The organism is Ferrovibrio sp., assembly GCF_019636075.1.
Taxonomy (GTDB): Bacteria; Pseudomonadota; Alphaproteobacteria; order Ferrovibrionales; family Ferrovibrionaceae; genus Ferrovibrio.
In genome coordinates this window covers 1-55,496 of the sequence record NZ_JAHBYG010000021.1, presented here as the reverse complement: position 1 = coordinate 55,496, position 55,496 = coordinate 1, and the positions used below count along the sequence as shown (strand labels likewise).

Genomic DNA, 55,496 nt, shown 5'->3' with positions numbered 1-55,496 from the left:
CCGCTACAACATCTTCTTCACCGGGTCGGTGGCCGGCCTTGGGGTTGGCGGCGATGTGCGCTTCAACGGCATCAAGGTAGGCCGAGTCAGCCAGATCAGCATCAACCGCGAGGATACATCGAAAGTGCGTGTCACCGTGGATGTGTCGGCCGATACGCCGATCCGGCAAGACAGCCTGGCCAGCCTGGAATTGCAGGGCATCACCGGCATTTCCTATGTGCAGATCGGCGCCGGCTCGGCCTCGGCGGCTTTTCTGCCGGCGCGCAATTCCAGCGATCCGGACCAATTGCCGGTGATCCAGTCGAAAACCTCGGCAATCGCCGAATTGTTCGAGGCGGCGCCCGATCTGCTCAGCCGTGCCGCGCGCGTGCTGAGCGATCAGAATATCGAGAATGTAGGCGGCATGATCGGCGATATCCGCCAGGTGACCCAGGCAATCGCCAGCCGGCAGGAAACCCTGCTGCGCGCCATCGATGGGTTCGATCGCACCGCCGCCGATATCGCGATTGCGGCGCGGGCTGCACGCGATCTGGCGCAGAAGGCCGACAGCCTTGTCGGGGAAGCGGAAAAGACGCTGGCGGCCACGCGCGGGGCGGTGGATACCGCGAATACGCTGCTGGCCGGCGAGGGCGCCGATACATTGCGCGAGACCCGCACCACAATGGCCGAATTCGGCAAGACCGCGCAGAAGCTGGATGGCGTGCTCACCGATATCGGCGGCCTGGTGGGCGACATGCGCGGCGTGGTGGACGAAAACCGCGCACCGCTGAATGCCATGGCCACCGATGGCGTGGGTGAATTCCGTCGATTCATATCCGAGGCGCGTATTCTGGTGGCCAGCCTGGCGCGCGTGGCGCAGCGGCTGGAAGACGATCCGAGTGCTGTGCTGTTTGGCAATCGCGATGCCGAGTATCGCGGAGAAGGAGGCCGGCGATGAAGCCGCTAAACCACCGTCGCAGTTTTTTGGGCCTGCTGGCTGCCAGCAGTGCCGTTCTGCCGCTTTCAGCCTGTGGCGGCATCCTGCCGCAGGCGCCGCCCTCCAATCTCTACACGCTGTCGCCGAAGACCACCTTCATCGACACATTGCCGCGCGTCACCTGGCAATTGGTGGTGGAGGAGCCCTATGCGGCGGGCGGGCTGGATACCCATCGTATCGCCATCATGCCTAATCCGTATGAAGTGAAATACTATGCCGAGGCGCGCTGGGCCGAACGTGCGCCGCGCATGGTGCAAACCCTGCTGATCGAGAGCTTCGAAAATACCGGCAAGATCACCGCCGTGGGCCGGCAATCGGTGGGCCTGCGTTCGGATTTCAATCTGAAAAGCGAATTGCGGGAATTCCAGGCCGAACTGACCGGCACCGACCCGGTGCCCACGGTACGGGTGGCGATCAATGCCAAGTTGATCGTGCAGCCGCAGCAGGCAATCGTTGCCTCGGTGAATTTCGAGGAAAAACGCCGGGCCAAGGGTGCTAGCGTGCTGGATGTGGTTGAGGCCTTTGACGAAGCGCTGGGCCGGGTGCTGCGCGAAACCGTGCAATGGGCGCTGATCACTGGCAAAAAATAACCGTTTTTTGAAGGGGAGGCTTGAGATCAACCGGGTTGATCCACGTCAATGCACTTGCCATCAGCCATGGCAGACTACATCTGATAAGAACGCGTTCCATGCTGATGGAGACTCCCAATGAACACGACCTATCGCGACATTCTGTTGCATTTGACCGACGATCCGCGCAGCAAGGCAAAAATCGATGCGGCGCTGGGGCTGGCGCGGCGTTTCGGGTCGCATCTGATCGCGCTTTATACCCTGCCGCCGCCGGTGATGCCGTATTACACAGGCGAATTCATTCCCACCGAATTCATCCAGAAGCAGGTGGACGAAGCCCAGGCGGTGGCCAAGGCGACCCATGCGGCATTCGAAGCGGCCGCCAAACGCGAAGGCGTGGCGGTGGAATGGATCGAAAGCGAATGGCCGGCGCTGGATGCGGTTTCGGTTTATGGCCGTGCGGTGGATTTGGTGCTGGTAGGCCAGCCGGATCCTGAACCGACCGACTCTGCGCCTCAGGCGCCAGGTCTGTCTGTGCTGCCCCATGAACTGGCTTTGCGCGCCGGCCGGCCGATCCTGGGCCTGCCTTATGCCGGCAACCTGCCGGCCAAGCTTGGCGAGAATATCTTGATCGCCTGGAATGGCAGCCGCGAAGCCACCCGTGCGGTGCATGATGCGATGCCTTTCCTGCTCGGTGCCAAGAGCGTGACTGTTTATGGCATCAATGCCGACCGTGATCGTGGTACCCCCGGCGCCGATCTGGCCCGCCATCTGGCGCGCCATGATGTGAAGGTGGAGGTGAGCAACACCGTTGTGTCGGATATCGAAGTGGGCGAGGCGCTGCTGTCTGCCATCGCCGATCGGAGTGCCGACCTGCTGGTGATGGGCGCTTATGGCCATTCCAGGCTGCGCGAGATGGTGTTCGGCGGCGTGACCGAAACCATCCTCGACAGCATGACCGTGCCGGTATTGTTCAGCAATTGATTCCGGCGTGACGGGTTATCGCGATCTGCTGCTGCATCTGGACGATGTCGGCAGCAACCACAACCGTATCCGCGTGGCCATCGATCTGGCTGCGCGGTTCGGTGCGCATCTCACCGGCTTCCATTCGCTGCGTCCGGCGCCGCAGGTGCGTCATTACCTCCCGAGCGAACTCATAGACCGGCATCGCAAGAATGTTGATGGGCGGGCCGCAACCCTGCGCCGAGAATTCGAGGCCGCCTGCCTGGCGGCGGGCCAGCCTTGCGAATGGCTGCAAAGCGAATTGCCGCCGATTGCCGGTATGAAGCTGGCTGGCCGCGTTTGCGATCTGGCCATTCTGGAAAAGGCCGTGGTGGCGACAGACGCGCCTGCGGATGCCTGGTATGGCGAACCGATGCTGCCGCATGAACTGGGCCTGCGGATGGGCCGGCCGGTTCTGGTGCTGCCCACGGGCGCAGACATAGATGCCGCCAATCTGGGCCAGCGCGTTCTGGTGGCCTGGAATGGCAGCCGCGAGGCCAGCCGTGCCGTGCATGATGCGCTGCCGCTGCTGGCCAAGGCTGCGCATATCCAGCTGCTGTGCATCGATGCGGATGAAACCGGCGGCACGCCCGGCGCCCTGATGGTGCGGCATCTGGCCCGCCATGGCGCCAAGGTGGAGCTGGCCAGCCAGGCATCCGGCGAGGAGCCGGTGGAAGCCATCCTGCGCGACAGCATGCAGCGTTACGGTATGGATTTGCTGGTGATGGGGGCCTATGGCCATTCGCGGCTGCGCGAGATGGTGTTCGGCGGCGTTACCGAGGCCATCCTCGATGGCTTGGAAAAGCCGGTTTTGTTCGGCAATTGATGCGGTTTGCCTGAAGCTGCGGGCATAGGTTAGTATGGCTCATGCGCTTGTCCGCCCCTGAATCCCGATTGCTGGTGATCGACGTGCAGCAACGGCTGCTGCCGGTGATGGCCGATTCCGCGCGCGTGGTGGAGCGCAGCCGGATCATGCTGGCGGCGGCGGCGGCCATGAATGTGCCGGTGCTGGCCACCGAGCAATATCCCAAGGGGCTTGGGCCGACGGTGCCTGAATTGCTTGAGCCGCTGGGTAGCGCGCCGATTTTCGAGAAGCTGCATTTTTCTGCCTATGCCGAGCCGCCGGTGCGCAACATGCTGCGCGAGGACGATGGCCGGCGGCAGATCGTGGTGCTGGGCATCGAGGCCCATGTCTGCGTGCTGCAGACCGTGCTGGACCTGCTGCAACATGAGTATCGGGTATTCGTGGTGAGCGACGCGATCTCTTCGCGCAGCCGCGACAGCGTGGCTTTGGCCGAAGCCCGCATGCGCCAGGCCGGCGCTATATTGGTGAATGCCGAGATGTGCGTTTTTGAATGGCTGGGGCAGGCCGGGCATCCGCAATTCCGCGCCCTCAGCAAGCTCATCAAATAGGGTAAACGGATCAAATAGGAGAATGGTGCATGGCGGCGCGTCCGTCCCTGGTGCTGGTGCCTGGGCTGTTGAACAATCACGATCTCTGGCGCGAACAGATTCAGCGCCTGAGCGATATCGCCCATTGCCTGGTGCCGAGCGGACAATACGACCAGGATAATGTGACCGACATGGCGCGCGCCGTGCTGGCCGAGGCGCCAGACCGCTTCGCGCTGGCCGGGCTTTCCATGGGCGGTTATATCTGCCACGAAATCATGCGCCAGGCGCCAGAGCGGGTGGAGCGGCTGGCGTTGCTCGACACTTCGGCACGGCCCGACAGCCCGGAACAGACCCAGCGCCGCCGCAGCTTCATCCAGTTGGCCAGCCTGGGCAAGTTCAAGGGTATCACGCCGCAATTGCTGCCGTTTCTGCTGCATCCCAAAAACGTGAATAACAGTGCGTTGGTGGATCGCCTCACCGCGATGGCGGATTTCATCGGCGTGGAGCGTTTCGTGAAGCAGCAGACCGCCATCATGGGCCGGCCCGACAGCCGGCCGCAATTGGCCCGATACGACATGCCCTGCCTGGTGCTGTGCGGTGAGGCCGATGCACTCACGCCGCCAGAGGTGCATGAAGAAATGGCAGCGCTGATACCCAAAGCCAGGCTGGCCATCGTGCAGGATGCCGGCCATATGGCGCCGATGGAGCGTGCCGGCAAGGTTGCCAGGCTGCTCAGGGATTGGCTTAAGGCCTAAAGCCCGCTCGAAAGCCGCAAGGCGGTTTCCGCCGTGGCAATAGCCACGCGGTTTCGCCCCATGCGTTTGGCATCATGCAGGGCCATATCGGCGCTGGCGCAGAGGCGTTCCCAATCCGGCGCGATATCGTTGGGTTCCAGCGCCGCAACGCCGATGCTTACCGTGGCTGGTACTGTGCCGCTGCCGGTTTGCAGCGGCGTTGCTTCGATGGCTAACCGGATGCGTTCGGCCAGCAGGGCGGCGCCATGCGGATCCGTCTGTGGCAGGATCACGCAGAATTCGTCGCCGGCCAGCCGGCCGATCCGATCCTCCTGGCGCAGTACGCCACGCGCCACCGTAACCAGGTGGCCCAGCCATGCATTGCCCACGGCTTGGCCATAGCGTTCGTTGATGCGGCGGAAATGATCGATATCCAGCAGCAGTACCGAAAGCAGGTTGCCGTGGCGCCGGCTGCGCGAGATTTCGGCGGCGCCGGTTTCCGCCAGACTGTCGCGGTTGAGCGCGCCGGTGGCCAGATCGATCTGATGGGTTTCGATTAGCCTTAACCGCAACCGCTGATTCACCAGCAGAATCCAGGCAAAGGCGATCAGGGCCGAACCGGCGGTGGGTAGCAGGAAGGTGATGACGCCGAGCCAGCCGCTGGCAAACAGCCCGGGTGGAATATCCTGCCGCGAGGCCAGAAAAAACCGCAGCGCATAGAAGCTGGCGATGCTGAGATAGGCAACGATCGCCAGGCCTTGCGCCGGCCACATGGATGGCGGCGTGCGCTTTGTCAGGCTGAGCGCGTTGATCAGGCTGATCAGCGACAACAGCGCCGATATCACCATCACGCGCTTGACGAAATTTTCCTGGCCCGGGCCATAGAAGATAATCGAACCGACCAGAATCGCCAGAATGATGCCGATGCCCCAGGCGTAGCTCGGGCGCTGGTTGAAGAAATGCTGATTACCCCACCAGGCCAGCACAAAGCCGGTGATCAATACGGTATTGGCGCCGACGATGGAAAGTATATCCGGGATCGTGCCGCGCAGCAGCAGGCCGGCCAATCCCAGGCTGGGCAGGAAATACGACGCAATCCAGAATAGCAGCGCGGTTTCCTTGCGGTCGCCCAGCCACATCATCAGCAGCAGGCCGCACATCAAACCGAAAATCAGCAACGACATGAACGACAATGTCGTCACATCGAGGGTGATGCTCATGCTGCTGCTGCCTTACGCTGCCTGGATGACTGTTTGGCGCCGCATTGGCTCCGGCTCCAGGCTACAACTCCGCCCAGGCAGGCTCAAGGCGCTCAAGACAAGAAGGCTATGCGGTTATACGTCGATCTCGCCGGCGAAGCGGGCATTTTCCTGGATGAACTGGAAACGCATCTCGGCCTTGCGGCCCATCAGGCGTTCCACCAGGTCGCTGGCTTCCTCGGCGATTTCAGACTGCACCTGAACCCGCAGCAAGACGCGGTTCTTCGGGTTCATGGTGGTTTCCTTCAACTGCGCGGGCGGCATTTCGCCCAGGCCCTTGAAGCGGCTGACTTCTACTTTTCCGCGACCGGAGAAGGTTGATTTCATCAATTCGTCTTTATGGGCGTCATCGCGCGCATAGGCGGTCTTGCCACCCTGGCTGAGGCGATACAGCGGCGGCTGCGCCAGATAAAGATGGCCGTTGCGGATCAGGCTGGGCATCTCGCGGAAGAAGAACGTGATCAGCAGCGAGGCGATATGCGCGCCGTCCACGTCGGCGTCGGTCATGATGATGACCTTCTCGTAGCGCAGATCCTCGTCGCGGTATTTGGTGCCGGTGCCGCAACCCAGCGCCAGCACCAGATCGGATAATTCCTGATTGGCGGCGAGCTTGCCCACGCCGGCCGAGGCCACGTTCAGGATTTTGCCGCGCAACGGCAGGATGGCTTGGGTCTTGCGCTCGCGGGCCTGCTTGGCCGAGCCGCCGGCGCTGTCGCCTTCCACGATGAAGATTTCGGTGCCGCCGGCGCTGTCTTCGCTGCAATCGGCCAGCTTGCCCGGCAGGCGCAGCTTGCGGGTGGCGGTCTTGCGGCCGACTTCCTTTTCGGCCCGGCGCCGCAGGCGTTCTTCCGCCCGCTCGATGATGCGCACCAGCAGGGCCGTGGCCTGCTGCGGCGCGCCGGCCAGCCAATGGTCGAAATGATCCTTGATCGCGGTTTCCACCAGTTTCTGCGCTTCCACGCTGACCAGCTTTTCCTTGGTCTGGCCCTGGAATTGCGGTTCCTTGATGAACAGCGAGAGCATGGCGGTGGCGCCGCTCATGATGTCGTCGGCGGTGATCTGGCTGGCGCGCTTATTCCCGGTCAGGTCGCCGTAATCCTTGAAGCCGCGCAGCAGGGCCGAACGGAAGCCGGCCTCGTGGGTGCCGCCTTCCGGGGTGGGCACGGTATTCACATAGGCATTCAGCCAGCCATCGCCGATTTCCTGCGGCCAATGGATCGCCCATTCCACCTGGCCACGCTCGTTGGCCAATTGCGCACGGCCGGCAAACGGCGTGGGTGTGATGGTGGACTGGCCTTCCAGCGCCGCTTCCAGATAATCGCGCAGGCCGCCGGGAAAATGCAGCGTGGCCTCGGCGGGCGTGTCGTCGCCATTGAGGATCAATTCGGCAGCGCATTTCCAGCGAATCTCGACGCCGGGATACAGGTAAGCCTTCGAGCGGGCCATGCGGAACAGGCGGCCGGGGCGGAAATGCGCGCCCTTGCCGAAAATCTGCTCATCGGGATGGAACAGCACGGTGGTGCCGCGCCGGTTGGGGGCGGCGCCCACCTTGCTCAGCTTGTTCTGCGGCGTGCCGCGCGAATAATCCTGCCGCCAGAGTTCGCGGTCGCGCGCCACTTCCACGGTCAGCCGGTCAGACAGCGCATTCACCACAGAGATGCCCACGCCATGTAGGCCGCCGGCGGTGGAATATACCTTGTCGGAAAACTTGCCGCCGGAATGCAGCGTGGTGAAGATCACTTCCAGCGCCGACTTGTCCTTGAACTTGGGGTGCCGGTCGATCGGAATGCCGCGGCCGTTGTCGCTCACCTTCAGCGCGCCATCGGCCAGAAATTCCACTTCGATGCGGTCGGCATGGCCGGCCACGGCCTCGTCCATGGAATTATCCAACACCTCGGCGAACAGATGGTGCAGGGCACGCTCATCGGTGCCACCGATATACATGCCGGGGCGGCGGCGCACCGGCTCCAGGCCCTCGAGAACCTCGATATCCTTGGCGGTATAGTCGGAGCCGGTCTTGCCGGCATTCTGGAACAAATCGGTCATCTGACTCATGCTTCGCGGTATTTCGGGTTGGCGCTATACTGCAAAGCCGGGCGGCTGTATAGGCTTGCCCGACTCGGAGGCCACTATATGTAGTGGCTTATAGCCGGTTTTCCGCGATTGCGAACAGGTTTTTACCAAAGCAGGGGTGCGATATGAGCGAGGCAGCGGACAAGGTTGAGCGCGGCGAGCCGGTGATCCGCAGCGCGCCGATGCCATCCGACATGAACAGCAATGGCGATATTTTCGGCGGCTGGGTGCTCAGCCAGATGGATATCGCCGGCGGCATCGTAGCCGCGCGGCGCAGCCAGGGACGCACCGTTACCGTGGCGGTGGATGCCATGACCTTCCACCAGCCGATCAAGGTGGGCGATGTGGTTTCGATCTACGCCCGGGTGATTCGGGTGGGGCGCAGTTCCATGGCGGTGAGGATGGAGACCATTGTGGTGCGTCGGCTCGATCCCGGCGAGATCAAGGTGACCGAGGGCACCTTCACCTATGTGGCGATCGACGAGAATGGCCGGCCGCGTCCGGTTCCGCCCGAGGCGCAGGTGTCATGATCAAGCCGCCGCCGCTGGGCTGGCTTGCCGACGAGATTCAGGCACCCAGCCTGCTGGAGCTCAATGCCTGGTACAATGCCGCGCGCGGCGCCAATCCGCTGGCGCCTGTGGATGCCGTGGGCAAGCTGACCGCGCTGCCGGCCGCCGATGATCTCGGTTTGGTGGAGATCATGCCCGATGGCAGTTATCTCTACCGCCAGATCGGCCCGGCTTATGCCAAGCTCTCCGAGCTGCGCCCCGATGCCGATGGCCTGACCCGCGAAACCCGCGCGGTGATGCGCCAGCATCTCGATCTGGCTTGCAGCGAAGCGAAGCCTTTCCATGTCAGCATCACGCGCTGGGACGGCCCGCGCATTCTGCAATACGACCGCCTTATCCTGCCGCTTGGCGATGCAGGCGGCATCATCAGTCATCTACTGATCGGCGAAGCCTTCCTGCGCGTGGCGCGCGGGTAAGGTTCAGAGCATCAGCCGCGCCGCCGTTTCCTCGCGGCCCAACGCGGCCATCACGTTGAAGATCGGCGGCGACACCTTGCTGCCGGTCAGTGCCATACGCAGCGGCTGGGCGGCTTGGCCCAGCTTGATGCCTCGCGCTTCGGCGAAGTTGCGCACGGCGGTTTCGGTGGCATCTGCGGTCCAGTCGTTGCAGGCGGCAAGCGCTGCGGCCAGATCGGGCAGCAGCGCGGTATTGTCGCCGAGCAATGTTTTGGTGGCGGCGGCATCCGGGCGGGTGAACAGGAACAGCATGGCATCGGCCAGTTCGTTCAGGTCTTTCGCGCGCTCTTTCGCGGCGGGCAGCAACGCTTTCACGCGCGCGGTTTCATCCTCGCTCAGCGCACGGTTCAGCCGCTTCTCGGCGCTGATGAAGGGCAGCAGGGCAGCCAGCAACTCATCCTCCGGCGTGGACCGGATGTAATGGCCGTTGAGATTGCCCAGTTTCACGAAATCGAAGCGCGCCGGCGAACGGCCGACATGATCCAGCCCGAACCATTCGATGGCCTGGGCGGTGGAAATGATCTCCTCATCGCCATGGCTCCAGCCCAGCCGCAGCAGGTAGTTGCGCATGGCAGCCGGCAGATAGCCCATATCGGCATAGGCATCCACGCCGAGCGCGCCATGGCGTTTCGACAGCTTTGCGCCATCGGGGCCATGGATCAGCGGCACATGGGCGAAATCCGGCACATCGAAACCGGCGGCGATATAGAGTTGCGTCTGCCGCGCTGCATTGGTGAGATGGTCGTCGCCGCGGATGATATGGGTCACGCCCATATCGTGGTCGTCCACCACCACGGAGAGATTGTAGGTCGGTGTGCCGTCCGAGCGCAGGATGATCAGGTCATCGAGCTGCTCGTTCTGGAAGGTCACGTCGCCCTGCACATGATCCTTGATGATCGTGCTGCCCTCGCGCGGCGCCTTGAAACGCACCACCGGCTTCACGCCGGCCGGGGCATCGGCCGGATCGCGGTCGCGCCAGGTGCCGTCATAGCGGATCGGGCGGCCTTCCGCCTTGGCCTTGGCGCGCATCGCTTCCAGTTCTTCCGGGCTGCAATAGCAAAGATAGGCCTTGCCCTCGGCCAGCATCTTGCGCGCCACCTCGGCATGGCGGTCCATGCGTGAAAACTGCATCACCACCTCGCCATCCCAATCCAGGCCGAGCCAGCGCATGCCCTCGAAAATCTTTTCGATGGCATCGGGCGTGGAGCGCGCGCGGTCGGTATCCTCGATGCGCAGGCGGAAGGTGCCGCCATGGTGGCGGGCGAACAGCCAGTTGAACAAAGCGGTGCGGCCGCCGCCGATATGCAGGTAGCCAGTGGGCGAAGGCGCGAAGCGGGTGACGACTTTCATGACCTGTTCCTGAAATCAAATCCGGGCCGCCTTTTAACATGCTTGCCCAAGCCCTGGCGAGGCGGCAGCATCGCGTCATGATTGCAGCGGGAACCATAATTCGGCATCTGGGAGGCTTGGCCGGCAGGCTGGGCCACGAATTATGGGCTTTTTCAACGCCGCAGGGCCTGCTGGCGGCTTTGCTGGCCGAGCGCGAACGCTGGGTGCTGTGGCTGCCGGTCTGCCTGGGGGCGGGGATTGCGCTGTATTTCGCCTGGCCCTGGCCGGTGGCGCCCAAGCCGTTGACCTGGATGGCCGGCCTTTGTCTGCCTGGGCTGGCCTGGCTGTTTCGCAGGCATCCTGGCTGGGCCGCGGCCGCGCTGCCGACTTGGCTGATGCTGTTCGGTTTTGCCCTTGTGGCTTCGCGGGCCGACACCCTGGCGGCGCCGGTGCTGGAGCGGCGCATGCCGGCGGCCATGCTGGAGGGCCGGCTGGTATTGGTGGAGCCGCGCGACAATGGCCATCGCCTTACCATTGCTGATCCGCGTATCGAAAGGCTGGCACCGGAGCAGACGCCACGCCGCGTGCGGGTCACCCTGCGCCAGAATGGTGAGGCGGGCGGCGAAACGCTGTTGGCCGGCCAGATGGTGCGGCTGCGTGCCGTGCTGGCGCCACCGCCCGAGCCGAGCATGCCTGGTGCTTATGATTTCGCGCGCGCGGCATGGTTTCAGCAATTGGGCGCGGTGGGTAATGCATTGGGCGTAGTGGAGGTGCTTGCGGAGGCACCGCCGGAAGGGGTTTGGCAACGCGCCGCACTCTGGCTGGAAGCGACGCGGCAGAGCCTGACCGCGCGCATCCTGGCGCCGATCGGCGGCGCGGAAGGCGCGATTGCCGCAGCCTTGATGACCGGCGTGCGCGGCCCGATCCCGGAAGACGTGGACGATGCCTTCCGCGATTCCGGGCTGGCGCATATCCTTTCGATCTCGGGCCTGCATCTGGTGCTGGTGGGCGGTATCCTGTTCGCCAGCCTGCGCGGCCTGATGGCTCTCTGGCCTTGGCTGGCGCTGCATTGGCCGGTCAAGAAGATCGCCGCCATCGCGGCCTTGATCGGCACGGCGGCTTATATGCTGCTGTCAGGCTCGGCGCTGCCGACCCAGCGCGCCTTCGTGATGGTGGCCTTCGGCTTTTGCGCCATTCTGCTGGACCGTCGCGCCATCTCGCCGCGCAGCCTGGCCCTGGCGGCCTTGTTCATGCTGCTCTGGGCGCCGGAAAGCCTGCTCGATGCCGGTTTTCAGATGAGTTTTGCGGCTGTGGCCTGCCTGATTGCGGCCTATGAAGCATTGGAAGCCAGACTCACGCGCCTGCGCAGTCAGGCCGGCCCGGTGAAGATCGCCTTGCTGTGGATCGGCGGCGCCATGCTCACCAGCCTGGTGGCGGGTTTCGGCTCTGGGCTGTTCGCAGCTTATCATTTCAACCGGTTCGCCGATTATGCGCTGGTGGCCAACCTGCTGGCTTCGCCGCTGGTTTCCTTCATCGTTATGCCGCTCACCATGGCGGCCTTTGCGCTCATGCCGCTGGGGCTCGAAGCCCTGGCCCTGATTCCGCTGGGCTGGAGCATCGACCTGCTGATCGACTTGGCGGTGTGGGTGGCGGGCTGGCCGGGTGCGGTGGCGATGATACCGGCGATGCCAGGCTGGGCCTTGCCGGCCATCGGCTTCGGCCTTGCCTGGCTATGCCTGTGGCGGCGCGGCTGGCGCTGGCTGGGCCTGGCGCCGATCATGCTGGCATTGGCGATGCCATTCATCCAGCCCAGGCCGGATCTGCTGATCAGCAGCGATGCCGGCCGTGTCGCTTTGCGCGGGCTGGAGCCGGATCGTTATCATTTTTCCAGTGGCGGTGCGCGTGTGCCGCCGACGGCATTCGAGGCGGAAAGCTGGTGGCGGCGCCTGGGCGGGCCGGAGCTTTCGCCCTGGCCGAATGTGCGGCGTGGGCAACATGGCAGCGCCGATGGCGTGCTGCGCTGCGATGAGGGCGGCTGCACTGCGCGGCTGAAAGGCTGGCTGATCGCAATACCCCGCAGCGAGGCGACAGCGGAAGCCGATTGCCGCCATGCCGATATCGTGCTGACGAATTTTCCGCTGCGCGGCCGGTGTGCCGCAGCCAGGATCGTGGTGGATCGGTTCGATGTATGGCGCCGCGGGGCGCATGCGGTTTATCTGCCGGAGCGGAATGCCGGCTGGCCGCGGGTGGTTACGGTGGCGGACGAGCGGGGGAGGAAACCCTGGGTGAAGAGCATCTCAACCAGAGAGTCTTCTCCGCGCCGCTCGCGCCCAGATAACAACAGCGCCGATCAATAACGGCGCCGATTAACAAAGACGCCGATCAATAAAGACGCCGATCAATAACGGCGCAGCAGCCCCACCAGGCGACCCTGCACCTTTACCCGGTCGGGGCCGAAGATGCGGGTTTCGTAGGCGGTGTTGGCAGCTTCCAACGCCACCGAGTTGCCCTTGCGGCGCAGGCGCTTCAGGGTCACCTCGTTTTCATCCACCAGGGCCACCACGATGGTGCCGTTCTCGGCATTCTCGGTACGCTGGATCACCACGGTGTCACCATCCAGAATGCCGGCTTCCACCATGGAATCGCCGGCCACTTCCAGCGCGTAATGATCGCCATTGCCCAGCAGGCCGATCGGCACATCGATCTGGGTCGACATATCGCGCAACGCCTCGATGGGCGTGCCGGCGGCGATGCGGCCATAGAGCGGCAGGGTGACGATATCGCGTGCGTTGAACGGGCTGACCGTGACCGGCGTGCCCTGCATCGGCGAGATTTCCGCGCCCAGGCCGGCACCGGCACGGGGCATCAGGCGGTTGCGGGCCGGTGCGCGCGGGGGCGGGGCGCCGATGCCGCCGCGATTGGGCACGGCGGAATCCGGCAGGCGCAGCACTTCCAGCGCGCGGGCACGATGGGCCAGGCGGCGCAGGAAGCCGCGTTCCTCAAGGCCGGTGACAAGGCGATGGATGCCGGATTTCGATTTCAGCTTCATCGCCTCCTTCATTTCCTCGAAGGAAGGGGAAACCCCGGAGGTTTCCAGCTTTTCATGGATATACATCAGCAGGTCGTGCTGCTTGCGAGTCAGCATGGCGAACTCCCCTTGGCTTGCGGCCGTTGGCTTAAGGACCGATCCAGCCCCTCCGGCGCCGTATTTGGGATCGGGCGCCGGAGTTTGGGCGGGCTGGATCGGAACGAAATTGAAACCCACGAAATGTTCTAAGTAGGTTCCTCAAATGGGTCAAGCAGAATTTTCCACAGGCTGTGGATTGGCTACCCCCAGGCACCCCGGATTTTCTCCCTACTTGTTCTGTATCAGCACGTTAGCGGTTCTCCTGGAACATTCGCGCGCCGGCCCGAAGCTGTGGAGAGATTCATTCGGCGTTAACGTCCTGCCAAGATTTGCGGCTCATGCTCGGTCCCGGTTCGACGAATCGGCGGCAGGAGTGGAGTATGAGCGAAGCATTGCGGTTGCGCCCCCATGGTATGTCTCGGGTTGAAAGCCCCATCCAGGCCAGCCAGGCCTATGGCGCCGCCCAGATGCGGGCCATGCCGGGTGTGCGGCTGAACGGCGCCGGCAAGGCTGCCAAGGCGCGGCAATCCGATGCCGGCCTGTTGGGCCATTGGGCGCTTTGGGCGGCGGTGATCGGCCTGCTGGGCGGCGGCGTGGTGCTGGGCGCCAGTTTCACCAGCGCGCCCAAGCCGGTGCGCATCTTTCCGGTTCCGGTGACGCAGCTTCAGCCTGGTTCGCCTGCCGCCTCGCAAGCCGCCATTCCGCAAGCACAGGTGCGACCGCATACCGCCAGCGATGCCGCCGCCTATCATCCTCCCACCATTATCATGAACAGCAATACGGGCGTCGGCCGGCTGATCCCGGGCGAGAGTGAGCGAGAGGCGCTTGCCCCGCCGCCGCCGCCGGCGTCGTTGCCGGGCGGCGCCGAAGCGCAGGCAATGCCGACCGAATTGTCGCCTCCCGCCGCGATTGCCGAGCCATCGAAGCAGCAGGTGGCCGAATTGGCTGCTCCCCCGGCGGTACAACAGCCGGCGGTACAACAGCCGGCGCTGCAACAGCCGGCGCAATCCAAGCCGGCGGGTAAATCCGCCCCCATGCCGGTTGCTGCAATTGCAACGCCGCCGGCCTTGTCGGCGCAGACTTCGGCCCCCACGGCAGGCGGCGAACGCTGGCGCAAGCTTGGCGTGCCGATGCCGGCAGGCGCCAAGCCGCCTTTCATCGCCATCGTGATCGACGATATGGGCCTGGCGCGGCGCAACTCCACCCGTGCGGTGGCTTTGCCGGCACCGTTGACGCTGTCTTACATGAGCTATGCGCCCGATCTGCCGGAGCAGACGGCTGCGGCGCGCGCGGCGGGCCATGAATTGATGCTGCATCTGCCGATGGAGCCGCTGGATGTGAAACGCAACAATCCCGGCCCCTATGCGTTGCTGGTGAATCAGGATGAGGGCGAATGGCGCCGCCGCACATTGTGGAGCCTGGATCGCTTCGAGGGCTTTGCCGGCGTGAACAACCATATGGGCAGCCGCTTCACCGCCGATGCCCAGGCGATGGGCATCGTGCTGTCGGAAATCCAGAAACGCGGCTTGTTCTGGCTCGACAGCCTGACCGGCCCGCGCTCTACCGGCGTGGCCCAGGCCGGCCGGCTGGGCATGGCCTCAACCGGCCGCGACCTGTTTCTGGATGATGAACGCGATGCCGAAGCCGGCGTGCCGGCGCAATTGGCTATTCTTGAGCGGATCGCCCGCGAACATGGCGATGCCATTGGCATCGGCCATCCTCATGCGCAGACGCTGAGCGCCCTGGAACGCTGGCTCGTGGAGGCGCCCAAGCGCGGCTTCACGTTGATTTCGGCGTCGGCGATGCTGCAGCATCGGCTGGAGAAGCGACAGGCTCAACATCAGTAGACCAGTCGGCGTCGTAGGCGTCGCGCTCATAGGCCTCAATGTCGCTGATGGTGATTTCCACCTCGGCGACCTGGCTGGGATTGTAGCGCGACATCGCTTCGTCCACGCGGATGCAGCCCAGCAGATGGTCGATGGTTCTGCCATCGGTCGATAACGGCAACAATAATCGCGCATAGCGGATATAGGGCCGGCCGGCCAGATGCAGGGTGTTCTTGCGATACTGCACCTTGCGTTCGAAGGCGGCGATGCAAAAGGCTTCGTCGAAGAATTCGCGCAACGGGCTGATCACTGCTTCGTCCAGCCAGCGGCCATGCAATTTGGCCTGCATCATATGCTCTACTTCCGCACCGGCCAGCCGATAGCGGAAGCGCTGGGCAACGCGATCCACTTCGATCACGAAGATTTCCGGCAGCAGATGGCGCAGGGCGAGCGGGTCGAGGCGTTCGCGCGGCGGCGGCAGCCGGCCGGCCTTCAGGCGCAGCCAATGCAGGTAGAGCCAGCGTAGCTGCGGCTCGTCGATATACTCGGCAAACCGTTTGTCCATTTTCTGCCTCTGCCGAATTCTTCGTGCAGGGGAAGTATTTCACGCCGGCGGTTGCAGTGGCAATTCACAAACTGCGTGACAGCGGTCACGCTTCGCCCATGGCGCGTTTCAACCGCTCGGCATCGTAATTCTCGCCGATGGACAATGCACAAATACGCGAGATATGCCCGCGCGGCAGGCCGCTTTCCTTGGCCCATTGATTGAAACAGGCCTGGATTTTGCGCCGGTCGGATTTGCTGGTCGGGTTCTCGGCAATCTCAACCCCGGCATCGCGCAGGCAGAGCGCAACGTCGCGTGAAATCACAAAACCGTCCCATCCCAGAAAGCGCAGCAGATACTGCCCGGTATTGCCGCCCAGCCGGCTGCCGCGCTTGGCCAGCAGATCCATCAGGCCGATCTGGTCGTCGGCCGGCCATTGCGCCAGGAATTTGCCGAAGCTGCCATGTTCGCGGGCAATGTCCTGCAGGAACAACGCATTGTCGCGCACGGTCATGATCTTCTGGCCGTTGCGCACGATGCGCTTGTCGGAGGTCAGCTTTTCCCAGAACTCATCGGGTTTGTGCAGCAGTTTGCGCGGCTCGAAACCCAGGAAGGCGGCTTCGAAGCCGTCCCATTTGGCTTCGATGATGCTCCATACGAAACCGGCGGAGAAAACCCGCTTGGTCATTTCCGCCAGCGCACGGTCGTCGGTGAGTTTCAAAAGCGCTTTGGGCGAGGGCGGCTTGGGCAGCAATTCCGCCAGGGCCTTCTCGCCGCCTTTGCGTTTGGCGGCCCGGGCCCGGATGGTCTTGAAGGCTGTGACCATGGCCGATCTCCCTATTGGCGGCGCCCCGGCGTTTGTGCCAGACGCTCGGCTTCCTGCGCGGCACGGATCAGCGCCTTGGCCTTGTTCTCGCATTCCACATGTTCCGACAGCGGGTCGCTATCGGCCACGATGCCGGCGCCGGCCTGTACATACATGGTGCCATCCTTCACCAGCGCGGTGCGCAGGGTGATGCAGGTATCCATCGAGCCGTTGGCGGAGAAATAGCCCACGCCGCCGGCATAGAAGCTGCGCCGCACCGGCTCCAGTTCGTCGATGATTTCCATCGCCCGCACTTTCGGGGCGCCGGACACGGTGCCGGCGGGAAAGCCGGCGAACATCGCATCCAGCGCATCGAGTTCTGGCCGGATTTTGCCTTCCACGTTTGAAACGATGTGCATCACATGGCTGTAACGCTCGATGGTGTTGCGTTGCGTCACGCGCACAGTACCGATCTGCGACACGCGGCCCACATCGTTGCGGCCGAGGTCGAGCAGCATCAGATGCTCGGCCAGTTCCTTCGGATCGGAAAGCAGGTCTTCCGCCAGGGCGGCGTCTTCCTCGGGCGTGGCGCCACGTTTGCGGGTGCCGGCGATGGGCCGGATGGTCACCGTCTCGTCGCGCAGCCGCACCAGGATTTCCGGGCTGGAGCCGACCAGGCAGGGCCCGCCGAGATCGACATAGAACATGAAGGGCGAAGGGTTGGTGCGGCGCAGGGCGCGATACAGCGCAAATGGCGGCAGCCGGAACGGCAGGCTGAAGCGCTGGCCCACCACCACCTGGAAAACATCGCCGGCTGCAATGTATTCCTTCGCCTTGGCCACCATCGCCATGTAGTCGTCCGGCGTCATGTTGGATTGCGGTTCGGGCAGGGCATCCAGATCGGCGATCTGGTCGCGGGCGGAACCCAATGGGCGGTCGAGATCGGCCACGATATCGGCCAGCCGTTCGGAGGCCAGGTTATAGGCCGCGCGGGCATCCATGCCGGCCTGCGGGCGCACCGGGGTAACCAGCGTGATGGTATCCAGCACGGAATCGAAAATCGCCATCACGGTGGGCCGCATCAGCAGCGCATCGGGCAGGCCGATCGGGTCGGGATTGCTGTCGGGCACGCGGGGCTCGATCAGCCGGATCATGTCGTAACCCAGATAACCCATGATGCCCGAGGCCATCGGCGGCAGGCCGGCCGGCAGGTCGATATGGTTTTCCTTCAGCAGCCGCTTCAAGGCTGGCAGGGTGGGTTCCGGGCAGGGCTCGAAGGCTTCCGCATCAAACCGTGCGCGACGGTTCACTTCCGCCTTCTGGCCCTTGCAGCGCCACAGCAGATCGGGCTTCAGGCCGATGATGGAATAGCGACCGCGCGTGGCGCCGCCTTCCACGGATTCCAGCAGGCTGGAAAACGGCCGCCCATTGGCCAGCTTGAGAAAGGCCGAAACCGGCGTTTCCAGATCGGCCACCAGGCTGGTGGACAATACCTGCGCTTCGCCCGCCATGTAGCGCTGGGCGAAGGCAGCGTAATCGGGCGTCAGCTTCATGGCTGGCGGCCGTTACTGCAGCATCGCGCGGGCGCGGGCGGCAGCATTCACGCTCACGCCGATTTCGCTTTGCAGCTTGGCGCGGTAACGCTCTTCCAGATCGGCCACCACGCCTTGCGCAAGCTGCTGGCGGGTAGTGTCGCGCTGGGCGGCAACGGCGGCCAGGTCGGCCGGCACGATGCGGCCCAGACGGGCCACGATCACATCGCCGGGCGCGCTGCCCGGACCCACGACGATCTCACCCGGCTGCTTGGCGGCGAAAAGCTGGCTCACCAGGGCCGGCGACAAGGCACGGTCGGCCGGCTGGCCCGAGCGTGCGAGCGGCGGCGTGGTCTGCACCAGCACATTCATCGCAGTGGCTTCCTTGAGCAATTCGCCCGATACCCGCAGCCGTTCGGCCACCTGGTTGGCGCGTTGCAGGGCCGCTTCGGCGCGGCGTCTGGTTTCGATGGAACGGATCACCTCGGGCAACACATCGGCCAGCGGGCGCAAGGCCGAGGGTTTGACGGCAACCACATCCAGCACATGGAAGCTGCCATCGCTGCTATCCAGGATGATCGGATCGGCATCTTCGGCGAGCGCGAAGGCCTCTTGCAGCATGGCCGGCTGGGTGGCGGGCAATTCGGCGGTCTTGCCGGTGGCATCCAGGCCGGTGGCATCAAGCCCGGTCAGGCTTACCAGCGCGGTGTTCTGCGCCTTGGCGATCTCGGCCAGCGAACCGCCGCCGGCGATCAGGTCGTCCACCTGCGGGCGCAGCTTGAGCAGGGCTTCCGAGGCTTTGCGCAGGGCGATTTCCTGCTTCAGGCGCGGGCTTGCCTCGGCCAGCGGCACGGTGCTGCCGGGCTGGATGGCCACCACGCGGGCCAGATGCCAGCCAAAGGCGCTGCGCACCGGCTGGGTCAGGCCGGGCTGGGGCAGGGCGAAGACCGGAGCGGCCAGTTCGGCCGGCAATTGGCCCTGGGCAACGGTGCCCAGTTCGATATCGGCGGGCTTGAGCTGGCGGGTGCGCGCGGCCATAGCCACGAAATCCTCGCCCTTGATCACGGCCTCGGCCGCGGCCTTGGCATCATCCTCGTTCTGGAACACCACCTGCTGCACATGGCGGGTTTCCGGCCGCACGAAATCTCCCTTATGGGATTCGTAATCCTCGGCGATTTCGGCATCGCTCACCGGCATGGCGGCTGTCAGGCCTTGCGGGGTGAGGGAGATATAGGCGATGTCGCGCCGCTCGGGCGCCGTGTAGAGCGCGGGATTGGCCTTGTAGAATTCCTCGATCTCGGCATCGGTGGGGGCGGCGGGCGCGGGCAGCTTGGCGGCCTCGATGCGGATGTAATCGGCCACGCGGGTTTCCAGGCGATAGGTGAGCACGGCATCCACCGCCGTATTGGGCAGCGTGTCCACGCCGCTCAGCAGGCTGCCCAGCACCTGTTCGCGCAGCAGGTCGCGGCGCACCATCTCAACCAGCATGGCTTCCGAATAGCCTTCGTTGCGCAGGAAGGTTTCGTAGCGCAGGCGGTCGAACTGACCATTGGCGCCACGGAACACTTCGGCCTTCATGATGTAGTCGCGGATCACCGCCGGCGCGGCGCTGAGGCCTATCTTGGTGCCATTGGTTTCATACAGCTTGGCGGCAACCAGGCCGTTCAGCACGGTTTCGTCCAGGCCGAATTGCAGCATCTGTTCGCGGGTGAGGGCCTGGCCCAGGCGGCGCTGAAGATTGGTGCTCTCGCGGCGGATGGCGTCGGAGAATTCGATGGCGGAAATCTCGGCCCGACCGACCTTGGCGACCGGCGGAATGGCATTGGACCGGTTGATGTAATCCCCGATGCCCCAGGCGCCGAAGCTGATCACCAGCAACACCATCAAAATCTTCGCGGCCCAGGAGCCGGCGCCCTTGCGCATCTGTTCGAGCATTCAAACACCACCGATCACGGTAAAATCTGCCAAAAACGGTCTTTCGACCGAGGTCGGCGGATACTAAAGAGGCCCGCCCGCCGGAGCAAGGCGCCGAGGCAACGCCCAGGGCGGCATCTGAAACTTTGCGTTTGCCGCTTTCGATGCTACAGAAGCGGCGATTTTTCGTGGAGAAACGCGCTAATGACCGACCGCCAAGCCCTGATCGCCGGTAACTGGAAGATGAACGGCCTGACTGCCGCAGCCCTGGCTGAAGCCAAAGCTTTGGCCGAAAAGCTTGCCGCCAATCCCCATAAGGCACAGGTGGCGATCTGCCCGCCGGCCATTTTGCTGGCGCCCCTGGCGGCAAGCCTGTCTGGTAGCGGCATTCTGCTGGGCGGCCAGGATTGCCATGCCAAGGCGTCTGGTGCCCATACCGGCGATATCGCCGCCGAGCAGTTGAAGGATGCCGGTGCGGCCTGCGTGATCGTTGGCCATTCCGAGCGCCGGGCCGATCATGGCGAAACCGATGCCATCGTGCGCGCCAAGGCCGAGGCCGCGCACCGCGCCGGCCTGATCGCCATCGTGTGCCTGGGCGAGACGCTGGCTCAGCGCGATGGCGGCGAGACGCTGAAGGTGGTGGCTTCGCAATTGCGCGGTTCGTTGCCCGATGATGCCAATGCGGCCAATACCGTGATTGCCTATGAGCCGGTCTGGGCCATCGGCACCGGCCGCACGCCCACGCTGGAGCAAGTGGCCGAAGTGCATGCGCTGATCCGCCGCGAGTTGCGCGCACGTTTCGACGATGGTGCTGGGTTCCGCATCCTCTATGGCGGTTCGGTGAAGCCCGATAATGCCGCCCAGTTGATGGCTGTTGCCGATGTTGATGGTGCATTGGTTGGCGGTGCCAGCCTGAAAGCCGGCGATTTCTGGCCGATCATCGCCGCTAAAGGCTGAGGTAAATTGAGCGCGCTGGACCCCATCGACGAAACTGAAGCCGCGGCCTTGCTGCGTGTGGCCGAACGTTTCGCCGTGGCGGTTACACCGGCGATGCGCGCGTTGATCGACCCCACCGATCCTGCCGATCCCATCGCGCGGCAATTCGCCCCCGATGTGGCCGAATTGATCGAGGATCCGGAGGAATTGTCCGATCCCATCGGCGATGCCAGCCATAGCCCGCTGCCGGGCATCGTGCATCGTTATCCCGACCGCGTGCTGCTCAAACCGATCAAGGCTTGCCCGGTCTATTGCCGCTTCTGCTTCCGTCGCGAAACCGTGGGGCCCGGCAACAAAGGCCTCAGCGCCGAACAACTCGAAGCCGCCATCGCCTATATCGCCACGCGGCCGGAGATTTTCGAGGTGATCCTCACCGGCGGCGATCCGTTGGCGCTGTCGGCGCGGCGCTTGAGCGATATTCTGGCGCGGTTATTTGCGATTCCGCATCTCGGCATCATCCGCATCCATACCCGCGTGCCCGTTGTGCAGCCCGAGCGCATCACCGCTGCGATGGCCAAGGCGCTGCGCGGCGACAAGCCGGTTTACGTGGTGCTGCATGCCAATCATGCCCGCGAATTCACGCCCCAGGCGCGGGCCGCGCTGGCGCGGCTGGCCGATGCCGGTCTGCCTTTGTTGGGCCAGAGCGTACTGCTGCGTGGCGTGAACGATAGTGAGACGGCTTTGGCCGATCTGTTCCGCGCCATGCTCACCGCACGGGTGAAGCCCTATCACCTGAACCATCTGGACAAGGCACGCGGCACCGGACATTTCCGCGTGCCGCTGCAGGAAGGCCAGGCCTTGGTGGCGAAATTGCGCGGCCGTGTGTCGGGCCTTGCACAGCCCACTTATATTCTCGACATACCCGGTGGGCATGGCAAGGTGCCGGTGGGGCCGGTCTATGCCCAGCCAACCGAAGATGGCGGCTGGCAGGTGACCGACCCCTGGAATTGCCGGCACGATTACCGCGAAGGTTAAACCGGCAGCTTTACCGTGGTGCCGGTGGGGGCGGGCGCTGCCTCTGGCTCAGGCGGCAACGGTTTGTCATCCGGGTTCGAGGCCAGCAGCGGCCAGCCCCGGTTCAGCACGAAGCGCAGCCAACTACCGGCCATCTGCGAGGTGAGCACGGCAGTGAGCACCAGCGCGGTGAAGAAACCGCCATTGATGATGCCGGCATCATAGGCCACCGAAGCCAGCACGATGCCGGGGCCGCCACGGGCATTGGTGGTGAGCGAGATATTGATGATATCCAGCTTGCGGAACCCGGCCAGCCTTGCTGCCAGGCCGCTGGTGATCAGGCTGAGGATGGTGGAGCCGACGAAAAAGCCGATCAGGATCGGGAAGGAGAATTCATGCCCGAAGACCAGCCGGTAGCCGATCAATGCGAAGTAGATCGGAATGAAGATGCCGAAAGACACCTTGGCCACAGCATCCAGCGGCGCGGCAAAGCGCTCGCGTTCGCTGCCGCTGATGCCGCCCACCAGCGCATAGCCAGATAGAAGCGCGGCGAATTGCAGGTTGATATCGAACAGCGCCGCCGCGCCGCAACTGGCCAGCAGCACGATCACCACATAGCCCACGGGAGAGGCGCTGTAGAGCAGGTTCCAGCGCGCCGCGCTCAAACGCTTGAGCAGGCGGGGCAGCAGAATCAGCGCAAACAGCACGAAGGCGAAAGTGGCTGCCACATGTTCGGTCACCGTGCCCACCACATGCTGGTTGGCCAGCGTGGCGGATTTGGCAATCGCCGTGGCCACCGCCAGCACGGTCCACAATGCTACGTCTTCCAGCACCGCCGAGCCCAGGATCAGGCTGACGAAGCGGGTATGCATGATGCGCAGATCCCAGAAGATACGCGAGATGACCGGAATCGAGGTGACCGCCACGGCAATCGCCAGCACCAGCAATGTGGAGATTTCCTGGTTGGCCGTGCCGGTCAGTTCCGCCAGCGGCAGCAGCCCGGCAAAACCCAGGCTGAGCACCAGGGTGAAATTCATCACATCGGCCACGCCGATCAGCGTGAAGGTTTGGCGCTGGTTCTCCTTGGCCAGCAGCCGGCGGGCCGCCGTGCCGGAGCAGAACATCAGCAGGATCAAGCCCAACTGATAGATCATGCCCAGCGCGGTTTCCGCCTTGGGCGAGAATTGGAAGAGCAGGGCGAAGGCATCGGGCAGCATCAGCTTGAGCACGAATGGCCCGAGCAGCACGCCGGCCAGGATTTCACCCACCAGGCGGGGTTGGCGCAGCCTTTCGGCCAGATAGCCCAGGGCGTGGGCGGAGGCCAGCAGGATGGCTAACGTGAGTGCGAGTTTGCCGAATTCGGCGCCTGACATTGTTTTCTCCCCTTCGTGTTCATGGCGTGAACATTCCGGATAACAGCGTTCACACCATGAACGCAAGCGCTTTCTTAAGAATCTCTCTTAATACGCCCGGATTAAAGAGGGGCATTGGGAAGCTTGGTCCGGATTAGGGCGGCCAGGCCGGCAGCAGGGCTTTCCCTCGCAGCCATGTCGGTGTAAAAGCCCCGCCGTATAGGCGGAGTGACGAGACATGATGACCTTTGTGCTGGTGGTTCACCTGTTGCTGGCCCTCGGTTTGATCGGGGTGATCCTGCTGCAGCGTTCGGAAGGCGGTGCGCTGGGTATTGGCGGCGGCGGTGGCGGCGGCCTGTTCACCAGCCGCGGCCAGGCGAATCTGCTCACCCGCACCACGGCGATTCTGGCCACCTGTTTCATCGGCACCAGCATCATTCTGGCGATTCTCGCTGGCGGTTATTCCAAGCCGCGCTCGATTCTCGACCAGCCGAGCAGCTCGGCGCCGGCCCAGCCAAGCCGTCCGGCGGTTCCGCTCTCGCAGTAACTCACTGGTTCTCCTAGGAGAATCGTTTTCTGAAAATCCTGGGGACAACGCGGAAGCAGGGCTTCCGCCACGCCCCGCTTTTGATTATACAGGACGCCCATGACGCGGTACGTCTTCATCACCGGCGGCGTGGTTTCCTCGCTTGGCAAAGGTCTGGCCTCAGCGGCGCTTGGCGCCCTGCTGCAGGCCCGTGGCTATAAGGTTCGGCTGCGCAAGCTGGACCCCTATCTCAATGTCGATCCGGGCACCATGAGCCCGTATCAGCATGGCGAGGTATTCGTAACCGACGACGGCGCCGAGACCGATCTGGATCTGGGCCATTACGAGCGCTTCACCGGCGTGCCCGGGCGCAAGAGCGACAACGTCACCACCGGCCGAATCTACCAGACCATCCTCACCAAGGAACGCCGGGGCGATTACCTGGGCGGCACCGTGCAGGTGATCCCCCATGTGACGGACGCCATCAAGGATTTCATCCGCGCCGATAACGACGAAAACGTCGATTTCATGCTGGTGGAAGTGGGCGGCACGGTGGGCGATATCGAAAGCCTGCCCTTCCTGGAGGCCATCCGCCAGTTCGGCCTGGATGTGGGCCGGGGTGCGGCGATCTATATCCATGTCACGCTGGTACCCTTTATCGCGGCCAGCGGCGAATTGAAGACCAAGCCGACCCAGCATTCGGTGAAGGAACTGCGCTCCATCGGCATCCAGCCCGATCTGCTGCTTTGCCGTGCCGACCGCGAGATTCCGCTGGGCGACCGCAAGAAGATGGCGCTGTTCTGCAATGTGCGCGAAGAAGCCGTGATCCAGGCGCTGGATGTGGAAACCATCTATCAGGCGCCGCTCAGCTATCATCGCGCCGGCCTGGATGGCCAGGTGCTGAAGGCTTTCGGCCTTGCGGCCGATGCCGAGCCCGATTTGTCGAGCTGGCAGAATATCCTGCGCCGCATCACCCAGCCGGAAGGCGCGGTGCGCATCGCCATCGTGGGCAAGTATACCGGCCTGAAGGATGCCTATAAGTCGCTGGCCGAAGCGTTGATCCATGGCGGCATTGCCAACAATACCCGCGTGAATATCGAGTGGATCGAAAGCGAGATTTTCGAACGCGACGAAACCGCCTTGCAGGCGCTGGAAGGCGTACACGGCATTCTGGTGCCGGGTGGCTTCGGCGAGCGCGGCGCGGAAGGCAAGATCAGGGCCGCCACTTTCGCCCGCGAGCGCCGGGTGCCGTATTTCGGCATCTGCTTCGGCATGCAGATGGCGGTGATTGAGGCGACGCGCAATCTGGTGGGTGTTGCCGGTGCGTCCAGCACCGAATTCGGCCCTTGCGCCGAGCCGGTGGTTGGCCTGATGACCGAATGGATGCGTGGCAACGAGCTGGAAATCCGCTCCAAGGCTGGCGATCTCGGCGGCACCATGCGGCTTGGTGCCTATCAGGCCGCGCTCAAGCCCGGCAGCCGGGTGGCGGATATCTACGGTTCGACCACGATCTCCGAACGCCACCGCCATCGCTACGAGGTGAATGCCTCCTACCGCGACCGGCTGGAGCAATGCGGCATGATCTTCTCCGGCATGTCGCCCGATGGCCTGCTGCCGGAAATCGTGGAATTTCCGGAGCATCCCTGGTTTATCGGCGTGCAATACCATCCGGAATTGAAATCCAAGCCGTTCCAGCCGCATCCGCTTTTCGCCTCTTTCATCAAGGCGGCGCTGGATCAGTCGCGGCTGGTTTAGGCCGGTGGTTTCAGTTCTGCGTCGTAAAACGTTGATCGCGGCATTATATTCATCGTAATCGTCATGGCCGGATCTATTCCGGCCATCCATTCCTGCCACTAGGCTCATACCGAGCCAGTGGATCGGCGGGACAAGCCCGGCGATGACGGGAAGGGAATGTATGGAGCGCCAGAATGACTGAAGCAGCAGCCCCCGTTCGCCATGTGCAGGTGGGCGATTTCAAGATCGGCAACGACCTGCCGTTTGCGCTGATCGCCGGCCCCTGCGCCATGGAGAGCCGCGAGCATGCGCTCGACATGGCCGGCAGCTTGAAAGACCTGACCGACAAGCTCGGCATCAACCTGATCTACAAGTCGTCCTTCGATAAGGCGAACCGCTCCTCGATCCGCTCCAATCGCGGCATCGGCCTGGAGAATGCGTTGCCGATCTTCCAGGAGATCCGCGACACGCTGGGCCTGCCGGTCATCACCGACGTGCATACGGAAGAGCAATGCCGCCAGGTGGCCGACAGCGTGGACATGCTGCAAATCCCGGCCTTCCTCTGCCGCCAAACCGACCTGCTGGTGGCGGCAGCCAATACCGGCCTGCCGGTGAATGTGAAGAAGGGGCAGTTCCTGGCGCCCTGGGATATGAAGAATATCGTCGACAAGTTCGACATGTCGGGCAATCCCAACGTGCTGCTCTGCGAACGCGGCGTCAGCTTCGGCTACAATACGCTGGTCAACGACATGCGCGCCCTGCCGATCATGGCCGAGACCGGCTGCCCGGTGGTGTTCGACGCCACCCATTCGGTGCAGCAACCGGGCGGCAAGGGCACGTCATCGGGCGGCGACCGCCGCTTCGTGCCCGTGCTGGCGCGCGGCGCCATCGCCATCGGGGTGGCCGCCCTGTTCATGGAAACCCACAAGGATCCGGATTCAGCGCCCTCCGATGGCCCCAACATGGTCCCCTTCGACCAGATGGAAGCCGTGCTGGAGCAACTGCTGGAATTCGATCATCTGGCGAAGGCCTGAGGTTCCAGACATAGGTCTTTTGGCTCGCCGCCCCTTGCCCGGCGGGCAGGTTCGGGCTATCCCTGCCACCGGATTTTCCAACCTTTTCAGGGGTATTCGACATGAGTGGCATCCGCGACATCGTGGCGCGCGAAATTCTGGACAGCCGGGGCAATCCCACGGTTGAGGTTGATGTTGTGCTGGAGAGCGGCGCCATGGGCCGCGCTGCCGTGCCCTCGGGCGCTTCCACCGGCGCCCATGAGGCCGTGGAGCTGCGCGATGGCGACAAGAAGCGCTATCTCGGCAAGGGCGTGCTGAAGGCCGTGGCGGCCGTGAATGGCGAAATCTTCGATGCGCTGTCGGGCCTGGAAGCCGACGAGCAGCTTGCCATCGACCAGACCATGATCGAACTGGACGGCACGCCGAACAAAAGCCGCCTGGGCGCGAATGCCATTCTGGGCGTGAGCCTTGCGGTGGCCAAGGCCTCGGCCGAGGAAGCCGGCCTGCCGCTCTATCGCTATGTTGGCGGTGCCGCCGCGCATTGGCTGCCGGTGCCGATGATGAATATCGTCAATGGCGGCGCCCATGCTGATAATCCCATCGACGTGCAGGAATTCATGATCATGCCGGTGGCGGGCACCAGCTTCGCCGAAGGCCTGCGCATGGGCGCGGAAGTGTTCCATACCCTGAAGCAGAAGCTGAAAAGCGCCGGCCACAACACCAATGTGGGCGATGAAGGCGGCTTCGCGCCCAATCTGCCCAGCACGCGCGGCGCGCTGGATTTCGTGATGCAAGCCATCGAGGCCGCAGGCTACAAGCCCGGCAAGGACATCATGATCGCGCTGGATGCCGCCAGCACCGAATTCTTCAAGGACGGCAAGTATCATCTGGAAGGCGAGGGCGTGAGCCTCGATTCCGCCGGCATGGTGGAATACTGGCGCAAGCTGGTGGGCGATTATCCCATCGTCTCCATCGAAGACGGCATGGCCGAGGATGACTGGGCCGGCTGGAAGCTGCTCACCGATGCCATCGGCGGCAAGGTGCAGCTGGTGGGCGACGATCTGTTCGTCACCAACCCGAAGCGCCTGGCCGATGGCATTGCCAAGGGCGTGGGCAATTCGATCCTGGTGAAGGTGAACCAGATCGGCACATTGTCGGAAACCCTGGAAGCCGTGGAACTGGCGCATAAGAACGGCTACACGGCGGTGATGAGCCATCGCTCGGGCGAGACGGAAGACAGCACCATCGCCGATCTGGCGGTGGCCACCAATTGCGGCCAGATCAAGACCGGCTCGTTGGCGCGCTCGGATCGTCTGGCGAAATACAATCAACTGCTGCGCATCGAACAGCAGCTTGGCCGCGCCGCGAAATATCCGGGCCTGGCTGCCCTGAAGCGCCGCTAAGCCCGATGTTGATGCGGCAGACTCTGCTGCTGGCCTTGCTGATCCAGGCTTGCGTTTCGCAGGCCTGGGCAGCGGAGCTTGCCGGCCGCTGGGCGGTTTCGCAGGATCGCTGCGAGACCGAGTATCTGCTGTTCGAGGCCAATGGCCATTACGCCTCGACCCTGGATGACGACAAGCGCGAAGGCACCTGGAAGCTGGCCCGCGATCGCGTGACCCTCACGCCTGCCGACGAGCCGGACAATCCGGCCAACATGCATATCCTGGATCACACTGCCAGCCGGCTGGTGGCCTTCGACGAAACCATCGAGGCCGACCGCCGCCTGTTGCGCTGCCGCTGAGGGGTTGTGCCTCAATAGGTCAGGCAGGCGGCATTCAGGATGCCGATGCTGAGGCTGACCGAGGCGGCGATGGCGCCAGCGGATTTGTCGTCGGCCTCGATGCGCTTGGGCAGGCCGGGAAACAGCATGCGGGCAGCCAGGAAGGCGCCCCACTGCACCACCAGCGCCACGCCGCCCCAGACCAGCATGTCGAGCAGGCTCTGCGAATTGGAGATCGCGCTGGCCAGCGGCAGGCAGAATCCGACCATGGCCGCGCCCAGCGAGATGGCGGCGGCGCCGTTGCCTTCGCGGATCAGCTTCCATTCATGCTGCGGCGTGAGGCGGGTATAGACGATCAGGAACACCATCAGCATGGTGACGGCGCAAACGAAATACAGCAGGAAATCCGGGAAGGTGACGAGAAACCGGCTCAGATCCGGGCTGGCGGTGCTGATCATGGCGTGATGTCCTTACTGAAAGAAATGCGGCACGAAGCGGCTGGAATTGCGGGTGATGGCGGTGTCGTCCTCGCGGATGCCGAGGCCGCAGGCGCGCGAAGCCACGATCCAGGCACCCAGCATAGGGTAATGTCCATCGAAGCAGGGCAGGGTTACGGCCTGCTGATACACGAAATCGCTGCTGCTCTCGGCGCTGGCTGGCGTTGCAAGGGTTTCGCGGCCCGCTGCGTCATACAGCGTAACCCCGGCGCCTTCACGGCCCAGCAGCGGCTTGCGCACCATGGCGCCTTCGATATCGCCAGGCGCGAAGCTTGCCGGTAGCAGGTTGGGGTGGCCGGCATGGCGGGCCCATAGCCTGGGCAGCAGGGCCTTGTTGGAGAGCAGCATCTTCCAGGCCGGTTCGATCATGCGCACGCTGCTGGGGCCGATATGGCTGGCGAAATCCTCCGCCATCAGCCATTCCCAGGGATACAGCTTGAACAACGTGGTGATCGGCTGGTTGCTGTTATCCACGAAGCGGCGGCCATTCCAGCCGATCTCGTCCATATACAGCCGTTCGGTATCCAGCCCGGCCTGCATCGCGGTGTCGCGCAGGTAATCTACCGTGCCTTCGTCTTCCGCATGATTGCGCACGCAGGCGAAATGCAGCCGATGCCCATAGAGACCGAAATGCTTCCAGGCCTCCACCAGGGTTTCGTGGATGGAATTGAACTGATCGCGTTCGGGGAAGTGATGCTCCAGCCATTCCCACTGCACCACGCTGGCCTCGAACAAGGCAGTGGGCGTGTCGGCATTGTATTCCAGCAGCTTCGGCGCGCCATCGGCGCCAAAGGCCAGATCGAAGCGGCCATAGAGGTTTTTGTCCTGGCGGTTCCAGCTGTCTTCGACCAGCGTGATGGCGGCATCCGACAGGCCGAAGCCGTCATAGTCGTCGCGCTCGATGGTCTCGCCCACGAAATCGAGGCAGAGCCCCTCCAGCGCCTGGGCGGCATCCTCCAGCGCATCCACCTCCGCCGCGCTCAAGGCATAGGCGGCGGTCTCGGTCCAGTAGGGCTGGCCGTCGATGGTATGGAAGGCAAAGCCAAGCTCGGCGGCGCGCTGGGGCCAATCCTCGCGCGGGGGTACAGCAATCCGCTGCATGGCGGTTGGCTTAGCTGGAAGCCGAGGCCGAGGCCGCCGTGCCGGTGGCGCCGAAGCCGCGCCGCGCAACGCTGGTGGCGGGCGGGATATCGGGGAAGCGCTTGGCGCTGAGTGTGCCGACCGATTGCGCCGTGCCTGCACGGTTGCCTACATAGCCGGTATTGGCGGCATCGCGGTACATCGGCTGGGCCGCCCAAGGTCCGCCGGCGCCGCCCATCATGCGGCCCATCATGTAGCCCATCATCAGCGGCATGAAGACCGAGCCGCCGCCCTGCTGGGCTTGTTGCTGGTTAGCGGGTGCCGGGCTTGCGCCGGCAGTTTGCGGATTGGCCTCGTCGCCGAAGCGCAGCACCTGTTCGGGCGTGCCGCAATTATTGGCGCCGAACTGGGCTTCGCATTCCTGGCGGTTGGCGAATTTCGGTGCGGTCTGCACATGGGTCTGGCGGGCATCGGCCAGGGCCATGCGGCAGGCATCGGGATCGGCCCGGCTGGCGCATTCCTTCTGGTCGCGGATGATGTCTGCACCCTTGAGCGGGTCGTTCTCCTCGCAGGCGGCGAGAGCCACCAGACTGAGGCTGCCAAGCAGGACAAGGCGGATGGAGCGTGATTTGCGCATGCCGATAACATAGGCATACCTGCGGCTGGTTGAAAGGGCTAACTCCACAACCACCTCTGATTCGGGCTAATTCTTTGACTCAATGGAAAGATTCTCGCGCAATCGTGAATTAGCCATTGACCCCGCGACTCGGATATGATTCGATTCCCATATGGGTGTTCTTCGTGAAATCAAACGCCATTCCGTGGCGGCTGTCGTGCCGGCGATCTGCTTCGCCACCATCGCCTATTTCGGCTATCACGCAGCCGAGGGCGAGCATGGCATCCATGCCCATAGCCGCCTGCTGGTGCAGATTCAGGAAACCGAGGCCGCCCTGGCCGAGGTGACCGCCGAACGCCAGTTGCTGGAGCGCCGGGTCAATCTTTTGCGCACCAATGGCCTGGATGTGGATATGCTGGAAGAGCAGGGCCATAGCGTTCTCGGCCTGCTGGGTAAGCGCCAGATGGTAATCCTCAATCGTTGAGGATAGGGCAAAGCGAAATTAAATTTCGCTTGTTAACCATTATTCAGTTAACAGTCAAAAATTTCCTTGTTTTCAGATAATTAGCTGCCAGAGTTGGCCCCGATGAGAGGGCCTGTATCTGAGTCCCATCTCGGTTCGAGTGATTTTCGGGAGGAAGCGATGCCTAAAGGGCCGTCGAAGCCGGCGAGTGGCGCCAACAAAAAAGCGCCGCAGGCGCTGGATGGCAAGCAATTGCTGCAATTCTACCGCGACATGCTGCTGATCCGGCGGTTCGAGGAGAAGGCCGGCCAGCTTTACGGCATGGGCCTGATCGGTGGCTTCTGCCATCTCTATATCGGCCAGGAAGCCGTGGTGGTGGGCCTGCAGGCTTGCTCCAAGGAAGGCGATGCGGTGATCACCTCCTACCGCGACCACGGCCATATGCTGGCCTGCGGCATGGACCCCGGCGGCGTGATGGCCGAGTTGACCGGCCGCATCGGCGGTTACTCAAAGGGTAAGGGCGGCTCGATGCACATGTTCAGCCGCGAGAAGAATTTCTATGGCGGCCATGGCATCGTTGGCGCCCAGGTGCCGCTGGGCACCGGACTGGCCTTTGCGCAGAAATACAAAGGCACCGACAACGTCACCTTCTGCTATTTCGGCGATGGCTCGGCGAACCAGGGCCAGGTCTACGAGAGCTTCAATATGGCCGAGCTGTGGAAGCTGCCGGTCATCTATGTGATCGAGAATAACCAATACGCCATGGGCACCTCGCTGGCGCGCGCCTCGGCCCAGCCGGCGCTGTACAAGCGCGGCGAAAGCTTCGGTGTGCCGGGCCGTCAGGTGGATGGCATGAATGTGACGGCGGTGCGCGAGGCCGGCGAGCAGGCGGTGGCGCATTGCCGCGCCGGCAAGGGCCCGATCATCCTTGAGATGATGACCTACCGCTATCGCGGCCATTCCATGTCCGATCCGGCGAAATACCGCAGCAAGGAGGAGGTCTCCAAGATGCGCGCCGAGCATGATCCGATCGATCAGGTGCGCGCCTTGCTGCTGGACAACAAGTTGGCCGATGAAGACGCGCTCAAGGCCGTCGACAAGGATGTGAAGGAGATCGTGCAGAAGGCCGCCGATTTCAGCCAGAACAACCCGGAGCCCGATGCGTCGGAACTCTGGACCGATATTACCGTAGAAGCCTGAGCTGGGAGCGCGCGCAATGTCGATTGAAATTCTGATGCCCGCACTTTCGCCCACGATGACCGAGGGCAAACTCGGCAAATGGCTGGTGAAGGAAGGCGATACGGTCAAGGCCGGCGATGTGATGGCCGAGATCGAGACCGACAAGGCGACGATGGAATTCGAAGCCGTTGATGAAGGCGTGATCGAGAAGATCCTGGTGCCGGAAGGCACGGAAGGCGTGGCGGTGAATACGCCGATTGCGCTGCTGAGCGGCGAGGGCGCCACGACAGCGCCAGCCGCCGCCCCGGCGGCAACTGTCCCGGCGGCAGCTGCCCCGGCTGCTGCGGCCCCGGCAGCGCCTGCGGCTGCCCCGGCCGTGCATACGGCACCGGCCAAGGAGCTTGCCGATCCCGACATACCCGCCGGCACCGAGATGGTGACCATGACCGTGCGCGAAGCCTTGCGCGAGGGCATGAGCGAGGAGATGCGGCGCGACAAAAGCGTGTTCCTGATGGGCGAGGAAGTGGGTCAGTATCAGGGCGCCTACAAGATCAGTCAGGGCATGCTGGATGAATTCGGCCCACAGCGCGTGATCGATACGCCGATCACCGAAATGGGCTTCACCGGCCTGGGCGTGGGCGCGGCCTTTGGCGGCTTGCGGCCGATTGTCGAATTCATGACCTTCAACTTCTCCATGCAGGCGATCGACCAGATCGTCAATTCGGCGGCCAAGACGCTGTATATGTCTGGCGGCCAGATGGGCTGTCCCATCGTGTTCCGTGGCCCCAACGGCGCGGCGGCCCGCGTGGCGGCGCAGCATAGCCAATGCTATGCCGCGTGGTATTCGCATATCCCGGGCCTGAAAGTGGTGGCGCCATACAGCGCCGCCGATTTCAAGGGCTTGATCAAGGCCGCGATCCGCGATCCCAATCCGGTGATCGTGTTGGAGAATGAGATTCTCTATGGCCGCAGCTTCGAGGTGCCGAAGCTGGAAGATTACGTGGTGCCGATCGGCAAGGCGCGTATCGCGCGGGCCGGCAAGGATGTAACGCTGGTGGGCTATTCGATCTCCGTCGGCTATTGCCTGCAGGCGGCGGAAGAACTCGCCAAGCAGGGCATCGAGGCCGAGGTGATCGATCTGCGCACCATCCGCCCGATGGATACCGCCACCATTCTCGCCAGCGTGCGCAAGACCAACCGTCTGGTGACGGTGGAAGAAGGCTTCCCGCAATCCGGCGTGGGTGCCGAAATCGCCGCCCGCGTGATGGCCGAAGCCTTCGACGATCTGGATGCGCCAGTGCTGCGTGTGACGGGCAAGGATGTGCCGATGCCCTATGCCGCCAATCTGGAAAAGCTGGCTCTGCCCAGCGTGGCCGAAGTGGTCGAGGCGGCGCGCGCCGTCTGCTATCGCTGAGGGAGGGCGCAATGGCAATCCAAATCCTGATGCCCGCGCTTTCGCCCACTATGACCGAGGGCAAACTCGGCAAATGGCTGGTGAAGGAAGGCGATACGGTCAAGGCCGGCGATGTGATGGCCGAGATCGAAACCGACAAGGCGACGATGGAATTCGAAGCCGTGGATGAAGGCGTGATCGAGAAGATCTTGGTGCCGGAAGGCAGCGAAGGCGTGGCGGTGAATACGCCGATTGCCGTGCTGCGCGGCGAGGATGAAAAGCCCGGCGCGGCGCCGGCTGCGGCACCAGCGCCAGCACCAGCCCCGGCACCTGCGGTTGCTCCGGTCGCGGCTGCCCCCGCACCGGCGCCGAAGCCTGCACCTGTGGCGGCCCCCGCGAAAACCGAAGGCAGCCGCGTGATCGCGTCGCCTCTGGCCAAGCGTATCGCGCAGCAGAATAACCTCGATCTCAAGGCGGTTGCCGGCAGCGGGCCGCGTGGCCGTATCGTGAAATCCGATGTGGAAGCCGCCATTGCCGGCGGTGGTGCGAAAGCGGCAGCGCCTGTCGCTGCTGCTGCGGCCAAATCTGCTGCACCGGCACCGTCCGGTCCGGGCGCGCGGCAATTGGCCGATCTGCTTAAGATGCCCTACAAGCTGGAACCGCTTTCGGGCATGCGCAAAACCATCGCGCGCCGGCTCACCGAGTCCAAGCAGACGGTGCCGCATTTCTATCTCACCATCGATACCGAGATCGATGAGTTGCTCAGCTTGCGCAAGCGGCTCAACGACAAGACCGATGCCAAGATCAGCGTGAATGATTTCGTCATCCGCGCGGTGGCGCTGGCGTTGAAGAAAGTACCCACGGCCAATGCCAGCTACGACGATAGCGGCATGATGTATTACGAGCATGCCGATATTTCCGTGGCGGTGGCCACGCCGGCTGGGCTTATCACGCCGATCATCAAGCAGGCCGAGGGTAAGGGCCTTACCCAGATCGCCACCGAGATGAAAGACCTGGCCGTGCGCGCCCGCGATGGCAAGCTGAAGCCGGAGGAATACCAGGGCGGCACTTTCTCGATTTCGAATCTGGGCATGTTCGGCGTGAAGCAGTTCGAAGCGGTGATCAATCCACCGCAGGGCTGCATCCTCGCGGTCGGCATGGGCGAGCAGCGCGCGGTGGTGAAGAACGGGCAGATCGTGCCGGCCACCATCATGACCTGCACGCTCTCGGTGGATCATCGTGCGGTAGATGGCGCGGTGGGCGCACAATTCCTGCAAGCCTTCAAGGGCTTTATCGACGACCCGCTAACCATGTTGCTGTGAGGCTTGTGCCATGAGCAAGGTTGCCATCGTCACTGGCGCCGGCAAGGGCATGGGCGCAGCCGTGCTCAAACGCCTGGCGGGGGAAGGCTACAAGGTCGCCGCCATGTCGCCTTCGGGCGCGGCGAAAAAGCTGGCGGAAAGCTTGGGCGGCATCGGCGTGGATGGCTCCAATGCATCCGCAACTGACACCGAAAAGCTGGTGAAGCTGACGCTGGATGCTTATGGCCGCATCGATGCCGTGGTGAACAATACCGGCCATCCGCCCAAGGGTGCGTTGCTGGAGATCAGCGACGAAGCCTGGCTGCAGGGTTTCGAGCTGGTGCATCTGAGTGTCGTGCGCATGCTGCGGCTGGTCACGCCGGTGATGCTGAAGCAAGGCGGCGGCAGCATCGTGAATATCCTCACCTATGCCACGCTGGAGCCAGAGGCGGCATTTCCGGTTTCCGGCCCGGTGCGGGCGGCGCTTGCGGCTTTCACCAAGGTGTATGCCGATGAATACGCAGCGCAGGGCATCCGCATCAACAATGTGCTACCGGGCTATATCGACAGCCTGCCGGAAAAGCCCGAGCGCAAGTCGCGCATCCCGATGGCGCGCTATGGCCGGGTGGAAGAAATCGCCGGCGCGGTGAGTTTCCTGCTATCCGAGAATGCCGGCTATATCACCGGCCAGAATCTGCGCGTGGATGGCGGCATAACCCGTTCGTTGTAGGAGATCGCCATGAGCGACAGCCAATTCGATGTCATCGTCGTCGGTTCCGGCCCGGGCGGCTATACCACCGCGATCCGTGCCAGCCAACTCGGCTTCAAGACCGCGATCATCGAGCGCGAGCATCTGGGCGGCATCTGCCTGAACTGGGGCTGCATTCCCACCAAGGCTTTGCTGCGTTCGGCGGAAATCTACAGCCATATCCAGCATGCCGATGCTTTCGGCTTCAAGGTGGAAGGCAAGGTGACCATCGATGCCGCCAAGGTGGTGGAGCGGTCGCGCAAGGTGGCGGGCCAGCTTTCCGGCGGCGTGAAGTTCCTGATGAAGAAGCACAAGATCACCGTGTTCGACGGCCAGGGTACCCTGAACGGGCCCGGTAAGGTGAAGGTGACTAAGGATGGTAAGCCGGTGGCCGATCTCGCGGCCAAGCATATCATCCTGGCCACAGGCGCCCGTGCCCGCTCGCTGCCCGGCCTGGAACCCGATGGCAAGCTGGTTTGGACCTACAAGGAAGCCATGATCCCGAAGGCTTTGCCGAAAAGCCTGCTGGTGATCGGCTCGGGCGCCATCGGCATCGAATTCGCCAGCTTCTACCGCACGCTCGGTTGCGAGGTGACGGTGGTGGAGGTGATGGACCGTGTTCTGCCGGTGGAGGATGAGGAAATCTCCGCCCTGGCGAAGAAGGCCTTCGAGAAGCAGGGCATGAAAATCCATCTCGGCACCACGGTGACGGCGCTGAACAAGGCCGCCGACAGCGTGACCGCCACGTTGAAGGACAAGGCCGGCAAGGAAACCAGCCTCACCGTGGAGCGCGTGATCCTGGCTGTCGGCATCGTGGGCAATGTGGAGAATATCGGCCTGGAAGGCACCAAGATCAAAGTGGATCGCACGCATATCGTGGTGGACGAATATAGCCGCACGGCGGAGCCAGGCATCTATGCCATCGGCGACCTCACCGGCCCGCCCTGGCTGGCGCATAAGGCCGGCCATGAAGGCGTGATCTGCGTGGAGAAGATCGCCGGGCTGAAAGATGTGCATCCGCTGGATACATCCAACATTCCGGGCTGCACATATTGTACGCCGCAGGTTGCCAGCGTGGGCCTCACCGAGGCGGCAGCCAAGGCCAAGGGCCATGAGGTGAAGGTGGGGCGCTATCCATTCCTGGCCAATGGCAAGGCGATTGCGCTGGGCGAGCCGGAAGGCCTGGTGAAGACCGTGTTCGATGCCAAGACCGGCGAATTGCTGGGCGCGCATATGATCGGCGCCGAAGTGACCGAGATGATCCAGGGCTTCGGCATCGCCAAGACGCTGGAAACCACCGAAACCGACCTGATGCATGCGATCTTCCCGCATCCCACGCTGAGCGAGATGATGCATGAATCCGTGCTGGATGCTTATGGCAAGGCCCTGAATTACTAGAGAGTCGGTGGGCAGAATCTGCTAGTCTATTGATCATGAAAGAGCATTTTCTCAAGAAAATCGCCGATCTGCAGCAACGCGAGCGCGATGGCAAGGATGCTGCCGAAAAGCAGGCGCATATTCAGGCGCGCCGCGATGCCGAGGCGTTTCGGCGGTTTTCCGAGCATATCGCTGAGGTGGTGCGGCCGGCTTTCGAGGCCTTCGCCGAGGCGCTGGACGAGCGCAAGATCAAGGTGGTATTGCGCTTCGAAGAGGGTGTGCTAGGCCGTCTAGCCGAATTGCCGCCATTGGCCGAAGTGATTGTAAAGCATTCCGGCAAGGATTATGCGCTTTCCTATCGCCTGGAAGGCACTAACTTCATCATGCGGCTGGCGCTTGGCAGCATGGAGCGGCGGGCGATTCTGCCGCAGGTGCGCCTGAATGCCAGCCGGGTGCGCATCGATCTGGATGCGCTGCTGGAAGCCAGCTTGTCGTCGAGGTAGCCGTGACCGTTCAACCTGCCGCTCTGCGCCACCCGGAAAAAGCCCATAAGCCCGATACGCCGGTGCTGCGCAAACCAGACTGGATCCGCGCCAAGGCGCCCACCGCGCCGGAAGTGGCTGCCACCCGCAGCCTGATGCGCGAGTTGAAGCTGAACACGGTGTGCGAGGAAGCGGCCTGCCCCAATCTGGGCGAATGCTGGAAGCAGAAGCATGCCACGGTGATGATCCTGGGCGCGGTCTGCACCCGGGCCTGTGCTTTCTGCAACGTGGCCACCGGCAAGCCGATGGGCGTGGATATGAGCGAGCCGGCCCATGTGGCGGAAGCCGTGGGCAAGCTGGGCCTGCATCATGTGGTGATCACCTCGGTGGACCGCGACGATCTGCCCGATGGCGGCGCCAAGCAGTTCGTGCGCACCATCGAGGAAATCCGCAAGGCTTCGCCCAGCACCACGGTTGAAATCCTCACGCCGGATTTTCTGCGTAAGCCCGGTGCGATAGAAGCCGTGGTGGCGGCGAAACCGGATGTGTATAACCACAATCTGGAAACCGTGCCGCGCCTGTATCCTTCGATCCGGCCCGGTGCGCGCTATTTCGCTTCGCTGCAATTGCTGGCCCGGGTGCGCGAACTCGATCCGGCGATCTTCACCAAATCCGGCCTGATGGTGGGCTTGGGCGAGGAGACGGTGGAGCTGATGCAGGTGATGGACGATCTGCGCGTGGCCGATGTGGATTTCCTTACCCTGGGTCAGTATCTGCAACCCACCCGCAAACATGCCGCCGTGGCGCGCTTCCTGCCGCCCGATGAATTCGAGACGCTGAAGACCATCGGCCTCTCGAAGGGCTTTCTACAGGTGGCGTCTTCGCCGCTCACCCGCTCGTCGCATCATGCCGGCGAGGATTTCGCACGGCTGAAGGCTGCGCGTCTGGCGCGCCTGGCAGCTCAAAGCCCGGCAGGCGAGAATGCCGGTTCATAACGAACGCCGCGTGCTGCGTTATCGCCCGGATCAACTCTACGATCTGGTGGCGGGCGTGCAGGATTATCCGCAATTCCTGCCCTGGTGCATGGGTGCGCGTATCCGCGAGCGCGGCGAGAATTTCCTGGTGGCCGATCTGATCATCGGCTTCAAGATGTTTCGAGAACGCTTCACTTCACGCGTCACGCTGGACCCCACCAAGCAGCGTATCGACGTGGCCTATACCGATGGGCCGTTCAAATATTTGAAGAACCATTGGCTGTTTTTACCGCATCCCGATGGCTGCGAGATCGACTTCCATGTCGATTTCGAATTCCGCTCCAAGCTGCTGCAAAAGGCCATCGAGGTGCTGTTCAGCGAAGCCGTTCGGCGCATGGTGGCGGCGTTTGAAAGCCGCGCGGCGCAGCTTTACGGATCGCCAGCAGCCAGCCTGCAACGGACCGGATAATCATCGGAGCATTCCCATGGTGACGCTGCCATCCACCACCGATCTCCTCGAACGCGGCCTGCGCGGTTTGCTGGGAACTTGGCGGAGTTTCGGCGGCGGCGAGGCGACGATCCAGCCGCGCGACGGCGTGCTGTCCGCCAAGGATGCGGACAAGCTGCGCAAGCTGTTTCGCGAATGCCTGGAAGAGCGCGGCGGCGAGGTGACAGCCCGCGCGCGGGCCGCCGCTCTGGGCCGGCTTTATCTCGATCTCAATGAAGAAGGGCGGCGCGGTTTTCTTGCCGCACTTGCCGGCGATTTCGGCACCGATGAAGCCGCCGTCCGCAAAGCGATGGAAGCCGTGCAAGGCGCCGCCACGCCGCTGGCGCGGCAGAAGGCCGAGCGCGTGTTGCGTCAAGCGCTTGCACCTGCGCGGCAAAGGCTGCTCACCCAATTCACGGCCTTGCCGCAGGGAGTGAAATTCCTGGTCGATCTGCGGGCCGAGGCGGCGCGCTTCGCCAAATCGCAACCTGAATTGACCTTGCTGGATGGCGATCTGGAGGATCTGTTCGCCGCTTGGTTCGACGTTGGTTTCCTGGAGATGCAGCGCATCGGTTGGAACAGCCCGGCGGCTTTGCTGGAAAAGCTGATCGCCTATGAAGCCGTGCATGCCATCGAAAGCTGGGATGATCTGCGCAACCGGCTGGACAGCGACCGCCGCTGCTATGCCTTTTTCCATCCACGCATGCCGCTGGAGCCGTTGATTTTCGTGGAGGTGGCGCTGGTGCGCGGGCTTTCCGGCAATGTGCAGGCGCTGTTGGATCAGGCACAGCCGGTGCTTGATCCGCGCGAAGCCGATACCGCGATTTTCTATTCGATTTCCAACACCCAGGCCGGCCTGCGCGGCATTTCGTTTGGCAACTTTCTGATCAAGCGGGTGGTTGACGATCTGAGCCGTGAATTGCCCAATTTGAAAACCTTTTCCACGCTGTCGCCGATCCCCGGTTTCTCGGCATGGCTGCGCGAGGCGATAGCGGAAGGCCTGCCCAACGTGGTGAAGGCATCTGACCGCGAGGCGTTGACTGCGGCTTTGGGGGAGCGTTTTTCCAAGGGCATGCTGCCCGATCTGTTGAAAGGCAGCGACTGGGCCGAGAATGCCGCGCTGGCCAAGGCGCTGAAGCTGCCGCTGTTGCGGCTTTGCGCCCGCTATCTGCTGACCGCCAAGAGCCGAGACAAGCCGCGCGATCCGGTGGCGCGCTTCCATTTGAGCAATGGCGCCGAGGTGCACCGGCTGAATTGGCTGGGCGACCGCTCGGCAAAGGGCTTCAAGGAATCCGCCGGCCTGATGGTGAACTATCTCTACAAACTGGATGCCATCGACGGCAATCACGAACGCTTCGTGCGCGATGGCCATATCGCCGCGTCCGGCGAGGTGCGCAAGCTGGCGGATTAGCGCCTGGCGGCGCGGGTTCTTACGGCTTCGCGATGCAGTATGTAGAGGCCGCTGCCTACCACCACGGCAATGCCGATCTTGGCCATGTCGTTTGGGATATCGCCCCAGATCGTGTAGCCGTAGAACAAGGCCGCTAGCAGCCCGGTATAGCGGAATGGGCCCACCACGGCCAATTCGCCATGGCGCATGGCATCGATGCTCATCACATAGCCGCCGGTCATGAAGATGGCGGAGAGGCTGAGATAGATCAGTTCGCGCGGAGCCAGCGGCGGCCACCCTTCGGATGCCAGCATAACCAGGGCAGACAGCGTCATCACCAGGCAGGCGGAAAAGATCGATACCGTTGCCGGTACCGAGATGCCGACGATCCGGGTGAAGAGGTCGCGGCCCACCACGCCAAACAGGCAGACGATGGCCAGTAATGACCAGACATTGAAGGATTCTCCAGCCGGCTGCACGATCAGCAACACACCGGCCAGACCGAAGCAGACGGCGGTCCAGCGCCGCCAGCCGACGCTTTCGCGCAATACCAGGGCGCCGCACGCCGTCAGCACAACGGGCGAACCCAGCACGATGGCCGACAGGTTGGGGAGCGGCATATGGAAGATCGCATAGACGAATGTAAGCGTGGCGATCAGATCGGATAGGGCGCGCAGCAGTACATTGCGATCCAGGCTCAGTTTCAACTGCCGGGTTTCACCCTTGATCAGCAGGATAATGAAGATGATCAGCACCGCGCCGCCGCTGCGCATCAACATAATATGGCCGCTGGTGGCATGTTCCGTGGATAGCTTCACGAACACATCGTTCGTGGTGAACAGCAGCATGGCTGTGATCATGCTGAGGATGCCGCGGCGATTGCCGCTGCCGAAGAATTTCTGCACCAGGGCCTTCACGCTGTTTGCACCTTTAAGCGGCGGGCATTCACGCGCTCGCGATGCAGCAGATACAGGCTGCTCGCCAACACCAGGGCGATGCCGCCTGCTGCCATCGGATTGGGGATTTCATCCCATAACAGATAGCCTATCAGCAGCGCGAATAGCAGGCCGGTATACCGGAAGGGGCTTACCACCGATAATTCGCCATGGCGCATGAAGTCGATGCTGAGGATATAGGCGATCATGACGCAGGCTGCACAAGCCGCCAGCAATAGATAAGTCTCCAACGGCAAATCCTGCCAGCCGATAATCAATACCAGGATGCCCGAGATAAACGAGATGGCCAGGCAGGAGGCCAGCACCATGATCGGCCCCGGTAGCGACATGCCGATTCTGCGCGTGACCAGGTCGCGCATAACGATGCAGATCATGCTGAACAGGGCCAACAGCGACCAGGTGCTGAAACCGCCGGCACCTGGCTGCACGATCAGCACCACGCCGATAAAGCCGAAGCAGACCGCAGTCCAGCGCCGCCAGCCCACGGTCTCGCGTAGCAGCAAGGCGGCTGCGGCGGTCAATAACAGCGGCGAGGCCATCACGATGGCGGTAATGTTGCCCAGCGGCATATGCAACAATGCCAGTACGAAGCAGATCGTGGCGCCGATCTCGGTGCTGCTGCGGGCCAATACCTTGCGATTGACCAGAAGGTGCAGGTTGCCAATCTGGCCCTGGCCGATCACCAGCGTGATTGCCAGCAGGCTGGCGAACAGCCCACGCAGGAAAATCGCCTGGCTGAAGCCTACATGCTGGCCAGCAAGTTTCATGAATACATCGTGGCTGGTGTAAAACAGCATGGCCAGGATCATGCTGGTAACGCCGCGGCGGTTACCGGTGCCGATCAGGCTTTGCAGCAAAGCGCTCATTTTCCCGTCGCTCCGGCCTCTCGCACACGAATGCGCTCGCGGTGGATCAGATACAGACCGCTGGCAAGCACGATGGCGATGCCGATGGCTGCAACCAGGTTGGGCACTTCGTTCCAGATCAGATAGCCGAACAGCAGCGACCAGACCAGGGCGGTGTATCGGAATGGGCTGATCACCGATAATTCGCCATGCCGCATGCAATCCACCGACAGCATGTAGCCTCCCACCAGGCAGAAGGCCGAGCCGGCCAATAACAGCACGCCATGCAGGCTGATCGCGCGCCAGCCTTCGAACAGCATCAGCAGGCCGGCCACCAGCATGATGATGAGGCAGGATCCCAGCACCAGAAGGGTAGCAGGCAGGGCGGCGCCGATGAAGCGTGTGGTGAGATCGCGCAGCATAACGCAGAACATGCAGCCGATGGCCAGCAGCGACCAGCTGTTGAAGCCCTCGCTGGCCGGCTGAACGATCAGCAGCACGCCGCAGAAGCCGATGCCGACGGCACACCAGCGCCGCCAGCCTACCTGCTCGCGCAGCAGAATGGCTGCCACGGCGGTCATCAGCAGGGGCGATGCCATGCTGATCGAGGTGAGATTGCCCAATGGCATGTGAAACAAGGCCAGCACGTAGAAGGCGGTAGCGCCCAAATCCGCACTGCTGCGCAGCAGTACTTTTGGTTGCAGCAATATCGCCAGCTTGCGGCCATGCCCCTGGGTCAGCACCAGGAAGAAGGCCAAGGCGGTAACCATCAATCCGCGCAGGAACACGGCCTGGGCGAAGCTGGCATGCTGGGATGACAGCTTGATCAGTGCGTCGTTGGAGACGAAGAGCAGGATCGCCCCCAGCATCGACAGAATGCCGCGCGGGTTGCCCTGCGAGAGGGAGGAAAATGTAAACGACATATCTCGGAGCGCGAGGAAGACTTTTTGGGGGCTATCGGCCCAATAGGCAAAGCCTAGTCCTTTTGCCGGGCGGACGCCACGGCTTCAGGCTGTATTATAACCGTTCCGTTACCTTTTCGAGGGCTTGACCATTGCCCGCACCGTGCCACTTTAACGTCAGCTATTCGAAGCAGGAGAACCGCCATGTGGCTAACCACGCCGCGTCATAAGGTGCAGATGCCTGATCCGGCCCGAGCGCTGAAGGGCCGCGCGGAGACCATGCGGGTGCCGGCCCGGCATTTCGTGAACGGCAATCCGCTGCAAGCGCCGTTTCCCGAAGGTATTGAGGTGGCGTATTTCGGCCTGGGCTGTTTCTGGGGTGCCGAACGCAAATTCTGGCAAACGCCGGGTGTGTATAGTACCGCCGTGGGCTATGCCGCCGGCTATACGCCCAATCCCAGTTATGAGGAAGTGTGCACCGGGCTGACCGGCCATAACGAAGTGGTACTGGTGGCCTATGATCCTGCGAAGATCGATTATGCCATTCTGCTGAAGCTGTTCTGGGAATCTCACGATCCCACCCAGGGCATGCGTCAGGGCAATGATGTGGGCACGCAATACCGCTCAGGCATATACGTCACTTCCGCTGAACAGCGCCGCCAGGCGGAAGCCTCGTTGCAGGCCTATCAGGGGGCGCTCGCGGCGGCGGGGCGCGGGCGGATCACCACGGAGCTTCTGGATGCGCCGGCCTTTTATTACGCCGAGGATTACCACCAGCAATATCTGGCCAAGAATCCCAATGGCTATTGCGGCCTGGGCGGCACCGGCGTGAGTTGCCCGGTGGGCCTGGGGATTGCTTCCGGCGCGGCGGCGGCTTCCTGAACTCCGCTCAATAAAAAACGCCGCAGAGCATTGCTGCCTGCGGCGTTTTTGCTTTCAGGGCCGTAGCCCGAAAACTCAACCCAGATTTTTGTTCAGGAATTCGATCGAGCGGGCGCGGGCCAGGTCGGCCGAGGCTGCATTGTAGGAACCGCGCTCATCGCAGTTGAAGCCATGGCCGGCATCGTAGACATGCACGATGGCATCGGGATGCCCGGCCTTCACCTTTTCCACCACATCCATCGGGATCGACTGATCCTGATTGCCGAAATGGGTGAGGATCGGGCAACGCGGCTTTTCGCTCAGCAGATTGCCGATGCCGCCGCCGTAATAGGCCACGGCAGCCGCAACGCCATCCACACGGCAGGCCGCAGCCCAGCTCACCGTGCCGCCCCAGCAATAACCGAGCACGCCGGTTTTGCCGGCCTCGGCCACTTGCGCCATGGCAGCCCGCACATCCAGCAAAGCGTTATCCAGGCTGGCCTGCTTCATCAATGCCACGCCGGCGGCGATACCGGCTTGGTCATATTGCAGTTCCACATTCTTCTCCACGCGGTCGAACAGGGCCGGGGCGATGGCAAGGAAGCCATCAGCGGCATAACCATCCACCACCTTGCGGATATGATTGTTCACACCAAAGATTTCCTGACAGATCACCAGGCCGCCGCGGGGCTTGCCTGCCGGCTTGGCCAGGTAGGCTGCGATGCTCTGCTTATCGGCGGTTTGCAATGTAACGAACGTACCCATCCGGTCGGCTCCTCGTTTTTCCGGTTTCAATCTGTTGCCCTGGCGAGGGCTTAGCCCATGCTAGGGGGGGTAGCCCAACCCAGGGGGCTTAGCCCAACCCAGGGGGCTTAGCCCAACATCGTGCGCAGGGGCGGGGTTTCCTGTTTTTCCTGTGCCCGCAGCATGGCCAGCGCGGTATCGGCCGCATGCTCCACATGCTTCACGCAGGCTGCCCAGGCGGCATCGGGATCGCGCGCCTTGATCGCTTGCAGCAGCAGGCGGATTTCGCCAATCGATTTCTGTGCCCGCTGCGGCGTGCTGAGCGAGGTGGCGCGCAATTGCGAGGCACGGATATGGATGTTGCGCAGCATCTGGCCGGCGATTTCGTTACCGGCGCCATCCAACAGGATTTGATAGAAACGCGCCTTGGTGGACAGAAACGCCTTCACCTCGAAAGCCGCATACACTTTTTCAAGTTCGTCAACGGCGTGCGACAATTCCTCGATCTGGCCATCGGTGGCGCGCTGGGCAAACAGCCGCACGGCCAACCCTTCCAAAACGGCCCGCACCTGATAGATCGATTCAGCCTGCTGGACGCTGATCACCGAGATGAAGGGGCCCTTGTTGGGCACCACGGTCACCAGCCCTTCGGTTTCCAGTTCACGCAATGCTTCACGAACCGAGGTGCGCGAGACGCCCATCAATTCGCAGAGTTGGCGTTCCACCACGCGCTCGCCCGGCATGAAACGCCCCTCGGCTATGGCTTCGCGCAGCCGGGCAGAGGTCATTTCCCGTACACTCGGGGACGCCACTATTTTGAGGGACATATCAGACGTCATATTTCGCCTTTTAATCGCAGTGTCGACCAATTTCCGCGTGTTACTACCCTGAAATCAGTTTGAAGGCGATGTGTATTATCTTCTTGACGCATACATAATTATTGTATGACAATATGTCAAGAATACATTTTTACAGGTGGGCGGGTTAGAATGGCGTATGAATCGGATCAACCAGAGCTTTTCGAAAAAGGCCTGAAGCTGCGCCGCGAGGTGCTGGGGTCTGAATACGTGGATGGCTCGTTGGCCAATGCCAATGACTTCATGATGGCCTTCCAGCAGATCGCCACCGAATGGTGCTGGGGCTATACCTGGGGCCGCGAGGGGCTGGAGCGCAAAACCCGCAGCATGCTGAATCTGGCGATGCTGACGGCGCTGAACCGCCCGGCGGAAATCCGCCTGCATGTGCGCGGCGCTATCGCCAATGGCGTCAGCGTGGATGAAATCAAGGAAATCCTGCTGCAGGCCACGGTCTATTGCGGCATTCCGGCCGGACTTGATGCTTTCAAGGTGGCCAATCAGGTGCTGCAGGAACTCGGCGCTTTTGGCGCTGCGGCGTCTGGCGCTGCCAAGCCGGCCGGTGCCGAGTAGGGGATTGCAGCGATGCAACGTCATGCTGAAATTGCAGGCGGAGGGATTGCCGGCTTGGCGGCCGGCATGATGCTGGCGCGCGCCGGATGGAGCGTTCGGGTGCATGAGCGCTCGTCTGAAATCCGCGAATCCGGCGCCGGCATCTATCTTCGCGACAACAGCCTGAATGTGCTGGATGAATATGGCCTGTTCGAGCGTTTGGCCGAGCAGGGCACGCGCCTGGAACGTAGCCTTTCCATCGATAGAGATGGCACCGTGCGGCAGAATATCGCCGTGCCGGCGCATGCACGTTCCTATGTGGTGCCGCGTCAATCGCTGGTGGATGTGCTGGCCTATGGCGCGCGCCAGGCCGGCGTGGAAATCGCGCTGAATTCCGAAGTGCAATCGGCCGAACCCGATGGCAGCCTGTTGCTCAGCGATGGCCGCAGGCAAAAAGCCGATCTGATCATTGCCGCCGATGGGTTCAACTCGCGGATACGCGATGGACTGAATATCGGCGCACGGCATTGGGAATTGGATACGGCGGTGAATCGCCATTTCATTCCCAACCGCCTGATCACGCCGAAGCCGGAATCGATCCAATACTGGTCTGGTAATCGCCGTATCGGCGTGGCGCCATCCGGCCCCACCCATAGCTATGTGTTCATCGCGTTTCCCAATCGCGACAGCGTTGCCAAACGCCTGCCGCTGGATCTGGATGATTGGACCCGGGCTTTTCCGCTGCTGCGCGAGCAATTGCCGGTGATCGCCGCCGCGCCAACGACGCAATATCGCTATGTGATGGTGGAATGCCCGCGCTGGCATAGCGGACGTGTGGCCATCATCGGCGATGCCGCCCATGGCCTGCCGCCCACTTTGGGGCAGGGGGCAGGGCTTGCCATCATGAACGCGCGCACGCTGACCGAGGCGCTGAGCCGCGAGCAGGATGCGCTGAAAGCCCTGCCTTATTGGGAAAGCTGCATGCGCTTCATCAGCGATGAAACGCAGAAATGGTCCTGCCGCTACGATCTTTTCACGCGTGCCTGGCCCACCCAGCTTGAATTCCTGCGGCCGGCAATCTTCTGGGCATTCAACAATTTCCCGTCGCTGACCCAGCGCATGCGAATTGCCGATCGTGGCCTCACGATTACGCCGCTGAGCCCGCATTCGGCCAAGGCGGCATAACACTAGCTAGAGCATCAACCAAAGACAAAAGAGGGGGTTCCGATATGTTGAGGCGTGGTTTCATTATGGCTGCCGTGGCAGCAGGCATTGCTTTTTCCGCTCCCGTGCCGCAGGCCGCGGCGCAGGAAAAATCCACCTGGGCTTCGATCCGCGAACGCGGCACGATCCGCATCGGCGTGGCGCAGGCCGAGCCCTATGCCTTTAAGGATCCGCTCAGCAAGGAATGGACCGGCATTGCCGTTTCGTATGGCCGCAATGTCGCCAAGGCGCTGAACGTGCAGCCGGAATTCGTTGAAGTCACCTGGGGCACAGCGGTGGCGGCCTTGCAGTCGAACAAGATCGACATCATGCCCAATCTGAGCGTGACGCCCGAGCGCGCAGTGACCATCGAATACACCAATTCGCCGATCTCGTTCTCGGCGCTTTCGATTCTGGTGCCGAAGAACTCCAAGATCGAAACCTGGGATGAGATGAACACGCCGCAGACCATCATCGGCGTGAATCAGGGCTCCAGCCAGGATGGCTTTGTAAGCGAGCGCTTGCCGAAGGCGAAGATTTTGCGCTTTGGCAGCTATGCCGAAGTGATCGCGGCCTATCAGAACGGCAATGTTACCGTGGCGGCAATGTATTTCCCCACGCTGATTCTGCTGGCAGAGAAGGCGGGCGACGCCAAGGTGGTAATCCCGAAGCCGACGCAGCATCAATTCTCCGATGTAGGCGTGCGCCGCGAAGCCGACAAGACGCTGCGCGATTGGCTGGCCACCACCAATCTGTATTTCTACAATCTGGGCAAGCCGCAGGAATGGTATGAGGAATTCCTCATCAAGCGCGGCATCGATCCCAAGCGCAGCCCGGCGATCATCAAAGAGCAATGGTAAGTCATCAGGCACCCGGCAGGCAGCTGCCGGGTGCCAGGATTGCTTGCAATAAAAGGCCGGACCGCGACGCATGAATTATGTGTGGGAATTTTCCGCGATCGAGCGCTACCAGCATCTGCTGGTGGAAGGCTTGGCCAATACGCTGCAACTGACTGTGCTGGCCTATATGCTGGGCCTGCCGATCGGCATAGCGCTGGCGTTGGGGCGCCTGTCGCGTCACCGCATCGTTTCCGTCGTGGTCGGTTTCGTGATCGATTTCTTTCGCTGCACGCCTTCGCTGGTGCAGCTTTTCTGGTTTTTCTTCGCGTTGCCGCGCATTATCGGCGTCCGGCTTTCGCCATTCGAAGCGTCGCTGATCTGCCTTACCATCCTGTCCAGCGCCTTCGTGGCCGAAATCTTTCGCGGCGGCATCGCTTCCATCGAGCGTGGCCAATGGGAAGGCGCGCGCGCCCTGGGCATGGGGTATCGCCAGATGATGATCCGCATCATCCTGCCGCAGGCAGTGAAGCGCATGATCCCGGTTTTCCTGGAGCGCGCCATCGAATTGCTGAAAACCTCCACCATCGCTGCTGCGATCTCCTATCCCGACCTGCTGTTCCAGGCCAATGAGATATCGCATCGCACGTATCGGCCCCTGGAGGTCTTCACCACGGTTGCCCTGATCTTCCTGTTGGTGGTCACCATCGGCAGCCAACTTACCCGCATGCTGGAGCGCCGTCTGGCGCGCAGCGGCGAATCCACCGCGCATTGAGAGGAGGCCAGCATGAATGACCTCCTGCGTTATGTGCCGGTTTTCGCCGAGGGCCTGTGGGGTACAGTACGTATTGCCGTGGTCTGCCTCTGCGCCAGCCTGCCGCTGGGCCTGATCATCGGCATGGGCCGCTATTCGCGGAGCTGGTATTGGGCGATCCCCACCCGGGTGTATGTGGAAGTATTCCGCAACACGCCGGTGCTGGTGTTGATCATGTGGTTCTTTTTCGCCTTTCCCACCATAGCGCCCTTCGATGTGGATGCCTATACCGCTGCAACCCTGGCTTTGACGCTGAATTCCAGCGCCTTTTTCGCCGAGGTGTTCCGCGCCGGCATTCAATCCATCGGCCGTGGCCAGTGGGATGCGGCCCGCGCATTGGGCATGAGCTATCGCTGGCAGATGCAGCGGGTGATCCTGCCGCAGGCGATCAAGCGCATGATTCCGGCCATCACCAACCGTTGGATCGAGCTGTTCAAGCTGACATCGCTGGCTTCGGTGATTGCCTATCAGGATTTGATCCACACCGCCAAACTGATTTCCAGCGCCTATTTCAATCCGGTGCAAACCTTCACCATCGCGGCGCTGATCTATTTCGCCATGATCTATCCGATGGTGCGCATGCTCTATTTCATCGAAGCCAAGCTCAAGCGTGGCGATTAGGAGATTGTTCGCCATGGAAGATGCGATCAATATCGTGAAGCTTCATAAATCCTTCGGTCCGCTGGAGGTGCTGAAGGGTATAAATCTCAACGTGCAGCGCGGCGAAACCGTGGTGATCCTGGGCGCCAGCGGTTCGGGCAAGAGCACACTGCTGCGCTGTATCAATTTCCTGGAAATCCCCACTGCGGGTCGGATCTATCTGAAGGGCAAATTGATCGGCACACCGGTCAATAACGAACCGGATGGCGGCCTGTTGCAATATCGCGATAAGGAATTGCAGGCCGTGCGCACATCGGTGGGCATGGTGTTTCAGCATTTCAACCTGTTTCCGCACATGACCGCTTTGCAGAATGTGATGGAAGGCCAGGTTACCGTGCTGAAGCGCAGCAAGGCCGAGGCGGCCGAACGCGGGCGCAATCTGTTGGCCAAGGTGGGGCTGGCGGAAAAGGCCGATGAATATCCGGCGCGGCTTTCCGGCGGCCAGCAGCAGCGCGTGGCGATTGCCCGGGCGCTGGCCATGGATCCCGATGTGATGCTGTTCGACGAAGTCACCTCGGCGCTCGATCCGGAACTGGTGGGCGAAGTGCTGCGGGTAATGCGGGCGCTGCGCGATGATGGCATGACCATGGTGATCGTCACCCACGAACTCGGCTTCGCCTATCACGTGGCCGATCGTGTGATTTTCCTGAATCAGGGCGAGATATACGAAGCCGGCCCGCCCTCCGAGGTGCTGGGCCGCCCGCAGCGTGAAAAGACCATCCAGTTCCTGAATGGCCATAACCAGTTCCGCTTGCCTTGAGGAAGCTGCCCATGGATCGTTTCGTCACGGCCAACGGCCTGCAATTGCGTTATCGCGATGAAGCCGGGCAGCGGCAGCAGGCCGTGCCGCTTTTGCTGCTGCATGGCGTGGGCGGTCGGTTGGATGTGTGGGACGGCGTGGTGGCAGAGCTGTCGGCGGATCGGCGCTGCATCCGTTGCGACCTGCGCGGCCATGGCGAAAGCGCCAAGCCCCAGGGCCCCTATAGCCTGGATGATTTCGTAGCCGATGTTGCAGCTTTTGCTGCTGCATTGGGCATCGACCGCTTCCATCTGGCCGGCTTTTCGCTGGGCGGCCTGATTGCCCAGGGTTTTGCGTTGGCACATCCAAGCAAACTGGCAAGCCTCAGCCTGCTCAGCACGGTAGCCGGTCGCACGCCCGAGGAGCGCGAACGCGTGATGCAGCGGCTTGCGCTGGTGGTGAAGGGCATACCTGGCGCGCATTTCAAGGAATCGATCCTGCGCTGGTTCACCGAGGATTTCGTGGCCAAGAATCCGGCGCTGATCGAGGCCTATGCCGCCCGCAATGCGCAGAACGATCCTGCCGCCTATGCCGCCGCCTATCGTGTGCTGGCTGAATCCGATCTGGCCGATCGTTTGTCGCAACTCGCCATGCCCAGCCTGGTGCTGACCGGCGAGCAGGATCAAGGGTCCAATCCCCGCATGGCGCGGCTTATGCACGACCGCATTGCCGGTTCTGAATTGCACATCCTGCCCGGCCTGCGTCATTCGATCCTGATCGAGGCCCCCAAGCTGGTGGCTGGCATCCTGCGCGACTTCCTCAGCAAACATCCGTAAGAACAGGAAACATCCATGCCTTTCACTGTCCGCAAGATTGCCGTTTACAAGGAATACCTGGCTATTGAAGGCGGTCGTCCGCTGCCGCGCCCGATCCTTCTGGTCGGTGCTGCTGCCGTGATCGTCAATCCCTGGGCCGGCCAGGGTTTTGTGGAGGATCTCAAGCCGCTGCAGGTGGATGGTTGCGCCGAAATCGGCAAACGCCTGAGCGATGCCGTGATGGCGGAAATGCAGGGCGAAGCGCCGATGGAAGCCTATGGCAAGGCCGCCGTGGTGGGGATCGGCGGCGAGATCGAGCATGCAGCCGCCATCATCCACAATCTGCGTTTCGGCAATGAATATCGCCGTGCCGCCGGCGCGGAAAGCTATCTCTCATTCGCCAACAAACGCGGCCCGGCCGGTTGTTCGATCCAGATTCCCATGAAGCATCTGCACGAGATCGCCAGCCGCGCGCATTTCATCACCCATGAAATGTTCATTCCCGATGCGCCCGGCCCGAACGAGATCGTGGTGGCGCTTGGCGCGTCCTGCGGTGGTCGTCCCCATGCCCGCATCGGCGACCGCGAACAGGATAAGCGCGACCTGAATCTGACCTAGCAGATGCTGCCGGTGCATCGCAGGGCTGGGCAAAAAATATCCTGAATATCCGTAAACCATGGTGCGGGAAATCGTGATTTCCCGTGCTTTGCTGAGGCGTGCTGTTTTGGCATGAAGCCTGCTTCGCTACCCTGCAACAGTGTTTCAGGAAGCAGGGCGCAGATGCAGGCGATTGATCTTTCCACCGTTACGCCGTTGACGGCGAAACTGACGCCGGTGCAGGTATCCGACGAACAGCGCGAAGAGTTCGCTGCGATGCTCAAGCGTCTCAAGGAGCTGGAATTCACCCGGCCGGTGCCTGAGCAAAATCATCCCTCGCAGCAGGTATATGCCCAGGTGAAAGTGAAAGGGCAGATTGTTGCCACGCTCTATAACAGCGGCGCCCTGCAATGTTCGAACGCCATGGCGGGGAAGCTGCAATCTCTGCCCAGTGTCTCGGGAGCCGGTGTTGGTAGCGGGCCCGAAATGGCCAAGCGGCGCGCCGAGGAGATCGCGCGGTTGCTCGGCGGTCAGATCGAACCGGCGCAAACCGCCATCACGCAACAGCAATGGGAACGGCTGCCGCCGGTGGAGCAGTATGTGGACCTTGTCGCCATGCAGAAGGCCCAGGAAGAGGCCCAGCGTGATACGGCTCAGCGCGAAGCAGCCCAGCGTGAAGCGCTGGTGGGCCAGCACGGGGCTACGGCGGGCTATCTGATTTTGCTGCTGGGGCAATTGGCGGAGCAGGGCGGATCGGGGCAAAACTGACCGCCTGCGAGGCAATGGTGCCGGATGAGGGGATTGAACCCCCGACCTTCGGTTTACAAAACCGCTGCTCTACCGCTGAGCTAATCCGGCAACACATTGAATCTTAATATAAAATTCCGGCTGGCTAGGGACTGGGCCAGCCGGCCGCCTGAGCGCTTGTTTACGGGCGGTGGGGGCGTGGGTCAAGGCTATTGCCGGATATAAGGAATGTTGCGGACTATATTGCAATTCGTTCTCATTCACGCTATCTCTGCGGCTGCGACTAAATCGCAATTTAGATTCGCTGAGGCTGCCGTATGTATGTCTGCCTGTGCCATGGATTGACCGAACGCGAAGTGCGCGGCGCCATTGATGGCGGCTGCCGTTCTGTGGCTGCGGTCTATCGGCAACTGGCCGACCGTCCGCAATGCGGCAAATGCGTGCCTGATGTGCGCGGTATGCTGCGCGAATGCCGCAATCATGCCAGCCCGATGGGTGCTGCCGCGCTGTCGCCATTAGGCGCGGTTGCCAAGCCCGAAGCCTGATCATCGGTAGGGTGGGCGCGGCATGCTGGCAACATCCCTGGTGCTGGCAGTTTGTGTGGCGGCTCTGGGCGCGTTGGTAGTGAAATGCCTGCTGCAATTCCATCTGATACGCCGTGATGCGGCGCGCAAGAATCAGCGATAGCCGCGAGTGATTTTCACCTGCGCTTCATGCACCGCGATTTTCCGATTATCTTTGTAAGTCATTCGCAGGAGCAGGCTTTTTATTTGCTTGCGCAGCCTGCAATGCCTAGTAAACCCTCAGTGACTGGATTGCAGGAGGGTGGCCATGAAGGGCGACAAGGCAGTTATCAAGCATCTCAACGCGGCGCTGAAAAACGAGCTGACCGCGATCAATCAGTATTTCCTGCATGCGCGCATGTGGAAGAGCTGGGGCTTCGAGAAGCTTGGCAAGCATGAATACGAAGAATCGATCGGCGAGATGAAGCATGCCGACAAGATCATCGAGCGTATTCTGCTGCTGGAAGGTGTGCCGAACCTGCAGGATCTGGGCAAGCTAAAGATCGGCGAGACGGTGCCGGAAGGCCTGAAGGCCGATCTGGATCTGGAGCGTGGCGCGCGCGGTGAATTGCTCAACGGCATCGCCGCCTGCGAAGGCGCTTCGGATTATGTGAGCCGCGATCTGCTGCGCCATATCCTTTCGGATACGGAAGAGCATATCGATTATCTGGAAACCCAGATCGATCTGATCGACAAGATCGGCCTGCAGAATTTCCTGCAGTCGCAGGTCTGATCGGCATTATGCCTTGATCGGTCGCCGCCCTAAATCGGGCGCTTCGATGCTTCGTAAAGCGCAATCGACGCGGCGACCGATACATTCAGGCTTTCCACCATCGCATTGCCGCCAGGGCCGCTGCCGGGCATGGGCAGATGGGCGAGGAAGTCGCAATGCTCGGCGGTGAGGCGGCGTAGGCCTTCATCTTCCGCCCCCAGCACCAGCGCCAGGCGCTTCACATCCTTCACCGCTTGCGACAGGTCGCGGTCGGCATCGGCTGCCAGGCCGACACGCCAAAAGCCGTATTCGGCCAACAGATCCATCGCCCGCACCAGATTGCTCACGCGCAGCATCGGCACGGCTTCCAGCCCGCCGGATGCAGCCTTGGCCAAGGCGCCGGTTGCTTCCGGTGCATGGCGGTCGGTGACGATCAGCGCGCGCGCTCCGAAGGCTGCGGCCGAACGCAGGATCGCACCGATATTGCGCGGATCGGTCACTTGATCGAGCAGCAGAACGATATCGCAGCCTGAAGCCGGCGGCTGCGCCAGGGATTCCACGCCGGGATCGTCCAGCGGTTCGGCTTGCAGCGCGATGCCTTGATGCACGGCGCCGGGCGGCAGCAGGCTATCCAGCCGCGCGCGGTCCAGAATCTCCGGCTGCGGGCTGCCGGCGGGCAGTTTGCCGCCAAGCTGGGCCTGGGCTTCGCGGGTCAGCACGAGGCGATGGATATAGCGTTCCGGATTCGCCAATGCGGCCAGGCAGGCATGCTGGCCATAGAGCCAGAAACCGCCCTTAGACCCTCCCCGGGAATTACCCCGGGAATTACCCCGGAATTCCCCCCGGGCTGGGGCGTGCCGCGGCCCTTGGCCATGGGCGGGTTTTCCGCCGGAATCAGGCCGGCTCTGGGCGGGCGGGCGGGCCGCTCGGCCATCGGTTTCGGGATGGTGCGTGCCAGTGCGATTCTGGCCGGGGCGGTGCTTGCGTCGGTTCATGCCCGCCTTTATAGTGCGCCGCGAAAGAGGCAACAACATTGCCGATCCGATCCCGTTGTTAGGGGGAAGAGGGGCGATGATGAGCCTTTTGTCGCGTTTTTCCGCTGCCGGGCGCAGTGTTTCCTGATCGGCGAGTCGCCGGCAGGAAGCGGTTCGGAGGGGTGCCCGAGTGGCTAAAGGGGACGGACTGTAAATCCGTTGGCGTACGCCTACGCTGGTTCGAATCCAGCCCCCTCCACCAGTCCGGCGGGGAGACGCGAGTGAGTGGGTGAAGGTGTTCGGTGGGTGAATAGAGTACAGTGGCGGGTGTAGCTCAGTGGTAGAGCCCCAGCCTTCCAAGCTGGTTGCGTGGGTTCGATTCCCATCACCCGCTCCATGCTTGCCCCGCCAAGGCCCGGTTTCAGCCGGCCGCACCCGCACCAAGATTGCCACAGGCGCGGACGCTCATATGGGCCCCGCGCTCTTGGCGTAGCCCGCGCTCGTGGCGTCGGGCTGGTCGTGAAGGCGCCGGGTTCAGGCTCTGGTGTCGGAATGGCCAACGGCATGTCGGCGGATCGTCACCGTGGATGCGCTGTTCGGAACAACGGGTGACGAAACCAATTTGGCCGGAACCGCGAGGGACCGGCAGGCCGGGCGAGAAGACGGCCGCATGAATATCGATCGGAGAGAGTGACCATGGGTAAGGCAAAATTTGAGCGCAACAAGCCGCATTG

57 protein-coding genes and 3 tRNA genes (1 of these 60 running past the window's edge) are annotated in these 55,496 nt (G+C 62.6%); 41 read left to right on the top strand and 19 right to left on the bottom strand.

The window, feature by feature from the left end; all coding sequences use genetic code 11:
* From KF827_RS10685 to KF827_RS10660, 6 genes are all read left to right on the top strand, one after another.
* Positions 1–937 carry the 3' portion of an MlaD family protein gene (locus KF827_RS10685; RefSeq protein ID WP_291004728.1) on the top strand. It extends 113 nt beyond the left edge of the window, so 937 of the gene's 1,050 nt are visible here — the last part of the coding sequence; its start codon lies off the left edge, out of view; its stop codon occupies positions 935–937.
* Complete coding sequence (locus KF827_RS10680; RefSeq protein ID WP_291004725.1) at positions 934–1,566, top strand: ABC-type transport auxiliary lipoprotein family protein; 633 nt, start codon at positions 934–936, stop codon at positions 1,564–1,566. Before KF827_RS10685 ends, KF827_RS10680 begins: the two co-directional genes overlap by 4 nt.
* A gap of 117 nt (positions 1,567–1,683) precedes the next feature.
* Positions 1,684–2,529 carry a universal stress protein gene (locus KF827_RS10675; protein ID WP_291004722.1) on the top strand — a complete coding sequence of 282 codons (846 nt, stop codon included), beginning with the start codon at positions 1,684–1,686 and terminating at the stop codon, positions 2,527–2,529.
* Positions 2,530–2,536: 7 nt separating this feature from the next.
* Positions 2,537–3,373: a universal stress protein gene (locus tag KF827_RS10670; RefSeq protein ID WP_291004719.1), complete on the top strand. Its 837-nt coding sequence runs from the start codon at positions 2,537–2,539 to the stop codon at positions 3,371–3,373.
* Between the two features lie 41 nt (positions 3,374–3,414).
* Positions 3,415–3,960 (top strand): hydrolase, encoded by a 546-nt coding sequence (locus tag KF827_RS10665; protein WP_291004716.1) that lies wholly within the window; start codon positions 3,415–3,417, stop codon positions 3,958–3,960.
* 29 nt (positions 3,961–3,989) lie between these two features.
* The gene (locus tag KF827_RS10660) at positions 3,990–4,694 is read left to right on the top strand and encodes an alpha/beta hydrolase (protein ID WP_291004713.1); all 705 of its coding nucleotides are present in this window, start codon (positions 3,990–3,992) and stop codon (positions 4,692–4,694) included.
* Here KF827_RS10660 and KF827_RS10655 read toward each other — a convergent pair.
* Both KF827_RS10655 and parE read right to left on the bottom strand, forming a co-directional pair.
* Positions 4,691–5,893 (bottom strand): GGDEF domain-containing protein, encoded by a 1,203-nt coding sequence (locus KF827_RS10655; protein ID WP_291004710.1) that lies wholly within the window; start codon positions 5,891–5,893, stop codon positions 4,691–4,693. The two genes, KF827_RS10660 and KF827_RS10655, sit on opposite strands and share 4 nt — an antisense overlap.
* Before the next feature lie 114 nt (positions 5,894–6,007).
* Positions 6,008–7,978, bottom strand: coding sequence for a DNA topoisomerase IV subunit B (gene parE / locus KF827_RS10650; RefSeq protein ID WP_291004707.1), 1,971 nt, complete (start codon positions 7,976–7,978; stop codon positions 6,008–6,010).
* 152 nt (positions 7,979–8,130) lie between these two features.
* On the opposite strand from parE, the gene KF827_RS10645 reads away from it, so the two are divergent.
* Both KF827_RS10645 and KF827_RS10640 read left to right on the top strand, forming a co-directional pair.
* Entirely contained in the window at positions 8,131–8,535 is a 405-nt protein-coding gene (locus tag KF827_RS10645; RefSeq protein ID WP_291004704.1) for an acyl-CoA thioesterase, read from the top strand.
* Positions 8,532–8,990 carry a hypothetical protein gene (locus KF827_RS10640; RefSeq protein WP_291004701.1) on the top strand — a complete coding sequence of 153 codons (459 nt, stop codon included), beginning with the start codon at positions 8,532–8,534 and terminating at the stop codon, positions 8,988–8,990. The genes KF827_RS10645 and KF827_RS10640 overlap by 4 nt, the downstream gene beginning before the upstream one ends.
* 3 nt (positions 8,991–8,993) lie before the next feature.
* Here KF827_RS10640 and gltX read toward each other — a convergent pair whose 3' ends face one another.
* Positions 8,994–10,379 carry a glutamate--tRNA ligase gene (gene gltX, locus KF827_RS10635; protein WP_291004698.1) on the bottom strand — a complete coding sequence of 462 codons (1,386 nt, stop codon included), beginning with the start codon at positions 10,377–10,379 and terminating at the stop codon, positions 8,994–8,996.
* Positions 10,380–10,456: 77 nt separating this feature from the next.
* Between gltX and KF827_RS10630 the strand changes: the two genes are divergently transcribed.
* Positions 10,457–12,715 carry a ComEC/Rec2 family competence protein gene (locus KF827_RS10630; protein ID WP_291004695.1) on the top strand — a complete coding sequence of 753 codons (2,259 nt, stop codon included), beginning with the start codon at positions 10,457–10,459 and terminating at the stop codon, positions 12,713–12,715.
* Between the two features lie 41 nt (positions 12,716–12,756).
* On the opposite strand, the gene lexA is transcribed toward KF827_RS10630, so the two are convergent.
* Positions 12,757–13,503, bottom strand: coding sequence for a transcriptional repressor LexA (gene lexA, locus KF827_RS10625; RefSeq protein ID WP_291004692.1), 747 nt, complete (start codon positions 13,501–13,503; stop codon positions 12,757–12,759).
* Positions 13,504–13,865: 362 nt separating this feature from the next.
* On the opposite strand from lexA, the gene KF827_RS10620 reads away from it, so the two are divergent.
* The gene (locus tag KF827_RS10620; protein WP_291004689.1) at positions 13,866–15,332 is read left to right on the top strand and encodes a divergent polysaccharide deacetylase family protein; all 1,467 of its coding nucleotides are present in this window, start codon (positions 13,866–13,868) and stop codon (positions 15,330–15,332) included.
* On the opposite strand, the gene KF827_RS10615 is transcribed toward KF827_RS10620, so the two are convergent.
* The 4 genes from KF827_RS10615 to KF827_RS10600 form a co-directional block, all read right to left on the bottom strand.
* Positions 15,265–15,876, bottom strand: a complete 612-nt coding sequence (locus KF827_RS10615; RefSeq protein WP_291004687.1) for a PAS domain-containing protein — start codon at positions 15,874–15,876, stop codon at positions 15,265–15,267. The genes KF827_RS10620 and KF827_RS10615 overlap by 68 nt on opposite strands.
* A gap of 85 nt (positions 15,877–15,961) precedes the next feature.
* Entirely contained in the window at positions 15,962–16,681 is a 720-nt protein-coding gene (locus tag KF827_RS10610; protein ID WP_291004684.1) for a DNA-3-methyladenine glycosylase I, read from the bottom strand.
* A gap of 11 nt (positions 16,682–16,692) precedes the next feature.
* The gene (gene trpE, locus KF827_RS10605; RefSeq protein ID WP_291004681.1) at positions 16,693–18,213 is read right to left on the bottom strand and encodes an anthranilate synthase component I; all 1,521 of its coding nucleotides are present in this window, start codon (positions 18,211–18,213) and stop codon (positions 16,693–16,695) included.
* Between the two features lie 12 nt (positions 18,214–18,225).
* The gene (locus tag KF827_RS10600; RefSeq protein ID WP_291004677.1) at positions 18,226–20,127 is read right to left on the bottom strand and encodes a SurA N-terminal domain-containing protein; all 1,902 of its coding nucleotides are present in this window, start codon (positions 20,125–20,127) and stop codon (positions 18,226–18,228) included.
* Between the two features lie 183 nt (positions 20,128–20,310).
* On the opposite strand from KF827_RS10600, the gene tpiA reads away from it, so the two are divergent.
* Both tpiA and KF827_RS10590 read left to right on the top strand, forming a co-directional pair.
* Positions 20,311–21,063: a triose-phosphate isomerase gene (tpiA, locus tag KF827_RS10595; RefSeq protein ID WP_291004673.1), complete on the top strand. Its 753-nt coding sequence runs from the start codon at positions 20,311–20,313 to the stop codon at positions 21,061–21,063.
* A 6-nt stretch (positions 21,064–21,069) separates the two neighbouring features.
* Positions 21,070–22,077 (top strand): lysine-2,3-aminomutase-like protein, encoded by a 1,008-nt coding sequence (locus KF827_RS10590; RefSeq protein WP_291004670.1) that lies wholly within the window; start codon positions 21,070–21,072, stop codon positions 22,075–22,077.
* Here the strand turns inward: KF827_RS10590 and KF827_RS10585 are convergent.
* Positions 22,074–23,429: a cation:proton antiporter gene (locus tag KF827_RS10585; RefSeq protein ID WP_291004667.1), complete on the bottom strand. Its 1,356-nt coding sequence runs from the start codon at positions 23,427–23,429 to the stop codon at positions 22,074–22,076. The two genes, KF827_RS10590 and KF827_RS10585, sit on opposite strands and share 4 nt — an antisense overlap.
* A 217-nt stretch (positions 23,430–23,646) precedes the next feature.
* Between KF827_RS10585 and secG the strand changes: the two genes are divergently transcribed.
* The 5 genes from secG (at position 23,647) to KF827_RS10560 (ending at position 28,422) form a co-directional block, all read left to right on the top strand.
* Positions 23,647–23,955: a preprotein translocase subunit SecG gene (secG, locus tag KF827_RS10580; protein WP_291004664.1), complete on the top strand. Its 309-nt coding sequence runs from the start codon at positions 23,647–23,649 to the stop codon at positions 23,953–23,955.
* A 99-nt stretch (positions 23,956–24,054) separates the two neighbouring features.
* Positions 24,055–25,689 carry a CTP synthase gene (locus tag KF827_RS10575; protein ID WP_291004661.1) on the top strand — a complete coding sequence of 545 codons (1,635 nt, stop codon included), beginning with the start codon at positions 24,055–24,057 and terminating at the stop codon, positions 25,687–25,689.
* A 173-nt stretch (positions 25,690–25,862) separates the two neighbouring features.
* Positions 25,863–26,702, top strand: coding sequence for a 3-deoxy-8-phosphooctulonate synthase (kdsA, locus tag KF827_RS10570; protein ID WP_291004658.1), 840 nt, complete (start codon positions 25,863–25,865; stop codon positions 26,700–26,702).
* Positions 26,703–26,803: 101 nt separating this feature from the next.
* Positions 26,804–28,084 (top strand): phosphopyruvate hydratase, encoded by a 1,281-nt coding sequence (gene eno / locus KF827_RS10565; protein ID WP_291004655.1) that lies wholly within the window; start codon positions 26,804–26,806, stop codon positions 28,082–28,084.
* 11 nt (positions 28,085–28,095) lie between these two features.
* Positions 28,096–28,422: a hypothetical protein gene (locus tag KF827_RS10560; protein ID WP_291004652.1), complete on the top strand. Its 327-nt coding sequence runs from the start codon at positions 28,096–28,098 to the stop codon at positions 28,420–28,422.
* Positions 28,423–28,433: 11 nt separating this feature from the next.
* On the opposite strand, the gene KF827_RS10555 is transcribed toward KF827_RS10560, so the two are convergent.
* Genes KF827_RS10555 through KF827_RS10545 form a run of 3 tightly spaced genes read right to left on the bottom strand, consistent with a single transcriptional unit; the run spans position 28,434 to position 30,615 of the window.
* Complete coding sequence (locus KF827_RS10555; RefSeq protein ID WP_291004649.1) at positions 28,434–28,859, bottom strand: DUF350 domain-containing protein; 426 nt, start codon at positions 28,857–28,859, stop codon at positions 28,434–28,436.
* Between the two features lie 12 nt (positions 28,860–28,871).
* Entirely contained in the window at positions 28,872–29,999 is a 1,128-nt protein-coding gene (locus KF827_RS10550; RefSeq protein WP_291004645.1) for a glutathionylspermidine synthase family protein, read from the bottom strand.
* Positions 30,000–30,009: 10 nt separating this feature from the next.
* A complete protein-coding gene (locus tag KF827_RS10545) occupies positions 30,010–30,615 on the bottom strand; it encodes a DUF1190 domain-containing protein (RefSeq protein WP_291004642.1) in 606 nt (201 codons plus the stop codon).
* A 151-nt stretch (positions 30,616–30,766) separates the two neighbouring features.
* On the opposite strand from KF827_RS10545, the gene KF827_RS10540 reads away from it, so the two are divergent.
* The 10 genes from KF827_RS10540 (at position 30,767) to KF827_RS10495 (ending at position 40,409) form a co-directional block, all read left to right on the top strand.
* Positions 30,767–31,078, top strand: coding sequence for a septum formation initiator family protein (locus KF827_RS10540; protein ID WP_291004639.1), 312 nt, complete (start codon positions 30,767–30,769; stop codon positions 31,076–31,078).
* A gap of 159 nt (positions 31,079–31,237) precedes the next feature.
* On the top strand, positions 31,238–32,257 hold the full coding sequence (gene pdhA, locus KF827_RS10535) for a pyruvate dehydrogenase (acetyl-transferring) E1 component subunit alpha (protein ID WP_291004636.1): 1,020 nt from the start codon (positions 31,238–31,240) through the stop codon (positions 32,255–32,257).
* A gap of 16 nt (positions 32,258–32,273) precedes the next feature.
* Entirely contained in the window at positions 32,274–33,650 is a 1,377-nt protein-coding gene (locus tag KF827_RS10530; RefSeq protein ID WP_291004633.1) for a pyruvate dehydrogenase complex E1 component subunit beta, read from the top strand.
* A gap of 11 nt (positions 33,651–33,661) precedes the next feature.
* A complete protein-coding gene (locus tag KF827_RS10525; RefSeq protein ID WP_291004631.1) occupies positions 33,662–34,951 on the top strand; it encodes a pyruvate dehydrogenase complex dihydrolipoamide acetyltransferase in 1,290 nt (429 codons plus the stop codon).
* A 10-nt stretch (positions 34,952–34,961) separates the two neighbouring features.
* Positions 34,962–35,660: an SDR family oxidoreductase gene (locus tag KF827_RS10520; protein WP_291004628.1), complete on the top strand. Its 699-nt coding sequence runs from the start codon at positions 34,962–34,964 to the stop codon at positions 35,658–35,660.
* Positions 35,661–35,669: 9 nt separating this feature from the next.
* A complete protein-coding gene (gene lpdA, locus KF827_RS10515) occupies positions 35,670–37,076 on the top strand; it encodes a dihydrolipoyl dehydrogenase (RefSeq protein WP_291004624.1) in 1,407 nt (468 codons plus the stop codon).
* 35 nt (positions 37,077–37,111) lie between these two features.
* Positions 37,112–37,558, top strand: a complete 447-nt coding sequence (locus KF827_RS10510; protein ID WP_291004621.1) for a hypothetical protein — start codon at positions 37,112–37,114, stop codon at positions 37,556–37,558.
* Positions 37,559–37,560: 2 nt separating this feature from the next.
* Positions 37,561–38,532: a lipoyl synthase gene (lipA, locus tag KF827_RS10505; protein ID WP_291004617.1), complete on the top strand. Its 972-nt coding sequence runs from the start codon at positions 37,561–37,563 to the stop codon at positions 38,530–38,532.
* The gene (locus KF827_RS10500) at positions 38,519–38,980 is read left to right on the top strand and encodes a type II toxin-antitoxin system RatA family toxin (RefSeq protein WP_291004614.1); all 462 of its coding nucleotides are present in this window, start codon (positions 38,519–38,521) and stop codon (positions 38,978–38,980) included. The genes lipA and KF827_RS10500 overlap by 14 nt, the downstream gene beginning before the upstream one ends.
* Before the next feature lie 16 nt (positions 38,981–38,996).
* The gene (locus tag KF827_RS10495) at positions 38,997–40,409 is read left to right on the top strand and encodes a malonyl-CoA decarboxylase (RefSeq protein WP_291004612.1); all 1,413 of its coding nucleotides are present in this window, start codon (positions 38,997–38,999) and stop codon (positions 40,407–40,409) included.
* Here KF827_RS10495 and KF827_RS10490 read toward each other — a convergent pair.
* Genes KF827_RS10490 through KF827_RS10480 form a run of 3 tightly spaced genes read right to left on the bottom strand, consistent with a single transcriptional unit; the run spans position 40,406 to position 43,112 of the window.
* Entirely contained in the window at positions 40,406–41,305 is a 900-nt protein-coding gene (locus KF827_RS10490; RefSeq protein WP_291004609.1) for a DMT family transporter, read from the bottom strand. The genes KF827_RS10495 and KF827_RS10490 overlap by 4 nt on opposite strands.
* Entirely contained in the window at positions 41,302–42,210 is a 909-nt protein-coding gene (locus KF827_RS10485; protein ID WP_291004606.1) for a DMT family transporter, read from the bottom strand. Before KF827_RS10485 ends, KF827_RS10490 begins: the two co-directional genes overlap by 4 nt.
* Positions 42,207–43,112, bottom strand: coding sequence for a DMT family transporter (locus tag KF827_RS10480; RefSeq protein ID WP_291004603.1), 906 nt, complete (start codon positions 43,110–43,112; stop codon positions 42,207–42,209). Before KF827_RS10480 ends, KF827_RS10485 begins: the two co-directional genes overlap by 4 nt.
* A 183-nt stretch (positions 43,113–43,295) precedes the next feature.
* Here KF827_RS10480 and msrA point away from each other — a divergent pair, with 183 nt between their 5' ends.
* Positions 43,296–43,973 carry a peptide-methionine (S)-S-oxide reductase MsrA gene (gene msrA, locus KF827_RS10475; RefSeq protein ID WP_291004600.1) on the top strand — a complete coding sequence of 226 codons (678 nt, stop codon included), beginning with the start codon at positions 43,296–43,298 and terminating at the stop codon, positions 43,971–43,973.
* Between the two features lie 75 nt (positions 43,974–44,048).
* Here the strand turns inward: msrA and KF827_RS10470 are convergent, their stop codons facing one another.
* Positions 44,049–44,717, bottom strand: coding sequence for a dienelactone hydrolase family protein (locus KF827_RS10470; RefSeq protein ID WP_291004597.1), 669 nt, complete (start codon positions 44,715–44,717; stop codon positions 44,049–44,051).
* A 107-nt stretch (positions 44,718–44,824) separates the two neighbouring features.
* On the bottom strand, positions 44,825–45,484 hold the full coding sequence (locus tag KF827_RS10465) for a GntR family transcriptional regulator (protein WP_291004594.1): 660 nt from the start codon (positions 45,482–45,484) through the stop codon (positions 44,825–44,827).
* Between the two features lie 201 nt (positions 45,485–45,685).
* Here KF827_RS10465 and KF827_RS10460 point away from each other — a divergent pair, with 201 nt between their 5' ends.
* The 9 genes from KF827_RS10460 to KF827_RS10420 all read left to right on the top strand — a co-directional run bounded on the left by KF827_RS10460 (position 45,686) and on the right by KF827_RS10420 (position 52,534).
* On the top strand, positions 45,686–46,123 hold the full coding sequence (locus tag KF827_RS10460; protein ID WP_291004591.1) for a carboxymuconolactone decarboxylase family protein: 438 nt from the start codon (positions 45,686–45,688) through the stop codon (positions 46,121–46,123).
* Between the two features lie 12 nt (positions 46,124–46,135).
* Positions 46,136–47,287: an NAD(P)/FAD-dependent oxidoreductase gene (locus tag KF827_RS10455; RefSeq protein ID WP_291004588.1), complete on the top strand. Its 1,152-nt coding sequence runs from the start codon at positions 46,136–46,138 to the stop codon at positions 47,285–47,287.
* 65 nt (positions 47,288–47,352) lie between these two features.
* Complete coding sequence (locus tag KF827_RS10450) at positions 47,353–48,165, top strand: transporter substrate-binding domain-containing protein (RefSeq protein WP_291004585.1); 813 nt, start codon at positions 47,353–47,355, stop codon at positions 48,163–48,165.
* Positions 48,166–48,235: 70 nt separating this feature from the next.
* The gene (locus KF827_RS10445; protein WP_291004582.1) at positions 48,236–48,916 is read left to right on the top strand and encodes an amino acid ABC transporter permease; all 681 of its coding nucleotides are present in this window, start codon (positions 48,236–48,238) and stop codon (positions 48,914–48,916) included.
* Between the two features lie 12 nt (positions 48,917–48,928).
* Positions 48,929–49,576: an amino acid ABC transporter permease gene (locus KF827_RS10440; protein ID WP_291004579.1), complete on the top strand. Its 648-nt coding sequence runs from the start codon at positions 48,929–48,931 to the stop codon at positions 49,574–49,576.
* A 13-nt stretch (positions 49,577–49,589) separates the two neighbouring features.
* Positions 49,590–50,375: an amino acid ABC transporter ATP-binding protein gene (locus KF827_RS10435; RefSeq protein WP_291004576.1), complete on the top strand. Its 786-nt coding sequence runs from the start codon at positions 49,590–49,592 to the stop codon at positions 50,373–50,375.
* An 11-nt stretch (positions 50,376–50,386) separates the two neighbouring features.
* On the top strand, positions 50,387–51,190 hold the full coding sequence (locus KF827_RS10430) for an alpha/beta hydrolase (RefSeq protein ID WP_291004573.1): 804 nt from the start codon (positions 50,387–50,389) through the stop codon (positions 51,188–51,190).
* A gap of 15 nt (positions 51,191–51,205) precedes the next feature.
* A complete protein-coding gene (locus KF827_RS10425; RefSeq protein WP_291004570.1) occupies positions 51,206–51,787 on the top strand; it encodes an amino acid synthesis family protein in 582 nt (193 codons plus the stop codon).
* Positions 51,788–51,949: 162 nt separating this feature from the next.
* Positions 51,950–52,534 carry a hypothetical protein gene (locus tag KF827_RS10420; protein WP_291004567.1) on the top strand — a complete coding sequence of 195 codons (585 nt, stop codon included), beginning with the start codon at positions 51,950–51,952 and terminating at the stop codon, positions 52,532–52,534.
* Between the two features lie 15 nt (positions 52,535–52,549).
* Here the strand turns inward: KF827_RS10420 and KF827_RS10415 are convergent.
* Positions 52,550–52,624 (bottom strand) — tRNA-Thr (locus KF827_RS10415).
* 206 nt (positions 52,625–52,830) lie between these two features.
* Here KF827_RS10415 and KF827_RS10410 point away from each other — a divergent pair.
* Positions 52,831–53,058 carry a (2Fe-2S)-binding protein gene (locus KF827_RS10410; RefSeq protein WP_291004564.1) on the top strand — a complete coding sequence of 76 codons (228 nt, stop codon included), beginning with the start codon at positions 52,831–52,833 and terminating at the stop codon, positions 53,056–53,058.
* A gap of 286 nt (positions 53,059–53,344) precedes the next feature.
* Entirely contained in the window at positions 53,345–53,809 is a 465-nt protein-coding gene (bfr, locus tag KF827_RS10405; RefSeq protein WP_291004561.1) for a bacterioferritin, read from the top strand.
* 29 nt (positions 53,810–53,838) lie between these two features.
* Here bfr and rlmB read toward each other — a convergent pair whose 3' ends face one another.
* On the bottom strand, positions 53,839–54,783 hold the full coding sequence (gene rlmB, locus KF827_RS10400; protein ID WP_291004558.1) for a 23S rRNA (guanosine(2251)-2'-O)-methyltransferase RlmB: 945 nt from the start codon (positions 54,781–54,783) through the stop codon (positions 53,839–53,841).
* Between the two features lie 155 nt (positions 54,784–54,938).
* Between rlmB and KF827_RS10395 the strand changes: the two genes are divergently transcribed.
* Together KF827_RS10395 and KF827_RS10390 are read left to right on the top strand one after the other, a co-directional pair.
* Positions 54,939–55,024 (top strand) — tRNA-Tyr (locus KF827_RS10395).
* Between the two features lie 61 nt (positions 55,025–55,085).
* Positions 55,086–55,159 (top strand) — tRNA-Gly (locus KF827_RS10390).
* Positions 55,160–55,496: the final 337 nt, after the last annotated feature.

Coding starts and splice junctions, on each gene's coding strand:
- KF827_RS10680 (WP_291004725.1), top strand. CDS start 934: ATGAAGCCGCTAAACCACCGTCGCAGTTTTTTGGGCCTGCTGGCTGCC.
- KF827_RS10675 (WP_291004722.1), top strand. CDS start 1,684: ATGAACACGACCTATCGCGACATTCTGTTGCATTTGACCGACGATCCG.
- KF827_RS10665 (WP_291004716.1), top strand. CDS start 3,415: ATGCGCTTGTCCGCCCCTGAATCCCGATTGCTGGTGATCGACGTGCAG.
- KF827_RS10660 (WP_291004713.1), top strand. CDS start 3,990: ATGGCGGCGCGTCCGTCCCTGGTGCTGGTGCCTGGGCTGTTGAACAAT.
- KF827_RS10655 (WP_291004710.1), bottom strand. CDS start 5,893: ATGAGCATCACCCTCGATGTGACGACATTGTCGTTCATGTCGTTGCTG.
- parE (WP_291004707.1), bottom strand. CDS start 7,978: ATGACCGATTTGTTCCAGAATGCCGGCAAGACCGGCTCCGACTATACC.
- KF827_RS10645 (WP_291004704.1), top strand. CDS start 8,131: ATGAGCGAGGCAGCGGACAAGGTTGAGCGCGGCGAGCCGGTGATCCGC.
- KF827_RS10640 (WP_291004701.1), top strand. CDS start 8,532: ATGATCAAGCCGCCGCCGCTGGGCTGGCTTGCCGACGAGATTCAGGCA.
- gltX (WP_291004698.1), bottom strand. CDS start 10,379: ATGAAAGTCGTCACCCGCTTCGCGCCTTCGCCCACTGGCTACCTGCAT.
- KF827_RS10630 (WP_291004695.1), top strand. CDS start 10,457: ATGATTGCAGCGGGAACCATAATTCGGCATCTGGGAGGCTTGGCCGGC.
- lexA (WP_291004692.1), bottom strand. CDS start 13,503: ATGCTGACTCGCAAGCAGCACGACCTGCTGATGTATATCCATGAAAAG.
- KF827_RS10620 (WP_291004689.1), top strand. CDS start 13,866: ATGAGCGAAGCATTGCGGTTGCGCCCCCATGGTATGTCTCGGGTTGAA.
- KF827_RS10615 (WP_291004687.1), bottom strand. CDS start 15,876: ATGGACAAACGGTTTGCCGAGTATATCGACGAGCCGCAGCTACGCTGG.
- KF827_RS10610 (WP_291004684.1), bottom strand. CDS start 16,681: ATGGTCACAGCCTTCAAGACCATCCGGGCCCGGGCCGCCAAACGCAAA.
- trpE (WP_291004681.1), bottom strand. CDS start 18,213: ATGAAGCTGACGCCCGATTACGCTGCCTTCGCCCAGCGCTACATGGCG.
- KF827_RS10600 (WP_291004677.1), bottom strand. CDS start 20,127: ATGCTCGAACAGATGCGCAAGGGCGCCGGCTCCTGGGCCGCGAAGATT.
- tpiA (WP_291004673.1), top strand. CDS start 20,311: ATGACCGACCGCCAAGCCCTGATCGCCGGTAACTGGAAGATGAACGGC.
- KF827_RS10585 (WP_291004667.1), bottom strand. CDS start 23,429: ATGTCAGGCGCCGAATTCGGCAAACTCGCACTCACGTTAGCCATCCTG.
- secG (WP_291004664.1), top strand. CDS start 23,647: ATGATGACCTTTGTGCTGGTGGTTCACCTGTTGCTGGCCCTCGGTTTG.
- KF827_RS10575 (WP_291004661.1), top strand. CDS start 24,055: ATGACGCGGTACGTCTTCATCACCGGCGGCGTGGTTTCCTCGCTTGGC.
- kdsA (WP_291004658.1), top strand. CDS start 25,863: ATGACTGAAGCAGCAGCCCCCGTTCGCCATGTGCAGGTGGGCGATTTC.
- eno (WP_291004655.1), top strand. CDS start 26,804: ATGAGTGGCATCCGCGACATCGTGGCGCGCGAAATTCTGGACAGCCGG.
- KF827_RS10560 (WP_291004652.1), top strand. CDS start 28,096: ATGCGGCAGACTCTGCTGCTGGCCTTGCTGATCCAGGCTTGCGTTTCG.
- KF827_RS10555 (WP_291004649.1), bottom strand. CDS start 28,859: ATGATCAGCACCGCCAGCCCGGATCTGAGCCGGTTTCTCGTCACCTTC.
- KF827_RS10550 (WP_291004645.1), bottom strand. CDS start 29,999: ATGCAGCGGATTGCTGTACCCCCGCGCGAGGATTGGCCCCAGCGCGCC.
- KF827_RS10545 (WP_291004642.1), bottom strand. CDS start 30,615: ATGCGCAAATCACGCTCCATCCGCCTTGTCCTGCTTGGCAGCCTCAGT.
- KF827_RS10540 (WP_291004639.1), top strand. CDS start 30,767: ATGGGTGTTCTTCGTGAAATCAAACGCCATTCCGTGGCGGCTGTCGTG.
- pdhA (WP_291004636.1), top strand. CDS start 31,238: ATGCCTAAAGGGCCGTCGAAGCCGGCGAGTGGCGCCAACAAAAAAGCG.
- KF827_RS10530 (WP_291004633.1), top strand. CDS start 32,274: ATGTCGATTGAAATTCTGATGCCCGCACTTTCGCCCACGATGACCGAG.
- KF827_RS10525 (WP_291004631.1), top strand. CDS start 33,662: ATGGCAATCCAAATCCTGATGCCCGCGCTTTCGCCCACTATGACCGAG.
- KF827_RS10520 (WP_291004628.1), top strand. CDS start 34,962: ATGAGCAAGGTTGCCATCGTCACTGGCGCCGGCAAGGGCATGGGCGCA.
- lpdA (WP_291004624.1), top strand. CDS start 35,670: ATGAGCGACAGCCAATTCGATGTCATCGTCGTCGGTTCCGGCCCGGGC.
- KF827_RS10510 (WP_291004621.1), top strand. CDS start 37,112: ATGAAAGAGCATTTTCTCAAGAAAATCGCCGATCTGCAGCAACGCGAG.
- KF827_RS10500 (WP_291004614.1), top strand. CDS start 38,519: ATGCCGGTTCATAACGAACGCCGCGTGCTGCGTTATCGCCCGGATCAA.
- KF827_RS10495 (WP_291004612.1), top strand. CDS start 38,997: ATGGTGACGCTGCCATCCACCACCGATCTCCTCGAACGCGGCCTGCGC.
- KF827_RS10485 (WP_291004606.1), bottom strand. CDS start 42,210: ATGAGCGCTTTGCTGCAAAGCCTGATCGGCACCGGTAACCGCCGCGGC.
- KF827_RS10480 (WP_291004603.1), bottom strand. CDS start 43,112: ATGTCGTTTACATTTTCCTCCCTCTCGCAGGGCAACCCGCGCGGCATT.
- msrA (WP_291004600.1), top strand. CDS start 43,296: ATGTGGCTAACCACGCCGCGTCATAAGGTGCAGATGCCTGATCCGGCC.
- KF827_RS10470 (WP_291004597.1), bottom strand. CDS start 44,717: ATGGGTACGTTCGTTACATTGCAAACCGCCGATAAGCAGAGCATCGCA.
- KF827_RS10465 (WP_291004594.1), bottom strand. CDS start 45,484: ATGACCTCTGCCCGGCTGCGCGAAGCCATAGCCGAGGGGCGTTTCATG.
- KF827_RS10460 (WP_291004591.1), top strand. CDS start 45,686: ATGGCGTATGAATCGGATCAACCAGAGCTTTTCGAAAAAGGCCTGAAG.
- KF827_RS10455 (WP_291004588.1), top strand. CDS start 46,136: ATGCAACGTCATGCTGAAATTGCAGGCGGAGGGATTGCCGGCTTGGCG.
- KF827_RS10450 (WP_291004585.1), top strand. CDS start 47,353: ATGGCTGCCGTGGCAGCAGGCATTGCTTTTTCCGCTCCCGTGCCGCAG.
- KF827_RS10445 (WP_291004582.1), top strand. CDS start 48,236: ATGAATTATGTGTGGGAATTTTCCGCGATCGAGCGCTACCAGCATCTG.
- KF827_RS10440 (WP_291004579.1), top strand. CDS start 48,929: ATGAATGACCTCCTGCGTTATGTGCCGGTTTTCGCCGAGGGCCTGTGG.
- KF827_RS10435 (WP_291004576.1), top strand. CDS start 49,590: ATGGAAGATGCGATCAATATCGTGAAGCTTCATAAATCCTTCGGTCCG.
- KF827_RS10430 (WP_291004573.1), top strand. CDS start 50,387: ATGGATCGTTTCGTCACGGCCAACGGCCTGCAATTGCGTTATCGCGAT.
- KF827_RS10425 (WP_291004570.1), top strand. CDS start 51,206: ATGCCTTTCACTGTCCGCAAGATTGCCGTTTACAAGGAATACCTGGCT.
- KF827_RS10420 (WP_291004567.1), top strand. CDS start 51,950: ATGCAGGCGATTGATCTTTCCACCGTTACGCCGTTGACGGCGAAACTG.
- KF827_RS10410 (WP_291004564.1), top strand. CDS start 52,831: ATGTATGTCTGCCTGTGCCATGGATTGACCGAACGCGAAGTGCGCGGC.
- bfr (WP_291004561.1), top strand. CDS start 53,345: ATGAAGGGCGACAAGGCAGTTATCAAGCATCTCAACGCGGCGCTGAAA.
- rlmB (WP_291004558.1), bottom strand. CDS start 54,783: ATGAACCGACGCAAGCACCGCCCCGGCCAGAATCGCACTGGCACGCAC.